At 72.0% G+C, this 56714-nt stretch carries 47 protein-coding genes, 1 tRNA gene and 1 pseudogene (2 of these 49 only partly in view); 23 read left to right on the top strand and 26 right to left on the bottom strand.

Annotated elements, in window-relative coordinates:
* Positions 1-230 carry the 3' portion of a DEAD/DEAH box helicase gene (locus ACFYXE_RS15945; protein ID WP_389312800.1) on the top strand. 2266 nt of this gene lie to the left of the window's left edge, so the window shows 230 of its 2496 coding nt (coding positions 2267-2496); its start codon lies beyond the left edge, outside the window; the stop codon is at positions 228-230.
* A gap of 325 nt (positions 231-555) precedes the next feature.
* On the opposite strand, the gene ACFYXE_RS15950 is transcribed toward ACFYXE_RS15945, so the two are convergent.
* The 7 genes from ACFYXE_RS15950 to ssd form a co-directional block, all read right to left on the bottom strand.
* Positions 556-912: an Rv3654c family TadE-like protein gene (locus ACFYXE_RS15950; RefSeq protein ID WP_389312802.1), complete on the bottom strand. Its 357-nt coding sequence runs from the start codon at positions 910-912 to the stop codon at positions 556-558.
* Positions 909-1313 (bottom strand): TadE family type IV pilus minor pilin, encoded by a 405-nt coding sequence (locus tag ACFYXE_RS15955; RefSeq protein ID WP_389312804.1) that lies wholly within the window; start codon positions 1311-1313, stop codon positions 909-911. Before ACFYXE_RS15955 ends, ACFYXE_RS15950 begins: the two co-directional genes overlap by 4 nt.
* On the bottom strand, positions 1300-1575 hold the full coding sequence (locus tag ACFYXE_RS15960) for a DUF4244 domain-containing protein (protein ID WP_389312806.1): 276 nt from the start codon (positions 1573-1575) through the stop codon (positions 1300-1302). Before ACFYXE_RS15960 ends, ACFYXE_RS15955 begins: the two co-directional genes overlap by 14 nt.
* A gap of 125 nt (positions 1576-1700) precedes the next feature.
* The gene (locus tag ACFYXE_RS15965; protein WP_389312808.1) at positions 1701-2480 is read right to left on the bottom strand and encodes a type II secretion system F family protein; all 780 of its coding nucleotides are present in this window, start codon (positions 2478-2480) and stop codon (positions 1701-1703) included.
* Entirely contained in the window at positions 2477-3340 is an 864-nt protein-coding gene (locus tag ACFYXE_RS15970) for a type II secretion system F family protein (protein ID WP_389312810.1), read from the bottom strand. The genes ACFYXE_RS15965 and ACFYXE_RS15970 overlap by 4 nt, the downstream gene beginning before the upstream one ends.
* The gene (locus ACFYXE_RS15975) at positions 3337-4512 is read right to left on the bottom strand and encodes a TadA family conjugal transfer-associated ATPase (protein ID WP_389312812.1); all 1176 of its coding nucleotides are present in this window, start codon (positions 4510-4512) and stop codon (positions 3337-3339) included. The genes ACFYXE_RS15970 and ACFYXE_RS15975 overlap by 4 nt, the downstream gene beginning before the upstream one ends.
* Positions 4509-5630: a septum site-determining protein Ssd gene (ssd, locus tag ACFYXE_RS15980; RefSeq protein WP_389312814.1), complete on the bottom strand. Its 1122-nt coding sequence runs from the start codon at positions 5628-5630 to the stop codon at positions 4509-4511. Before ssd ends, ACFYXE_RS15975 begins: the two co-directional genes overlap by 4 nt.
* A 522-nt stretch (positions 5631-6152) precedes the next feature.
* On the opposite strand from ssd, the gene ACFYXE_RS15985 reads away from it, so the two are divergent.
* Positions 6153-6977, top strand: coding sequence for an HAD family hydrolase (locus tag ACFYXE_RS15985; RefSeq protein ID WP_389312816.1), 825 nt, complete (start codon positions 6153-6155; stop codon positions 6975-6977).
* Positions 6978-7398: 421 nt separating this feature from the next.
* Here ACFYXE_RS15985 and ACFYXE_RS15990 read toward each other — a convergent pair whose 3' ends face one another.
* Entirely contained in the window at positions 7399-8253 is an 855-nt protein-coding gene (locus tag ACFYXE_RS15990; RefSeq protein WP_361175724.1) for an oxidoreductase, read from the bottom strand.
* A gap of 101 nt (positions 8254-8354) precedes the next feature.
* On the opposite strand from ACFYXE_RS15990, the gene ACFYXE_RS15995 reads away from it, so the two are divergent.
* Positions 8355-9335 (top strand): ATP-binding protein, encoded by a 981-nt coding sequence (locus ACFYXE_RS15995; protein ID WP_361175721.1) that lies wholly within the window; start codon positions 8355-8357, stop codon positions 9333-9335.
* A 15-nt stretch (positions 9336-9350) separates the two neighbouring features.
* On the opposite strand, the gene ACFYXE_RS16000 is transcribed toward ACFYXE_RS15995, so the two are convergent.
* Complete coding sequence (locus ACFYXE_RS16000; RefSeq protein ID WP_389312819.1) at positions 9351-10622, bottom strand: hypothetical protein; 1272 nt, start codon at positions 10620-10622, stop codon at positions 9351-9353.
* Between the two features lie 318 nt (positions 10623-10940).
* Between ACFYXE_RS16000 and ACFYXE_RS16005 the strand changes: the two genes are divergently transcribed.
* The 6 genes from ACFYXE_RS16005 (at position 10941) to ACFYXE_RS16030 (ending at position 18852) form a co-directional block, all read left to right on the top strand.
* Positions 10941-13286, top strand: a complete 2346-nt coding sequence (locus ACFYXE_RS16005) for a bifunctional SulP family inorganic anion transporter/carbonic anhydrase (protein ID WP_389312821.1) — start codon at positions 10941-10943, stop codon at positions 13284-13286.
* A gap of 141 nt (positions 13287-13427) precedes the next feature.
* The gene (gene acs / locus ACFYXE_RS16010) at positions 13428-15446 is read left to right on the top strand and encodes an acetate--CoA ligase (protein ID WP_389312823.1); all 2019 of its coding nucleotides are present in this window, start codon (positions 13428-13430) and stop codon (positions 15444-15446) included.
* A 220-nt stretch (positions 15447-15666) separates the two neighbouring features.
* Positions 15667-17067 (top strand): Na+/H+ antiporter NhaA, encoded by a 1401-nt coding sequence (nhaA, locus tag ACFYXE_RS16015; protein ID WP_389312825.1) that lies wholly within the window; start codon positions 15667-15669, stop codon positions 17065-17067.
* Between the two features lie 52 nt (positions 17068-17119).
* Positions 17120-17617 carry a phage holin family protein gene (locus ACFYXE_RS16020; RefSeq protein WP_361175707.1) on the top strand — a complete coding sequence of 166 codons (498 nt, stop codon included), beginning with the start codon at positions 17120-17122 and terminating at the stop codon, positions 17615-17617.
* On the top strand, positions 17614-18555 hold the full coding sequence (locus ACFYXE_RS16025) for an alpha/beta fold hydrolase (RefSeq protein WP_389312827.1): 942 nt from the start codon (positions 17614-17616) through the stop codon (positions 18553-18555). The genes ACFYXE_RS16020 and ACFYXE_RS16025 overlap by 4 nt, the downstream gene beginning before the upstream one ends.
* 108 nt (positions 18556-18663) lie before the next feature.
* Entirely contained in the window at positions 18664-18852 is a 189-nt protein-coding gene (locus tag ACFYXE_RS16030) for a hypothetical protein (RefSeq protein ID WP_361175702.1), read from the top strand.
* Positions 18853-18875: 23 nt separating this feature from the next.
* Here the strand turns inward: ACFYXE_RS16030 and ACFYXE_RS16035 are convergent, their stop codons facing one another.
* Genes ACFYXE_RS16035 through nth form a run of 3 tightly spaced genes read right to left on the bottom strand, consistent with a single transcriptional unit; the run spans position 18876 to position 22033 of the window.
* Positions 18876-20081: a MarP family serine protease gene (locus ACFYXE_RS16035; RefSeq protein ID WP_389312830.1), complete on the bottom strand. Its 1206-nt coding sequence runs from the start codon at positions 20079-20081 to the stop codon at positions 18876-18878.
* A gap of 48 nt (positions 20082-20129) precedes the next feature.
* Positions 20130-20939, bottom strand: coding sequence for an NUDIX hydrolase (locus ACFYXE_RS16040; RefSeq protein WP_389312832.1), 810 nt, complete (start codon positions 20937-20939; stop codon positions 20130-20132).
* Positions 20940-20998: 59 nt separating this feature from the next.
* On the bottom strand, positions 20999-22033 hold the full coding sequence (gene nth / locus ACFYXE_RS16045; protein WP_389312834.1) for an endonuclease III: 1035 nt from the start codon (positions 22031-22033) through the stop codon (positions 20999-21001).
* A gap of 359 nt (positions 22034-22392) precedes the next feature.
* Between nth and ACFYXE_RS16050 the strand changes: the two genes are divergently transcribed.
* The gene (locus tag ACFYXE_RS16050; RefSeq protein WP_016642758.1) at positions 22393-23067 is read left to right on the top strand and encodes a Crp/Fnr family transcriptional regulator; all 675 of its coding nucleotides are present in this window, start codon (positions 22393-22395) and stop codon (positions 23065-23067) included.
* An 87-nt stretch (positions 23068-23154) separates the two neighbouring features.
* Here ACFYXE_RS16050 and ACFYXE_RS16055 read toward each other — a convergent pair whose 3' ends face one another.
* From ACFYXE_RS16055 to ACFYXE_RS16070, 4 genes are all read right to left on the bottom strand, one after another.
* Positions 23155-23985: an MBL fold metallo-hydrolase gene (locus ACFYXE_RS16055; RefSeq protein WP_361175693.1), complete on the bottom strand. Its 831-nt coding sequence runs from the start codon at positions 23983-23985 to the stop codon at positions 23155-23157.
* A gap of 364 nt (positions 23986-24349) precedes the next feature.
* On the bottom strand, positions 24350-25237 hold the full coding sequence (locus tag ACFYXE_RS16060; RefSeq protein WP_389312837.1) for an NUDIX hydrolase: 888 nt from the start codon (positions 25235-25237) through the stop codon (positions 24350-24352).
* 104 nt (positions 25238-25341) lie between these two features.
* Entirely contained in the window at positions 25342-25812 is a 471-nt protein-coding gene (locus tag ACFYXE_RS16065) for a RidA family protein (protein WP_361175687.1), read from the bottom strand.
* Positions 25809-25970 carry a DUF4177 domain-containing protein gene (locus ACFYXE_RS16070; RefSeq protein WP_003975360.1) on the bottom strand — a complete coding sequence of 54 codons (162 nt, stop codon included), beginning with the start codon at positions 25968-25970 and terminating at the stop codon, positions 25809-25811. The genes ACFYXE_RS16065 and ACFYXE_RS16070 overlap by 4 nt, the downstream gene beginning before the upstream one ends.
* 82 nt (positions 25971-26052) lie before the next feature.
* Here ACFYXE_RS16070 and ACFYXE_RS16075 point away from each other — a divergent pair, with 82 nt between their 5' ends.
* Together ACFYXE_RS16075 and ACFYXE_RS16080 are read left to right on the top strand one after the other, a co-directional pair.
* Positions 26053-27033, top strand: coding sequence for an ArsA-related P-loop ATPase (locus ACFYXE_RS16075; RefSeq protein ID WP_389312840.1), 981 nt, complete (start codon positions 26053-26055; stop codon positions 27031-27033).
* Positions 27030-28487 (top strand): ArsA-related P-loop ATPase, encoded by a 1458-nt coding sequence (locus tag ACFYXE_RS16080; protein ID WP_389312842.1) that lies wholly within the window; start codon positions 27030-27032, stop codon positions 28485-28487. The genes ACFYXE_RS16075 and ACFYXE_RS16080 overlap by 4 nt, the downstream gene beginning before the upstream one ends.
* 83 nt (positions 28488-28570) lie before the next feature.
* On the opposite strand, the gene ACFYXE_RS16085 is transcribed toward ACFYXE_RS16080, so the two are convergent.
* On the bottom strand, positions 28571-28915 hold the full coding sequence (locus tag ACFYXE_RS16085) for a WhiB family transcriptional regulator (protein ID WP_167828965.1): 345 nt from the start codon (positions 28913-28915) through the stop codon (positions 28571-28573).
* 628 nt (positions 28916-29543) lie between these two features.
* Between ACFYXE_RS16085 and ACFYXE_RS16090 the strand changes: the two genes are divergently transcribed.
* Positions 29544-31808: a transglycosylase domain-containing protein gene (locus ACFYXE_RS16090; RefSeq protein ID WP_389312844.1), complete on the top strand. Its 2265-nt coding sequence runs from the start codon at positions 29544-29546 to the stop codon at positions 31806-31808.
* 196 nt (positions 31809-32004) lie between these two features.
* On the opposite strand, the gene ACFYXE_RS16095 is transcribed toward ACFYXE_RS16090, so the two are convergent.
* A complete protein-coding gene (locus tag ACFYXE_RS16095; protein ID WP_361169178.1) occupies positions 32005-32469 on the bottom strand; it encodes a GatB/YqeY domain-containing protein in 465 nt (154 codons plus the stop codon).
* Positions 32470-32674: 205 nt separating this feature from the next.
* Here ACFYXE_RS16095 and ACFYXE_RS16100 point away from each other — a divergent pair, with 205 nt between their 5' ends.
* The 4 genes and pseudogenes from ACFYXE_RS16100 to ACFYXE_RS16115 all read left to right on the top strand — a co-directional run.
* Entirely contained in the window at positions 32675-33601 is a 927-nt protein-coding gene (locus ACFYXE_RS16100; protein ID WP_389312846.1) for a metallophosphoesterase, read from the top strand.
* Between the two features lie 147 nt (positions 33602-33748).
* On the top strand, positions 33749-34483 hold the full coding sequence (locus ACFYXE_RS16105; RefSeq protein WP_389312848.1) for a Pr6Pr family membrane protein: 735 nt from the start codon (positions 33749-33751) through the stop codon (positions 34481-34483).
* A 46-nt stretch (positions 34484-34529) separates the two neighbouring features.
* Positions 34530-34603 (top strand) — tRNA-Pro (locus ACFYXE_RS16110).
* A 440-nt stretch (positions 34604-35043) separates the two neighbouring features.
* Positions 35044-35625 (top strand): annotated as a pseudogene (locus ACFYXE_RS16115) (serine hydrolase); the annotation flags it as partial.
* Between the two features lie 24 nt (positions 35626-35649).
* Here the strand turns inward: ACFYXE_RS16115 and ACFYXE_RS16120 are convergent.
* The 5 genes from ACFYXE_RS16120 to ACFYXE_RS16140 all read right to left on the bottom strand — a co-directional run bounded on the left by ACFYXE_RS16120 (position 35650) and on the right by ACFYXE_RS16140 (position 40843).
* Positions 35650-35853 carry a hypothetical protein gene (locus ACFYXE_RS16120; protein ID WP_389312850.1) on the bottom strand — a complete coding sequence of 68 codons (204 nt, stop codon included), beginning with the start codon at positions 35851-35853 and terminating at the stop codon, positions 35650-35652.
* 180 nt (positions 35854-36033) lie between these two features.
* On the bottom strand, positions 36034-36606 hold the full coding sequence (locus ACFYXE_RS16125) for an SMI1/KNR4 family protein (RefSeq protein ID WP_389312852.1): 573 nt from the start codon (positions 36604-36606) through the stop codon (positions 36034-36036).
* Positions 36607-36693: 87 nt separating this feature from the next.
* The gene (locus tag ACFYXE_RS16130) at positions 36694-39279 is read right to left on the bottom strand and encodes a NucA/NucB deoxyribonuclease domain-containing protein (RefSeq protein ID WP_389312854.1); all 2586 of its coding nucleotides are present in this window, start codon (positions 39277-39279) and stop codon (positions 36694-36696) included.
* 361 nt (positions 39280-39640) lie between these two features.
* Positions 39641-40141, bottom strand: coding sequence for a hypothetical protein (locus tag ACFYXE_RS16135; protein WP_389312855.1), 501 nt, complete (start codon positions 40139-40141; stop codon positions 39641-39643).
* Positions 40142-40384: 243 nt separating this feature from the next.
* On the bottom strand, positions 40385-40843 hold the full coding sequence (locus ACFYXE_RS16140) for a hypothetical protein (protein WP_389312856.1): 459 nt from the start codon (positions 40841-40843) through the stop codon (positions 40385-40387).
* 364 nt (positions 40844-41207) lie between these two features.
* On the opposite strand from ACFYXE_RS16140, the gene cseB reads away from it, so the two are divergent.
* The 4 genes from cseB (at position 41208) to ACFYXE_RS16160 (ending at position 46969) form a co-directional block, all read left to right on the top strand.
* Positions 41208-41960 carry a two-component system response regulator CseB gene (cseB, locus tag ACFYXE_RS16145; RefSeq protein WP_389312858.1) on the top strand — a complete coding sequence of 251 codons (753 nt, stop codon included), beginning with the start codon at positions 41208-41210 and terminating at the stop codon, positions 41958-41960.
* A 5-nt stretch (positions 41961-41965) separates the two neighbouring features.
* The gene (locus tag ACFYXE_RS16150) at positions 41966-43276 is read left to right on the top strand and encodes a sensor histidine kinase (protein ID WP_389312860.1); all 1311 of its coding nucleotides are present in this window, start codon (positions 41966-41968) and stop codon (positions 43274-43276) included.
* 165 nt (positions 43277-43441) lie between these two features.
* Positions 43442-44230: an ABC transporter ATP-binding protein gene (locus ACFYXE_RS16155; RefSeq protein ID WP_389312862.1), complete on the top strand. Its 789-nt coding sequence runs from the start codon at positions 43442-43444 to the stop codon at positions 44228-44230.
* A 75-nt stretch (positions 44231-44305) separates the two neighbouring features.
* The gene (locus tag ACFYXE_RS16160) at positions 44306-46969 is read left to right on the top strand and encodes an ABC transporter permease (protein ID WP_389312864.1); all 2664 of its coding nucleotides are present in this window, start codon (positions 44306-44308) and stop codon (positions 46967-46969) included.
* Between the two features lie 85 nt (positions 46970-47054).
* Here ACFYXE_RS16160 and ACFYXE_RS16165 read toward each other — a convergent pair whose 3' ends face one another.
* Together ACFYXE_RS16165 and ACFYXE_RS16170 are read right to left on the bottom strand one after the other, a co-directional pair.
* A complete protein-coding gene (locus ACFYXE_RS16165; protein WP_389312866.1) occupies positions 47055-48113 on the bottom strand; it encodes a fatty acid desaturase family protein in 1059 nt (352 codons plus the stop codon).
* 283 nt (positions 48114-48396) lie between these two features.
* Positions 48397-49662, bottom strand: a complete 1266-nt coding sequence (locus ACFYXE_RS16170; RefSeq protein WP_389312868.1) for a ferredoxin reductase — start codon at positions 49660-49662, stop codon at positions 48397-48399.
* 677 nt (positions 49663-50339) lie between these two features.
* Between ACFYXE_RS16170 and ACFYXE_RS16175 the strand changes: the two genes are divergently transcribed.
* Both ACFYXE_RS16175 and ACFYXE_RS16180 read left to right on the top strand, forming a co-directional pair.
* Positions 50340-54593 carry a hypothetical protein gene (locus tag ACFYXE_RS16175; protein ID WP_389312870.1) on the top strand — a complete coding sequence of 1418 codons (4254 nt, stop codon included), beginning with the start codon at positions 50340-50342 and terminating at the stop codon, positions 54591-54593.
* Between the two features lie 458 nt (positions 54594-55051).
* Complete coding sequence (locus tag ACFYXE_RS16180) at positions 55052-55813, top strand: glycosyltransferase family 2 protein (protein WP_389312872.1); 762 nt, start codon at positions 55052-55054, stop codon at positions 55811-55813.
* A gap of 22 nt (positions 55814-55835) precedes the next feature.
* On the opposite strand, the gene ACFYXE_RS16185 is transcribed toward ACFYXE_RS16180, so the two are convergent.
* Positions 55836-56714 carry the 3' portion of an FkbM family methyltransferase gene (locus ACFYXE_RS16185; RefSeq protein WP_361169071.1) on the bottom strand. The gene runs 42 nt beyond the window's last position, so the window shows 879 of its 921 coding nt (coding positions 43-921); its start codon lies beyond the right edge, outside the window; the stop codon is at positions 55836-55838.

The following is a 56714-nucleotide window of genomic DNA, read 5'->3' on the forward strand; positions in this document are numbered from 1 at the left end:
AGCGGGCCTTCCACACGGCGCGGGAGTGGCTGACGGCTACCCGGCAGGCGATCGCCTCCTGCGAGTGCGAGGCGGGCTGTCCCTCGTGCATCCAGTCCCCCAAGTGCGGCAACGGCAACGACCCTCTGCACAAGCGGGGGGCCGTTCGGCTCCTTTCTGTGCTGTTGCGGGATGCGGGGGCGGGGGACGCGGGGGACGAGGCGAGGGGCGAGGGGCGAGGGGGCAGCTGAGGGCTAGGTGGGGCCGTCTGCGCCTTGGCCCGGTGGGTGGGGCGGGGCCGCGGGGGTATGTGCGTACTCGCTATCCCTGCGCCCCGCTGCACGAACAAAGACGCCATTGTTTCCTCGGTGCTCCGTGCGCACATACCCCCACGTCCCCTCCGGCCGGTTCGGCGGGTGCGGGGCGGTGGGGGGTGGTCCGTGGCTCCTCTCGGCGGTTGGGCGGGTGCGGGCCGGTGGGGCGCCCGTCGCGGGTGTCGTTCGGTGGTGCGGCCCGGTGGTACGCCGGCCTTGCGTGCGGGGTGGTGGTACGGCGTGCTTATGGGGTCGTGGGGTGTTACGGGTCGTGGGTGGGAGGGCCCGCTCGGGAGCTGATCGTTGCTGAGAACGGGCCCGCTCGGCTCGTGGCTGTGACCTCGGAGATCTCTCCTCGCACCACGCACCGCACGATCCGTGCGCCCTGTTCCTGCGCCACTCTCGCGGCCCCCGCGCACGCCCCGGTGGACCCCTCCTCCCAGCGGTCCGCCGCCGCGAGTGCCGCGAGGTCGGCCGCGCCGCCGGCCCGGTGCCGGGCCACGACCACCTGGGCCATCGCGAGTACCGCCCCGCAGATCACGCCGAGCACGGCCATGACGACGACCACCCACACCGTCGCGGCCCCTCGGTCCCGAGCCGCGTCACGTACGGGCCTCACGCGCTCACCCCCACCGTCTCCTCCGCCAACGCCACCGCCTCGGACCGCAGCCGCACGCCCAGGTTCAGCACCGCCGGGCCCGGCGCGTCCGCCGTCACCTCGACCCGGACCAAGTCGCCCTCGCGCCGCACGGTCACGCTCGCCCCGCGCGGCGCCGCCTGTCCTGCCGCCGCCACGGCCGCCTCGTCCGGGTCCTGCCGGGCCGCCGCCCGGGCACCGGCCCGGGCGGCGTCCACGCACTGGATCTGCGCGGAGACGGCGAGGAGGGTCCAGATCAGCGCCATGGTGAACAGCACCAGGGTCGGCAGCACCACGGCCGCCTCCGCCGTCACGAAGCCCCGGTCCGCTCCACGCCCCCGGAACCTGCCGTCCCGCTCCGTCGCCTCCTCAGAACGGGACATCGAGCGCCTTCTCCACGACCGCCTGCAGCGCCGCCCTGACCTGCCCGCTCGTCACCACCTTGTAGAGCAGACCGGCGAATCCCACCGCCGCGATCAGGCCCATCGCGTACTCGGACGTCACCATCCCGGCGTCGCCGCTCAGCGCGTCGGTGCGCCGCCTCAGTCGGGGCAGCCGCGCACGGGTCCGGTCCCTGTCGGTTCCTCGCGGCTGCTGCGCTTCCCTCCATGTCGTCTGCTTCACCCGCATCGTTCGCCCCCGCATGTCGATCTCCGTTTCCTCGGTGGTTGTTGGTTGCGGTGGAGCTCACGGGATCTGGTCTCGTGAACGGCTCCGCCTTCCGGTCCGATTTGTTCTGTGCGGCGCCCCCCGGTGGGGCCCGCCCTCGCTCAGGGCGTGTTCAACAGGCCGTCCGCCAGGCCGATGACCACCGGGAGCACCCCGACCGCCACGAACGCCGGCAAGAAGCACAGGCCCACAGGAGCCGTCATCAGGACCGCCGCCCTGCGTGCCGCCTCCGTCGCCGCCCGGCCTCGTGCCGCCCTGGCGTCTGCCGCCAGGCGGGCCACCGGGGCCGCGGCCGGTGCGCCGGACTCGCCCGAGCGCTCCAGGAGCCGGGCCAGTGGGGCTGCTCCTGGTATCGCCGCCAAGTGCCGCCAGGCATCGCCCGGTTCGCCGCCCAGCCGGACCTCCGCCGCGCCCCGCGCCAGTCGGGAACCCACCGGCCCCTGCAGGGATTCGCCGACCGCCTGGGCCGCCGTGACCGGACTCGCCCCTGCCGCCACGCAGGACGCCAGCAGGTCCGCCGCCAGCGGAAGCTGGGCGGCCGCGTGCGGGTGGCGTGACAGGTCGCGTGGTGTCGCGCCCTTGCCGTGCAGGTGTCGCCGGACGCCGTAGCCCACCGCCGCCGCGATCAACAGGCCCGGCACCCCGCCCACCAGCGCGTAGGCCGCGCTCGCCGCGCCCGCCGCCGTCAGCCACTCCTTGGCCCTCGGCAGGCCGGGCACGCGGCGCAGGAGGTGGCGTGCGGGTGGGCTGTGCGCGGTGAGCGCCCGGGCCGCGCGGCGTTGGTGCTTCCTTTCCCTGTGTGCCGTCAGGAGCGTCAGGGTCAGCCAGAGGGCCGCCGCGACGACCCACACGGTCACCCCCAGCCTGTGGACAACGTTCATCGCTCCTCCGCCCCTCGCACGATCCGCAGCGCCCACCACGCCCCTGCCGCCTCCAGTGCGGCTCCTGCCGCGAGACAGCCGAGGCCGGGAGCCGTGTGGAGCAGCACGCGCAGGGGGTCGGCGCCCAGGGCGCTGCCCATGAGGAGGCCGAGCACCGGGAGGCCCGCGAGCATCACCGCGGTCGAGCGGGCGCCCGCCAACTGGGCTCTCAGATCGGCTCGTTGATCGCGCTCGGCGCGCAGGGCCTGCTCCAGTCGTTCCAGTCCCGTGGCAAGGCCCGCGCCGCGGTCCACCGCCACCCGCCAGCACGCCGCCAGGCCGAGCAGCCCCTCGGCGCCGGGCTCCCGCGCGGCCTCCCGGAGCGCCCCGGGCACGTCCCCGCCGAAGCGGGCCGCGGCCAGCACCGCGCTCCGGGCCGCACCGGAGCCGATGCCCCAGCGCTCCGCGTCCGCGGAGTCGGCCAGCGCCGACCGCAGTGCCTCGCCGGGCTGTCGCCCCGCCCGCACCTCGCCCGCGAGCTCTCCGCACAGGGCGATCACCGCGTCGGCGTGACGGCCGCGCTGTCGGCGCTCGTCCCGGGCCCGGCGGAGGCGCGCGGCCGGTGGGACTGCCGCCGCTCCGGCGGCCAGCGGGATCAGGGAGTCCCCAAGGACCGCGATCAGCGCCCCGGCCGCCAGGCACCACCACGCGTGGCCGCCCTTGTCGCGCACGGCGGCGACCCAGCGGCGCCAGGGGCGGGGCGGGGGCGGTTCGGGAGCCGTGAACAGGACGTACGCGCGGTGGGTCGTCGGGGCGCGGCGGGCCGTCAGCCAGGCCGCGCTGCCCACGCACAGGACCGCCGCCCACATCGCGGGGGTCATCCGGCATCCCTCCCGGCGCCCCCGGAGAGCAGCGCGTCCAGGCGTGACCAGCCCGGGCCCCGGGTGAAGGCACTCTCGCCCCGGCGCAGCGCAGGGACCGTGACCACCAGGCCCGACGCGGCCCGCTCCAGGACGTGCACCTCGGCGATGCGGCGGCGGCCCGCCCGGTCCCGTACGAGGTGGATGACCAGCGACAGAGCGGCCGCCAACTGGCTGTGCAGGGCCGCCCGGTCGAGGCCTGCTGCCGTACCCAGGGCCTCCAGGCGGGCGGGTACGTCGCCCGCGGCGTTGGCGTGGACCGTGCCGCAGCCGCCCTCGTGCCCGGTGTTGAGCGCGGCCAGGAGGTGGACCACCTCCGCCCCGCGCACCTCGCCGACCACCAGCCGGTCGGGGCGCATCCGCAGGGCCTGGCGGACCAGGTCGTCCAGGCCGACCTGCCCGGCGCCCTCCTGGTTCGCGGGCCTCGCTTCGAGGCGCACCACATGGGGGTGCTCGGGCCTGAGCTCGGCGGAGTCCTCCGCGAGGACGATGCGCTCCTTGGGGCCGACCAGGCCCAGGAGCGCGCTGAGCAGGGTCGTCTTGCCCGTGCCCGTGCCGCCGCTGATCAGGAAGGACAACCGGGCGTCGAGCAGGGCCCGCAGGAACCCGTCGCCGCCGGGCGGGACCGTGCCCGCGGCGACCAGCTCGGCGAGCGTGAAGGCCCGGGGGCGCACGACGCGCAGGGAGAGGCAGGTCGAGCCGACGGCCACCGGTGGCAGCACCGCGTGCAGCCGGGTGCCGTCCGGGAGGCGGGCGTCCACCCAGGGCCGCGCGTCGTCGAGGCGCCGGCCCGCCACGGCGGCGAGGCGCTGGGCCAGGCGCCGCAGCGCGGCCGCGTCCCGGAACGTGACCCCCGTGAGCTCCAGGCCGCCGCCCCGGTCCACCCACACCCGGTCGGGCGCGGACACCAGCACGTCGGTCACCGAGGGGTCGGCGAGCAGCGGCTCCAGGGGACCCGCGCCGACGAGCTCCGAGCGCAGCTGGGCCGCCGCGCCGAGCACCTCGGTGTCCCCGAGCACCCGGCCCTGGGCGCGCAGCGCTTCGGCCACGCGGGCCGGGGTCGGCTCCGTGCCGTTCTCCGCGAGCCACTGCCGGACCCCGTCCAGCATCCGGGCCCCGACGACGGCGCTCATGCCACGCCTCCCGCCGCGTCGGCCGGAAGGCGGTCCCAGAAGGCGGTGCAGAACCGCGCCAGTGGGCTGCGCGCGAGGCCTCCGGGTGGCTTCCCCGCCGCCTGCGCGGCCGGCAGGCCGGGCTCCCAGGGCACCTCGCCGACCAGCGGCAGCCCGACCAGACGCGCCACCTCTTCGGAGTCGAGCCCGCCGGGCTCCGCGCCCCGCGCGACCACCACCCGCAGGTCCCGCAGCGCCATGCCCGCGGCCGACGCCACCCGTCGCGCGCCCGCCACCGCCCGCAGCTCCGCGGGCACCACCAGGAGTCCGAGGTCGATCTGCGCCAGTGCCTCGCCGACCGTCTCGTCCACCCGGCGGGGCAGGTCCACGACCACCACGCCGCCCCGCCTGCGGGCCGCCGAGACGACCGCCCGCGCGGCCTCCGGGGCGACCGTGACCGCGTCGCCCCGGTCCCAGCTCAGGACCCGCAGGGCGTGCAGCTCCGGCAGGGACTCCGCCAGCGCGCCGCCGCCGAGCCTGCCCCGCGACGCGGCGAACGCCGGCCAGCGCAGGCCGTCGGCGCTCTCGCCGCCCAGGAGCACGTCGAGGCCGCCGCCCAGCGGGTCCGCGTCGACGAGCATCGTGCGCCGCCCGTCGCGGGCCGCCGTGACCGCGAGGGCGCAGGCCAGGGTGGAGGCCCCGGCGCCGCCGCGGCCGCCGATGACGCCGACGGTGAGCGCGGGCCGCCCCACGCCCTCGGCCACGTCGGCGATGCGGTCCACGAGCCACTGCTCGCCGTCGGGCAGCAGCAGCACATGGTCGGCGCCGATCTCCACCGCCCGTCGCCAGACACCGGAATCGTCCTGATCCCGCCCAACCAACACGACCCCACGCCGTCGGGGCGCGCCGCGCACCCGGTCCGCCGCGTCGTCCCCGACCAGGACGAGCGGGGCCGCGTCCCAGACCTCCCCGCGGTCGGGCCCGCCGTGGTGCACCTCGGGCAGCGCACCCGCCGCGGCGCACAGCCGCAGCAGGTCATCGAGCAGCTCCACGTCCTCCGTGACGATCAGCGGTCCGCCCTGGCGCCCGGCGGCCGACCCGGCCCTGTCCCGTGCAATGACTCCACCCACGATCTCCATCCCCCTCTCGCGCAAGACCCCTGTGAATGCCGCGTCCCGCATCGGCGAACAACCGGGCAAAGCAATCCGGCCATGAACTGCGCGAGCGGAACGAGCGGAATCAGCGTGCAGCGCTGCGGGAAATCGTGTGGATCTTGGTCAATAACTGTGGACAAGGCGATGCCTGTGAATATCTCCATCACCCATACCGGTGACGCGGGGACGCCTTCGCGATGACTTCCACAGAGCAGCGCCGCGACTACGCACAGTGACGGATCTTGCGCGGCTGAAGAGAGCGCCGAGTCGGCGTCGAGAACGGCTCAAGGGCCGAAAGAGGATCAGCGGAGGGTTCAAAAACCCATCCGGACATGCGACGACCCCCGCCGGGGGGGAGAGCGGGGGTCGTCCCCACGGTCCGACTCGGGGGGGGAGGAGCCAGACCGGGTTAGCACGGTCGCGAACGATCCGTGACTTCCATGGTGTACCCGAGAGCCTTCTCAGGCAAACCCACGCGCCTCAGCTTACGCCGAATGGTGGGCGCCTATGCTCGAGCTCGTGGAAAACCACTCCTTGCCCCGCACTGCCGCGTTCTTTGACCTGGACAAGACGGTCATTGCGAAGTCCAGCACGCTCACCTTCAGCAAGTCGTTCTACCAAGGCGGCCTGATCAACCGCAGAGCCGTACTGCGCACCGCGTACGCGCAGTTCGTCTTCCTCGCGGGCGGCGCCGACCACGACCAGATGGAGCGGATGCGCGAGTACCTGTCCGCGCTGTGCCGGGGATGGAACGTGCAGCAGGTCAAGGAGATCGTCGCGGAGACCCTGCACGACCTGATCGACCCGCTCATCTACGACGAGGCCGCCTCCCTCATCGAGGAGCACCACACCGCGGGACGGGACGTCGTCATCGTCTCCACCTCGGGCGCCGAGGTGGTCGAGCCGATCGGCGAGCTGCTCGGCGCGGACCGCGTGGTGGCCACCCGCATGGTGGTCGGGGACGACGGGTGCTTCACCGGCGAGGTGGAGTACTACGCGTACGGCCCCACCAAGGCGGAGGCGATCAAGGAGCTCGCCCGCTCGGAGGGGTACGACCTGGACCGCTGCTACGCCTACAGCGACTCGGCGACCGATCTGCCGATGCTGCAGTCCGTCGGGCACCCCTACGCGGTCAACCCGGACCGCGCGCTGCGCCGGGAGGCCGTCACGCGCGCGTGGCCGATCCTCGACTTCCACCGGCCCGTGCGCCTGAAGCAGCGGCTGCCCGCGCCGCCCCGGCCGGCCCTCGTCGCGGCGGCCGCGGTGGGCGCCGCGGCGGCCACGGCCGGCCTGGTCTGGTTCGCCAGCCGGCGCCGCGCGACCGCGAGCTGAGCCGCACGCCGCCGCTCCCGGCGACCTCCGTGGACGGCGGCCGGAAACCGGTGGAGGACAAGACCGGAACGCCTGTCCGATTCACACCTGTTTGAACCTAAAAGTAAAGAAGTGCAGCCAGGACTTCCGCTTACTCCAGGACAGGAGTACAAAGGATTCAACGGCCCGCGAGACCAAGGACATCCGAGAGGATCACCTTCAAACGCAGTAAAGGCCCCACGGACCGAAGCATGGACACCGAGCACCCACGCGACGTCGACCCGTCGATTACGGGCCAGCCGCACCAGGTAACGGGCAACGCTCCCGACCTGATGGGCAACACTTCGAGGACGCTTGGTAACCCGGTGAACATGCCAGCGGCGGTACGGGTTCCGTACCGCCGCAACCCTGTTCAGGGCCCTGCACTCCCCCGCGCAGCCGCTCAGGCCGCGCCGCGCTGCAGCGCCTCGCAGACCGCCGTCGACTCCCGGACGCCGAGCTCCACCGCCTTGCCGCAGTGGGCGATCCAGGCGGCCATCCCCTCCGGCCTGCCGGACGCGTAGCCGTCGAGGGCCGCCACGTAGGCCGCCCGGCCGAGCTCCGCGTAGCCCGCCTCCGCCGGACAGACCGACTTGGGGTCGAGACCGCTGCCCACCAGCACGATGCGCTCGGCGGCCCGCGCCACCAGACCGTTGTGCGAACCGAAGGGGCGCAGGCTCAGCAGCTCGCCGTGGACGACGGCGGCCGTCACCAGCGCCGGGGCCTCGCTGCCCGCGATGACCAGCTGCGCCAGACCCTCCAGGCGGCCCGCCACCTCCGCCGCGTCCGGCAGGTCGAGCTCCACCAGCGGTTCGTCGACGGGCTCGCCCGCGAGCCGCGGGCGCCCCGCGCCGGGGTCGGAGTCGGCCGCGGCGACCAGGTGCAGGCGCGCGAGGACGCGCAGCGGGGACTGCCGCCAGATGGACAGGAGTTGCCCGGCCTCCGCGGTGAGCCGCAGGGCCGCGCCGAGCGTGCGGGCCTCGCCGTCGCCGCTGAAGTCGCTGCGCCTGCGCACCTCTTCGAGCGCCCACTCCGCACCGGAGAGCGCCGCCGAACCGCGGGCGCCGCGCAGCGCCGCCTCGGAGGTGATCTCGTTGCTGCGGCGACGCATGACCCGGTGCCCGTAGACCCGGTCCACGGCCTTGCGCACGGCGTCCACGGAGTCGGCCACGCCGGGGAGCGCCCCCAGGGCCGCGAGCGGGTCGCCCCTGCCCGGGTCCGACCTAGGGCTCGGAGGAGGATCGGCTGTCGTACTCATGAGTACGACCCTACGTACTCCCGGGCTCCGCTCCACGAAGGAGTGGTCTTCTTCACGCGTACTGGCCACGGAAAGTACCCGAACCACTACGCTAGGTGGTCATGAAAATCGCTTTCGTAGGGAAGGGCGGCAGCGGCAAGACCACGCTGTCCTCGCTCTTCATCCGTCACCTCGCCGCCACCGGTGCGCCCGTCATCGCGGTCGACGCCGACATCAACCAGCACCTGGGCCCCGCGCTGGGTCTCGACGAGGCGGCGGCGGCCGAGCTGCCCGCCCTCGGCGCGCGGCTGCCCCTGATCAAGGACTACCTGCGCGGCTCCAACCCGCGGATCGCCTCCGCGGACACGATGATCAAGACGACGCCCCCCGGTGAGGGCTCGCGGCTCCTGCGGGTGCGCGAGGACAACCCCGTCTACGACGCCTGCGCGCGGCCGGTGGAACTCGACGACGCCACCGTGCGTTTGATGGTCACCGGGCAGTTCACCGAAGCCGACCTCGGTGTCGCCTGCTACCACTCCAAGACGGGAGCGGTGGAGCTCTGCCTGAACCACCTCGTCGACGGCCGCGACGAGTACGCGGTCGTGGACATGACCGCCGGCTCGGACTCCTTCGCCTCCGGCATGTTCACCCGCTTCGACATGACGTTCCTGGTGGCCGAGCCGACCAGGAAGGGCGTCTCCGTCTACCGCCAGTACAAGGAGTACGCCCGGGACTTCGGCGTCAGCCTCGCCGTCGTCGGCAACAAGGTGCAGGGCCGGGACGACGTGGACTTCCTGCGCGAGCAGGTGGGCGACGACCTCCTGGTGACCGTCGGGCACTCGGACTGGGTGCGCGCCATGGAGAAGGGCCGCCCGCCGCGCTTCGCGTCCCTGGAGGAGGACAACCGCCGCTCCCTGCAGACGCTCCAGGACGCCGTCGACGCCTCGTACGCCCGAAGGGACTGGGAGCGCTACACCCGCCAGATGGTCCACTTCCACCTGAAGAACGCGCAGAGCTGGGGCAACGAACGCACGGGGGCCGACCTGGCTGCCCAGGTCGACCCCGCGTTCGTCCTGCGCGAGCGCCTGACGGCGACCGCCTGAACGGGCCGACGGGTGCTACTGCTTGACCGCCGGAGCGCCCGGTACGCCCTTCGGGGCCGGTGCGGGCTGGGCGGAGAGGAACGCCGCCCAGCCTTCCTTGGGCGCCTTGCCGACGGGCAGCTCGGTCATCTTCGCGAGCACCTTCGGGTCCTGCGCGTCCAGCCAGTCCGCGAGCTGGCGGAAGGAGACGCAGCGGACGTCGGGCTTGGTGCAGACCGACTCGACGGTCTCCTCGACGGCGCGCATGTAGGTGCCGCCGTTCCACGACTCGAAGTGGTTGCCGATGATCAGCGGCGCGCGGTTGCCCTGGTAGGCGCGGTCGAAGCCCTGGAGGAGGCCGTCACGCATCTGGTCGCCCCAGTACTCGTGCCGGGACGGGTCGCCGTGCGAGGTCGAACCGGACTGGTTGACCATGAAGTTGTAGTCCATGGTCAGCGTCTCGAACTTGCGACCGGGGACCGGGACGAGCTGCATGGACAGGTCCCACAGCCCCTCCTTCTTCTTGGGCCAGACCTGGTTGTTGACGCCGCTGGTGTCGTAGCGGAAGCCCATTTCGCGGGCGGCCCGCATGAAGTTCTTCTGCCCCTCCAGGCAGGGCGTGCGGGCGCCGATCAGTTCCTTGTCGTAGTCGAAGGGCAGGGGCAGCGCCTTCTTCAGACCGGTGTTGGTCTTCCAGGCCTTCACGAAGGACTTGGCCTGGTTGATCTCGCTCTTCCAGTCCTCGACGGACCACTCGCCGACCCCGCGGCCGGTGCCGCAGAAGTGGCCGTTGAAGTGGGTGCCGACCTCGTTGCCCTCCAGCCAGGCGCCGCGGAGCTGGTCCACGGTGTCCTTGATCCCCTTGCGGTCGTTGAAGCCGATGTCCGAGCTGCCGGCCAGGTGCTGCGGCGGCTGGTAGAGCTTCCGCTTCCCCTCCGGGAGCATGTACACGCCGCTCAGGAAGTAGGTCATCGTCGCGTTGTTCCGCTTGGCGACCTTACGGAAGTGCGAGAACAGCTTCTGACCGTCCTCGCCCGCGCCGTCCCAGGAGAAGACCACGAACTGCGGTGGCTTCTGGCCCGGCTTGAGGCGGGCGGGTCTCGGCAGGTTCGGCTGCTTGCCGGTGAAGGCGGTGGAGCCGTCACCGATCATCCGGACGGGACTCTTGGGGGCCTGTGCCCCGGGCGCCTTCTTGGCGCCGTGAGCGCCTTCCTTGGCGGGGGGCTTGGTGTCGGCGCAGCCTGCGAGCGCCGCTACGCATGCCACGAGGGCGGTGAGGCTCGCGGTGATCCTCCGGGTGGCGGCCATGTTCCGCCCACCTTCTTTCCGTGCAAGTCGGGACAGATCAGGTCAGATGGAGTCAGACCGGGTCAGAAACTCGCACAAAGCCTGAAATATTCAGTTCCGACAAGCCGACGATCTTTCTAATTCACTCATCAGGGTGAGCATTTACCCCATTTGCGCCGAAAATCCATCCAGTGTCTTTACTCTGGATTACGATCCGTTTACCGAGAGTTGAGATATCCCGCCGCTGCACGCCGTGACCCACGGCCGCGACCCGCCCTCCGGAGATCTCCGGAGGACCCCTTGTCCCGCGACCGCGCTGCCCCGGAGGAGACGGGAAACATGTCTGCCTGCGTCCCCACTCGCACCACCGACTCGGCTCACACGCCCCGCGCCAACAACCCCCACGCCCCGCCGCCCGGCAAGAAGTTCCGCATCGCCGGCGCCGACCTCTCCGCGTCGATCGCCGTCTTCCTGATCGCGCTCCCGCTGTCCCTCGGCATCGCCCTCGCCACCGGCGCCCCGCTCCAGGCGGGCCTCGTCGCCGCCGCCGTGGGCGGCATCCTCGCCGGTGCCGTCGGCGGCTCACCGCTCCAGGTCAGCGGCCCCGCCGCCGGACTCACCGTCGTCACCGCCGACCTCATCCAGCGGTACGGCTGGCGCACCACCTGCGCCATCACCGTCCTCGCCGGAGTGGCCCAACTGGGTCTCGGCTGCCTGCGCGTGGCCCGCACGGCCCTCGCCGTCAGCCCCGCCGTCGTGCACGGCATGCTGGCCGGCATCGGCGTCACCATCGCCGTGGCCCAGCTGCACATCGTGCTGGGCGGCACCCCGCAGAGCTCCGTCCTCGCCAACCTCCGCGGCCTGCCCGCCCAATTGGCCGACCTGCGGCCCGCGGCCCTGTCGATCAGCGTGCTGACGCTGGCGATCCTGCTGCTGTGGCCGCGGATTCCCGGCCGCGCCGGGCGCGTCGCCCGCATCCTGCCCGCGGCCCTCGTCTCCGTCGCCGCCGCGACGGCCGTCGCCTCCCTCGGCGCGCTCCCGGTCGACAAGGTCGACCTGCCGTCCTGGCGCAGCCACGCGCTGGCCGGGCTGCCCGAGGGCCCCGCGCTGGGGCTCGTGGCCGCCGTGCTCACCATCACCCTGGTGTGCAGCGTCCAGTCGCTGCTCGGCGCCGTCGCCGTCGACAAGGTCGTCGCCGGGCGCCACCAGCTGCACGCGGGCGTGCGCCGCTCCGACCTCAACCGCGAGCTGCTCGGCCAGGGCACGGCGAACATCGTGTCCGGAACCCTCGGCGGACTCCCCGTCGCCGGAGTCGCCGTGCGCAGCATGGCCAATGTGCGCGCCGGCGCCGTCAGCAGGAACTCCACGATGCTGCACGGCGTTTGGGTGGTAGTGGCCTCCCTGCTCCTGGTCCCCGTCCTGGAGCTGATCCCGCTGGCCGCGCTCGCCGCCCTCGTGATGGCCGTCGGCATCCAGATGGTCAGCCTGAACCACATCCGTACGATCACCCGCCACCGCGAGATCCTCGTCTACGCCGTCACCACCCTCGGCGTGGTCTTCCTCGGCGTCCTGGAGGGCGTGGGGCTCGGCGTCGGTGTCGCCGTCGCCGTCTCGCTGCACCGGCTCGCCCGCACCCGGATCACCCACTGCGAGACCGACGGCGTCCACCATGTGCGGGTGCGCGGCCAGTTGACGTTCCTCGCCGTGCCCCGGCTCAGCAGGGCGCTGCACCTCGTCCCCCAGGGGGCCGAGGTGATCGTCGAGCTGGACGGATCCTTCATGGACCATGCCGCGTACGAGTCGCTGCAGTGCTGGCAGGACGCGCACACCGCGCACGGCGGCAGCGCCGAGATCACCGGGCGCGCCGGGACCCGGATCGCCGAGCCCGCGAGCACCTCGCACTCCTGCTGCCGCCCCTGGACGCCCTGGCGCAACCACCACTGCGACCGCCCGCAGGAGGAGGAGCAGCGCAGCCGTCCCAGCGGGCACCAACTGGCCAGCGGGATCAGCGCCTTCCAGCGGAACACCGCGCCGCACGTGCGCGGCGAGCTCGCCAGGCTCGCCCGCGAGGGACAGCAGCCCGCCCAGCTCTTCCTGACCTGCGCGGACTCCCGGGTCGTCACCTCGATGATCACGTCGAGCGGCCCGGGCGACCTCTTCGTCGTGCGCAATGTGGGCAATCTGGTGCCGCTGCCGGGCGCCGAGAGCGGGGACGACTCGGTGGGCGCCGCCATCGAGTACGCGGTCGACGTGCTCAAGGTCCGCTCCATCGTCGTGTGCGGGCACTCCGGGTGCGGCGCCATGCAGGCGCTGCTCACCACCCCGCCCGGCGGCGCCCAGACACCGCTCAGGCGGTGGCTGCGGCACGGCCTCCCGAGCCTGGAGCGGATGGGCGCGCAGGACAGGGCCTGGGCGCGGCTCGCCGGACGGGCCCCGGCCGACGCGGTCGAGCAGCTCTGCCTGACCAATGTGGTCCAGCAGTTGGAGCACCTGAAGGCGCACGAGTCGGTGGCGCGCCGGCTCGCCGACGGCGATCTGGAGCTGCACGGCATGTACTTCCACGTCGGAGAGGCGCAGTCCTATCTGCTGACCGAGGGCTCGGGTCCGGAGCCGCTCCCCGACGAGGTCTTCGACCAAGTGGCGCCCACGGACCGGACCGCGGTCCAGCGGGCACCGGCGGGGTGAAGGCGGCTCCGGCCGGGTGGAAGCGGCTCCGGCCGGGTGGTAGCGGCGCCGGCCGGGTGAGGACCGCATCGGCCGGCGGCGCGAACAGGTAAAGGTCTAAACCAATTTTCGGCAGGCTCTTGTCACCACGGGTCGTGTCTGATGAGCTGTGGCTTCGGACACAACGGTCGCCCCCCGGCAAAGCAGTGCAAGGGAGATGTCGTGAGCAACGAAAGCCTGGCCAACCTCTTGAAGGAGGAGCGTCGCTTCGCGCCGCCGGCGGAGCTGGCAGCCTCCGCCAACGTCACGGCGGAGGCGTACGAACAGGCCAAGGCTGACCGGCTCGGCTTCTGGGCCGAGCAGGCACGTCGGCTGACCTGGGCCACGGAGCCGACCGAGACGCTCGACTGGTCGAACCCGCCGTTCGCCAAGTGGTTCGCCGACGGCAAGCTCAACGTCGCGTACAACTGCGTGGACCGCCACGTCGAGGCCGGCCACGGCGACCGCGTCGCGATCCACTTCGAGGGTGAGCCCGGCGACAGCCGGGCCATCACCTACGCCGAGCTCAAGGACGAGGTCAGCCGGGCGGCCAACGCCCTGACCGAGCTGGGCGTCCACAAGGGCGACCGCGTCGCCGTCTACCTGCCGATGATCCCCGAGGCGGTCGTCGCGATGCTGGCCTGTGCCCGCATCGGCGCCGCCCACTCGGTGGTCTTCGGCGGCTTCTCCGCGGACGCGATCGCCGCCCGCATCAAGGACGCCGACGCCAAGGTCGTCATCACCGCCGACGGCGGCTACCGCCGGGGCAAGCCCTCCGCGCTCAAGCCCGCCGTGGACGAGGCAGTCGGCCGCGCCGAGGGCGTGCGCCACGTCCTCGTGGTGCGCCGCACCGGCCAGGACGTGGCCTGGACCGAGGGCCGCGACGTGTGGTGGCACGAGGCCACCCAGAAGCAGTCCGCGGAGCACACCCCCGAGGCGTTCGAGGCGGAGCACCCGCTCTTCATCCTCTACACCTCGGGCACCACGGGGAAGCCGAAGGGCATCCTGCACACCTCCGGCGGCTACCTCACGCAGGCGGCCTACACCCACCACGCCGTCTTCGACCTCAAGCCGGAGACCGACGTCTACTGGTGCACGGCCGACATCGGCTGGGTCACCGGCCACTCCTACATCACGTACGGCCCGCTGGCGAACGGCGCGACCCAGGTGATGTACGAGGGCACCCCGGACACCCCGCACCAGGGCCGGTTCTGGGAGATCGTCCAGAAGTACAAGGTCACGATCCTCTACACCGCGCCCACGGCCATCCGGACGTTCATGAAGTGGGGCGACGACATCCCCGCGAAGTTCGACCTGTCCAGCCTGCGGGTGCTCGGGTCGGTCGGCGAGCCGATCAACCCCGAGGCCTGGATCTGGTACCGGAAGAACATCGGCGGCGACCGCTGTCCGATCGTGGACACCTGGTGGCAGACCGAGACCGGCGCGATGATGATCTCGCCGCTGCCGGGCGTCACCGAGACCAAGCCGGGCAGCGCCCAGCGCGCCCTGCCGGGCATCTCCGCGACCGTCGTCGACGACGAGGCCCGCGAAGTGCCGGACGGCGGTGGCGGCTACCTGGTCCTGACCGAGCCGTGGCCGTCGATGCTGCGCACCATCTGGGGCGACGACCAGCGGTTCATCGACACGTACTGGTCGCGCTTCGAGGGCAAGTACTTCGCCGGCGACGGCGCCAAGAAGGACGACGACGGCGACATCTGGCTGCTGGGCCGGGTCGACGACGTGATGCTCGTCTCCGGGCACAACATCTCCACCACCGAGGTAGAGTCGGCGCTCGTCTCGCACCCGGCGGTCGCCGAGGCGGCGGTCGTGGGCGCGGCCGACGAGACGACGGGCCAGGCCATCGTGGCGTTCGTGATCCTGCGCGGCACGGCCGACGCGGACGACGAGGGGCTGGTGGCGGACCTGCGCAACCACGTGGGGGCCACGCTCGGGCCGATCGCCAAGCCGAAGCGGGTCCTCCCCGTGGCGGAGCTGCCCAAGACCCGCTCCGGCAAGATCATGCGCCGACTGCTGCGGGACGTCGCGGAGAACCGCGAGCTCGGTGACGTCACCACGCTCACCGACTCGACCGTGATGGACCTCATCCAGACGAAGCTGCCGGCCGCACCCAGCGAGGACTGAGCCTCCCGCGTACGCACGAAGGGCCGTCCGGCAGCGCGCCGGGCGGCCCCTTTGTGCTTAAGGTGAAGATCACCGGATAGGTCCGGACGTACGTTAGGTAAGCTAAGGATCGCGTCAAGGCCGCGACAACGGCGACGCGAGGAGAAGAACCTAATAGGTGCGCCGGGAAGTCTGGTCGGCATGTGCTCTGCCCTGCCTACCCGACCGGAGGTCGACCCTCGTGACCGCGCCCGCGCCCAGCAGCAACCGCAAGCTCCTCGGACGTCTCTCGCTCCCCGAGCGGAACTTCGTGGCGGACGCCCTGCGCGCCGAGACCGTCGGCGGAGTGCTGCTGCTCGTCGCCGCGGTCGCCGCGCTGATCTGGGCCAACACCGCGGGCGGCTCCTACGAGTCGGTGCGCGGCTTCCACCTCGGCCCCGGCTCGCTCGGCCTGGACCTGTCCGTCCAGCACTGGGCGGCCGACGGACTGCTCGCCGTCTTCTTCTTCGTCGCCGGCATCGAGCTCAAGCGCGAACTGGTCGCGGGCGACCTGCGCGACCCCAAGGCCGCGGCCCTGCCGGTGATCGCGGCGCTGTGCGGCATGGCGGTGCCCGCGCTCGTCTACGTCCTGACCACCACCGTCGGCGGCGGCTCCACGGACGGCTGGGCCGTGCCGACCGCCACCGACATCGCCTTCGCGCTCGCCGTCCTCGCCGTCATCGGCACCTCGCTGCCGTCCGCGCTGCGCGCCTTCCTGCTCACCCTCGCCGTCGTCGACGACCTCTTCGCGATCCTGATCATCGCGGTGTTCTTCACCGGCGACCTGAACTTCGCGGCGCTCGGCGGCGCCGTCCTCGGCCTCGCCGTCTTCTGGCTGCTGCTCAGGAAGCGGGTGCGCGGCTGGTACGTCTACGTCCCGCTGGCGCTCGTCATCTGGGGCCTGATGTACAACAGCGGCATCCACGCCACCATCGCGGGCGTCGCCATGGGCCTGATGCTGCGCTGCCACAAGGAGGACGAGAGCGAGGAGCACTCCCCCGGCGAGCACATCGAGCACCTCGTACGCCCCCTCTCCGCGGGCCTGGCCGTGCCGCTGTTCGCGCTGTTCAGCGCGGGGGTGGTGGTCTCGGGCGGCGCGCTCGGCGACGTGTTCACCCGGCCGGAGACGCTCGGCGTGGTCCTCGGCCTGGTCGTCGGCAAGGCGGTCGGCATCTTCGGCGGCACCTGGCTCGCCGCCCGCTTCACCAAGGCCGAGCTCAACGAGGACCTGGCCTGGCCCGACGTCTTCGCGGTCGCCTCGCTCGCCGGCATCGGCTTCACCGTCTCGCTGCTGATCGGCGAGCTGGCCTTCACCGAGGATCCGCTGCTCACCGACGAGGTGAAGGCGGCCGTCCTGATGGGCTCGCTGATCGCCGCGGTGCTCTCCGGGATCCTGCTCAAGGTCCGCAACGCCAAGTACCGCAAGCTGTGCGAGGACGAGGAGCGCGACGAGGACCTCGACGGCATCCCCGACATCTACGAGCGGGACAAGCCGGAGTACCACCTCCGGATGGCCGCCATCCACGAGAAGAAAGCCGCGGAACACCGCAGGCTTGCCGAAGTCTCGGGTGGGGAACGCGAGGATGGCAGCGGTCCGGCATGATCTGAGCAGACATATCTCAGAAGAGATCAGAAGAGAAAAAGGGGAGAACGCGATGAGCTCACCCGACGGCCCCGTCGGCGCCGAGCGCAGCCTCGGCCAACTGGTCGCCACGGCGACCGGCGAGATGTCCGCACTGGTGCACGACGAGATCGCGCTGGCCAAGGCCCAGCTGCGGCAGGACGTCAAGCGCGGGGCGGTCGGCGGCGGCGCGTTCGCCGCGGCCGGCGCGGTCCTCATCTTCTCGCTGCCGATGCTGAGCTTCGCGCTCGCCTACGGCATCCGCACCTGGAGCGGATGGAACATGGCGATCTGCTTCGTCCTGTCCTTCGCCGCCAACGTGCTGGTAGCCGGTGTGCTGGCGCTGATCGGTGTCGTCTTCGCGAAGAAGGCGAAGAAGGGCAAGGGCCCGCAGAAGGTCGCCGCATCGGCCAAGCAGACGGCAGCCGTACTGGGGAACGTCAAGCCGCACCCCCGTCCGGTGGGCCACGCGGGTGCCGTCGAGGTCCGAGTCGGTGAGACGGGGGCGACTGTGGCACGCTCGTCCTCATGACGGACCCCGCCGCCCATTCGGCCCAGCCCCCCGCCTCGGTCGTACGCATCGAAGGACCCTGGACCCACCGGGACGTGGCCGCCAACGGGGCGCGCTTCCACATCGCCGAGATGGGCGACGGGCCGCTGGTCCTGCTGCTGCACGGCTTCCCGCAGTTCTGGTGGTCGTGGCGGCACCAGATGGTGGCGCTCGCCGACGCGGGCTTCCGGGCCGTCGCGATGGACCTGCGGGGCGTGGGCGGCAGCGACCGCACGCCCCGCGGCTACGACCCGGCGAACCTCGCGCTCGACATCACCGGCGTCGTGCGCTCGCTGGGCGAGCCGGACGCCGCGCTCGTCGGGCACGACCTCGGCGGCTATCTGGCGTGGACGGCGGCCGTGATGCGCCCCAAGCTGGTGCGCCGCCTCGCCGTCTCCGCCATGCCGCATCCGCGGCGCTGGCGCTCGGCGATGCTCTCCGACCGCCGGCAGTCCGCGGCGGCCTCGTACGTGTGGGGCTTCCAGCGGCCGTGGGTGCCGGAGCGTCAACTGGTCGCCGACGACGGCGCCCTGGTGGGCCGTCTGGTCCGGGACTGGTCGGGTCCGGTCCTGCCGGACGACGAGACGGTCGACACGTACCGGCGCGCGATGTGCATCCCCTCGACGGCGCACTGCTCGATCGAGCCGTACCGCTGGATGGTGCGGTCGATGGCGCGGCCCGACGGGATCCAGTTCAACCGCCGCATGAAGCGGCCGGTGCGGGTGCCGACGCTGCATCTGCACGGATCGCTCGACCCGGTGATGCGCACGCGCAGCGCGGCGGGCTCCGGCGAGTACGTCGAGGCGCCCTACCGGTGGCGGCTGTTCGACGGGCTCGGGCACTTCCCGCACGAGGAGGACCCGGCGGCGTTCTCCACGGAGCTGGTGAACTGGCTGAAGGACCCCGAGCCGGACCGCTGACGCCTTCGTGGGAACACCTGTCCTACGAACGCCAATTGCCCGGCGCATAGGCCAATTGGGGCCCTTGGGCGCGATTACCGACCATGAGGCCCGGGCAGACGTCGGGGTATGGGCTGGACGCACGACTACAGTGACGTAGCACGCAATCGCCGCTCGGCCGCAGCGCTGAACAGCCACGAGAGGGGCGGGCCACAGGATCCGGGCCGCCACGGCCCCCCTCAAGCGATGGGCATTCCCCGCATTCTCCGCCGCAGGGCCCGCTGGGTCTCCGCGCGGCTCCGCCATACGCGCGACTGATCCGCGACTGATCCGCGGGCGCCCTAGAGCGCGCACCCCTGGCTGTCGACCTCCTGGTTGGCGGTGCGGCCACGCTCGATGTCCTCGCGCACCTCGTCCGCCGTCAGCGCATAGCCGGTGTCCGGGTCGTCGAGGGACTTCGCGAACACCACGCCGTAGACCTTGCCGTCGGGCGTGAGCAGCGGGCCGCCGGAGTTGCCCTGGCGGACGGTCGCGTAGAGCGAGTACACGTCGCGGCGCACGGTGCCCCGGTGGTAGATGTCCGGGCCCTTGGCCGTGATGCGGCCGCGCACGCGCGCGGGGCGCACGTCGTAGGGGCCGTCCTCGGGGAAGCCCGCCACGATCGCGCCGGCGCCGCTGGGCGCGTCCTTCGGCGTGAACCGCAGGGGCGGCGCCTTCAGGGTCGGCACGTCCAGTACGGCGATGTCGCGCTCCCAGTCGTAGAGGACGACCTTGGCGTCGTAGATCTGGTTCTGGTCGCCTATCTGGACGGTGGGCTCGTCCACGCCGCCGACCACGTGCGCGTTGGTCATCACGCGGCGGTCCGCGAAGACGAAGCCGGTGCCTTCCAGGACCTTGCCGCAACTGCGGGCCTCGCCGCGGACCTTCACGATGGAGCGCTTGGCGGTCGTGGCGACCTTGCTGTTCGCGAGCTTGGGGTCCGGCGGCTCGACGTCCTTGATCGGCTCGTTCGCGAACGGGCTGAAGACCTGCGGGAAGCCGTTCTGCGCGAGGACCGAGGAGAAGTCGTTGAACCAGGTGTCGGCCGCGCCGGGCAGCGTGCGCGAGACGCCGAGGAGCACCTTGGAGTTGCGCACCTCCTTGCCGACGGTGGGCAGCGTCGTGCCCGCGAGGGCCGAGCCGATCAGCCAGGCGACCAGGAGCATCGCCACCACGTTCACCAGGGCGCCGCCCGTCGCGTCCAGGGCGCGGGCGGGCTGCCAGGTGATGTACCTGCGCAGCTTGTTGCCGAGGTGGGTGGTGAAGGCCTGGCCGATGGAGGCGCAGACGATCACGATGACGACGGCGACCACCGCCGCGGTCGTACTCACCCCTGCGGCGTCGTCGTCCTTGAGCGCGTCCCAGACGATCGGCAGGAGATAGACGGCGACGAGGCCGCCCCCCAGGAACCCGATCACCGAGAGGATGCCGACCACGAAGCCCTGGCGGTACCCCACGACCGCGAACCACACGGCGGCGAGCAACAGCAGGGCGTCCAGCACGTTCACCGATTCAATCCTCGCCTCGCATCGCGGTCGCCGTTCCCCGCAACCTTGTCATGCGCGCCAGTCGAGCGGGACCTGCCTGGTGCGGTCCCAGGGGCGCTCCCAGCCCGCGTAGTGCAGGATCCTGTCGATCACGCCCGCGGTAAAACCCCAGACCAGAGCGGACTCGACGAGGAACGCGGGGCCCGCGTGGCCCTTCGGGTGGATCGCCGTCGCGCGGTTCGCCGGGTCCGTGAGATCGGACACGGGGACCGTGAAGACCCGCGCGGTCTCGTTCGGATCGACGACGCCCACCGGGGTCGGGGTGCGCCACCAGCCGAGCACGGGCGTCACGACGAAGTCGCTCACCGGGATGAACAGGCGGGGCAGCTCGGCGAAGAGCTGGACGCCGCGGGGGTCGAGCCCGGTCTCCTCCTCGGCCTCGCGCAGGGCGGCGCGCAGCGGGCCCTCGCCCTGCGGGTCGCCGTCCTCGGGGTCCAGGGCGCCGCCGGGGAAGGAGGGCTGTCCCGCGTGCGAGCGCAGCGATCCCGCGCGCTCCATCAGGAGCAGCTCGGGGCCCCGCTCGCCCTCTCCGAAGAGGACGAGGACGGCCGACTGGCGTCCGGCGCCGCTCTCCGGGGGCAGGAAGCGGCTCAGCTGGAGCGGCTCGACGGTGCGGGCGGCGTGCACGACCGGGTCCAGCCAGGAGGGCAGGCCCTCGGTGCGGAGCAGGGGGTGACCGCCCCGCCCGGGCCGGCCCGCCCCGCCGTCGGCGACGCTCCTGGTGGCCCCGGGGCCTGTGTTGTCCGTGGAGCTCGTGCTGTCCGTACTACCTGTGCTGTTCGTGGTGTTCGTCGTCTCGCTCGCGTGCGTCATCGGCACCCCCGTCCGTTTCTGGACAACGCTCTCTGCCCTCTGGTTCGTTCCGCCACGCGTCGGTGTCACCCGGCGGTGAGCGGCGGCGCGGGCTTGCCCGGGTAGTCCGGCGGCGGCTTGAGGCGCTGGCCGGGGAGGCCGCCCATCTCGTACTTGAGCAGCTTCTTCGCCTTCTCCGGGTCCGTCTCGCCCTCCCCGTACGACGGACAGAGCGGGGCGATCGGGCAGGCGCCGCAGGCGGGCTTGCGGGAGTGGCAGATGCGGCGGCCGTGGAAGATCACGCGGTGCGAGAGCATCGTCCACTCGCTCTTCGGGAAGAGGTCGGCGACGGCCGCCTCGACCTTCACCGGGTCGGTCTCCTCGGTCCACTTCCAGCGGCGGACCAGGCGGCCGAAGTGCGTGTCCACGGTGATGCCGGGGACTCCGAAGGCGTTGCCCAGGACGACGAACGCGGTCTTGCGGCCCACTCCGGGCAGCTTCACGAGGTCGTCGAGGCGGCCGGGGACCTCGCCGCCGAAGTCGTCCCGCAGGGCCTTCGCGAGGCCCATGATCGACTTGGTCTTGGCGCGGAAGAAGCCGGTCGGCCTGATCAGCTCCTCGACCTCCTCGGGCACGGCCGCTGCGAGGTCCTCCGGGGTCGGGTACGCGGCGAAGAGGCGCGGCGTCGTCTGGTTCACGCGCAGGTCGGTGGTCTGGGCGGACAGGACCGTGGCGACCAGGAGCTCGAACGGGTTCTCGAAGTCCAGCTCCGGGTGGGCGTACGAGTACACCTCCGCGAGCTCGCGGTTGATCCGCCGGGCCCGGCGGACGAGAGCGGTGCGGGACTCCTGAGGGGAGACCTTCGGGGCGACGGACTTCTTGGCGGGCGCCTTCTCGGCAGCCATCTTCTTGGCGGGCGCCTTCTTCGCGGGCGCCTTCTTGGCGGGCGCCGTCTCGGCAGCCGTCTTCTTCGCGGGCGCCTTCCCGGCCGCCGTCGCCTTCTTGGCCGAGGCCGTCACCTTTTTGGCGGTGGCCGCGTTCTTCACTGCGGCCGTCTTCTTCGCCGGTGCCTTCTTGACCGCGGTCTTCGCGGTCGCGGACGTCGTCTTCTTCGCGTTCACAGGGCCGACCTCTTCGCCGGGGACGCCGGGAGGGCAGTCCAATTTGTCGCTTTATTGCGAGCGTTGGACGCATGTTCGCCCACAGCGGAATTGCGGGATGCGGCCAACTGCTCAGCCCCCTCGGCCTGTGCTCTCACCGGCTTTTTGGACACCCGGCCAGCCTAGAGCCCTGCACTGACATCCGTCCCTGACCCCGTGGATCGGCCCCCAATTGGCCCCCTCCCGCACAGCTTCCGGCGCCGGTGCGGCAGACTTGTGACTGATCACACTGTTTGGACCGTCCGGCAAAATGGGGAACACGGTCCCCTGATATGCGGGGGAACCAAGATCCCCTGAGCAGGTCGACAAGGAGAGAACTCGTGGACGACGTTCTGCGGCGCGCCCCGCTCTTCGCGGCGCTCGATGACGAGCAGGCCGCGGAGCTCCGCGCCTCCATGAGTGAGGTGACGCTCGCGCGCGGGGATGCGCTTTTCCATGAGGGCGACCCCGGAGACCGCCTGTACGTGGTCACCGAGGGCAAGGTGAAGCTGCACCGCACCTCGCCCGACGGCCGGGAGAACATGCTCGCGGTGCTCGGCCCCGGTGAGCTCATCGGTGAGCTGTCGCTCTTCGACCCGGGCCCGCGGACGGCCACGGCCTCCGCCCTCACCGAGGTCAAGCTGCTCGGCCTGGGCCACGGCGACCTCCAGCCCTGGCTGAACGCCCGGCCCGAGGTGGCCGCCGCGCTGCTGCGCGCCGTCGCCCGGCGCCTTCGCAAGACCAACGACCAGATGTCCGACCTGGTCTTCTCGGACGTGCCCGGCCGCGTGGCCCGCGCGCTGCTCGACCTGTCGCGCCGCTTCGGCGTGCAGTCCGAGGAGGGCATCCACGTGGTGCACGACCTGACGCAGGAAGAGCTGGCCCAGCTGGTCGGCGCCTCCCGCGAGACGGTCAACAAGGCGCTCGCGGACTTCGCGGGCCGCGGCTGGCTCCGCCTGGAGGCCCGCGCCGTGATCCTGCTGGACGTGGAGCGGCTGGCCAAGCGCTCGCGCTGACGCCCTGTCCGTACGCCGATGGGCCCCGCCTCCTGTGAGGCAGGGCCCATCGCGCGTTCCCGTCCCGCCGCACGGCGCGGCGCGGCGTCAGATCAGCCCGTGCTCCCGCAGGTAGTCCAGCTGCGCCCGCACGGAGAGTTCGGCGGCCGGCCACAGGCTGCGGTCCACGTCGGCGTACACGTGCGCCACGACGTCCTGCGCCGCCACGTAGCCGTTCTCCACGGCCGTCTCGACCTGGGCCAGCCGGTTGGCACGGTGGGCGAGGTAGAACTCGACGGCCCCCTGCGCGTCCTCCAGGACCGGCCCGTGGCCCGGCAGGACCGTGCGCACGCCGTCGTCGACCGTCAGGGAGCGCAGCCTGCGCAGGGAGTCCAGGTAGTCGCCGAGGCGGCCGTCGGGGTGCGCCACGACGGTCGTGCCGCGGCCCAGGATGGTGTCGCCCGTCAGGACGGCGCGGTCGGCGGGGAGATGGAAGCAGAGCGAGTCCGCGGTGTGCCCCGGGGTGGGCACGACCCGCATCTCCAGGCCACCGGTGGTGATGACGTCACCGGCCGCGAGGCCCTCGTCGCCGAGCCGCAGGGCGGGGTCGAGGGCGCGCACGTGGGTGCGGGTCAGCTCCGCGAAGCGGGCCGCGCCCTCCGCGTGGTCGGGGTGGCCGTGGGTGAGCAGGGTCAGGGCCACGCGCTTGCCCGCCTTCTCGGCGGTCTCGACGACACGGCCGAGGTGGGCGTCGTCCAGCGGTCCCGGGTCGACGACGACCGCGAGCGGCGAGTCCGGCTCCGAGACGATCCAGGTGTTGGTGCCGTCCAGGGTCATCGCGGACGGGTTGGGCGCCAGGACGTTGACCGCGCGGGCGGTGGCGGGACCGCTGAGGACCCCGCCCCTGGGCTGGCCGGGGAGGGCGGCGGCATCGGTCATGCGGGGGTAACTCCTGTCGGGAGGGCGGCACGGGGGCCGGGGCGGTGGGCGCTGGGCGGGGACGGTGGGGCGCTGGACCGGATCTCGTGGGCCGGGGCGCGGACGGCGTGGCGGACGGCGTGGCGGACGGCGGGCACGCGCTTCCGTACGTCCGTACGGGCCGCAGGAGCCCCCGTACGGGCGTACGGGCGGACTCGTACGGGCCGCACACGCTCCCGTACGGACGCGCTGCTCGCGTCCCGCGTACCGCCTACCCGCACACGGGCGTCCTCACGGGCGAGCGGCCCCACGAGCGGGCGGAGCGCACGACGGCCGCTTCAGGACCGGCGACATCGCCCCGTGGCGGCCGGGGTGCCGAAGCCGTTCACGGCGTGCTGCCCGACGCGATGTGCTTGGTGAACTCGTCGTGTCCCGGCCAGGACAGGACCAGCTCGCCGTCCGCCATGCGGGCCTGCGCGAGGACCGGCGTCAGGTCCTGGGACGGCGCCGCGTCCAGCGCAGCGCGGGGCGAGGCGTGCCCGCTCAGGGCCCGCAGCGTCGCGATGGTGGGCGGCATCATGAGGAGTTCGCCCGCGTCGTAGCGCGCGGCGGCGTCGGCCGGGCGGATCCACACCGTGCGGTCGGCCTCCGTGGAGGCGTTGCGGGTGCGCTGGCCCTCGGGCAGGGCGGCCACGAAGAAGAACGTGTCGTAGCGCTTGGGCTCGAACTCCGGGGTGATCCAGCGGGCCCACGCGGCGAGCAGGTCGCTGCGCAGGTGCAGGCCGCGGCGGTCCAGGAACTGCGCGAAGGACAGGTCGCGGGCCACCAGTGCCTCGCGGTCGGCCTCCCAGTCCGCGCCCGTGGTGTCCCCGACGACCGTCTCCGGGGTCGGGCCGGCGAGCAGCACGCCCGCCTCCTCGTACGTCTCGCGGACCGCGGCACAGACGATCGCCTGCGCCTCCGCCTCGCCGTCGACGCCGAGGCGGTCCGCCCACGACGCGCGCGTGGGACCCGCCCAGCGCACCAGGTGGTCGTCGTCGCGCGGGTCGACGCCGCCGCCCGGATACGCGTACGCGCCCCCGGCGAAGGCCATGGAGGCGCGTCGGCGCAGCATGTGTACTTCCGGCGCGCCGTTCAGCACGCCCGCCTGCTCGCCGTCCCTGAGGAGCATGACGGTCGCGGCGCGGCGCGGGGTCGCCGGGATCAGCTCACCGCTCGCGAGGGCGCGGATGCGGTCGGGCCACTCCGGGGGGTACCACTGCCCATTTGCCATGGGCGGAGGCTATCCCTTGGTGCGCTGATGTTCGAGAGGCGGCCTTCGGCGCCCCCGGGGACCCCGGCGCGCACGCCAGGGGTCCCCGAACGGCCGAAAACCGCTCACGCCTCGGTCAGTTCCACCTGGAACTCGACCTCGACCGGCGCGTCCAGCGGCAGCACCGCGACGCCCACGGCGCTGCGCGCGTGCACGCCCTTGTCGCCGAGGACCTCGCCGAGCAGCTCGCTGGCGCCGTTGATCACGGCGGGCTGGCCGGTGAAGTCCGGGGCCGACGCGACGAAGCCGACGACCTTCACGACGCGCGCGATGCGGTCCAGGTCCCCGGCGACCGACTTGACCGCGGCGAGCGCGTTGAGCGCGCAGGTGCGGGCCAGGTCCTTGGCCTCCTCGGCGGTGACCTCGGCGCCGACCTTGCCGGTGACGGCGAGCTTGCCCTCCACCATCGGGAGCTGGCCCGCGGTGTAGACGTACACACCGGACTGGACGGCCGGCTGGTACGACGCCAGCGGCGGCACGACCTCCGGCAGGGTCAGTCCGAGCTCGGCGAGGCGGGCCTCGACTGCGCCGCTCATGCCTGCTTCTCCCGCTTCAGGTAGGCCACGAGCTGCTCGGGGTTGTTCGGTCCGGGCACGACCTGGACGAGCTCCCAGCCGTCCTCGCCCCAGGTGTCCAGAATCTGCTTCGTGGCATGGACGAGCAGCGGCACGGTTGCGTATTCCCACTTGGTCATATGGCCGACTGTAGCCGTTGTGGAGCACTGCTCAGGGTGGCCTCCTGATTGGTCCGGGCGGCGACTGGTTAGGCTCGGAAGGGTGAGCAGGCTCCAGGTCGTCAGCGGCAAGGGCGGTACCGGCAAGACCACGGTGGCCGCGGCCCTCGCGCTCGCCCTGGCGACGGAGGGCAAACGCACCCTCCTCGTCGAGGTCGAGGGCAGGCAGGGCATCGCGCAGCTCTTCGAGACAGAAGCGCTGCCCTATGAGGAGCGGAAGATCGCCGTCGCTCCCGGGGGCGGGGAGGTGTACGCCCTCGCCATCGATCCCGAGCTCGCGCTGCTCGACTACCTCCAGATGTTCTACAAACTGGGGGGAGCCGGCCGCGCCCTGAAGAAGCTCGGGGCCATCGACTTCGCCACCACCATCGCGCCCGGACTCCGGGACGTGCTCCTGACGGGCAAGGCCTGTGAGGCGGTGCGGCGCAAGGACAAGAACGGCAGGTACGCGTACGACTGCGTGGTGATGGACGCCCCGCCGACCGGGCGCATCACCCGCTTCCTGAACGTGAACGACGAGGTCGCCGGGCTCGCCAAGATCGGCCCGATACACAATCAGGCGCAGGCCGTCATGCGGGTCCTGAAGTCCCCCGAGACGGCCGTGCACCTGGTGACCCTCCTCGAGGAGATGCCCGTCCAGGAGACCGCGGACGGCATCGCCGAGCTGCGGGCCGCCCAGCTGCCCGTGGGGCGCCTCATCGTGAACATGGTGCGGCCCGCGGTGCTGGACGAGGGCGCGCTGGAGCTCGGCCTCGACCGGCCGCCGCGTGCGGCCATCGCCAAGTCGCTGTCCGCCGCCGGGCTCGGCGGGGCGCGCCGCGGCGGGGGCGCCGAGCGGCTGGTCGACCCGCTCCTGGAGCAGGCCGCCGAGTACGCCGAGCGGTACGCCCTGGAGCGCGACCAGCGCGCCCAGCTGACCGGCTTCGGTCAGCCGCTGCACGAACTCCCGTTGCTTGCGGGCGGGATGGACCTCGCGGGCCTCTACGAGCTCGCCTCGGCACTGCGGAAGCAAGGGATCGCATGAGCGGGGAGCGCACGACCCGGGAACCGGCACGGACCTTGGGCGCCGGCCGCGCGCTGGACGTGGACGCCCTGATCGACGACCCGAAGACGCGCATCGTGGTGTGCTGCGGCTCCGGCGGCGTCGGCAAGACGACCACGGCGGCCGCGATCGGGCTGCGCGCGGCGGAGCGGGGCCGCAAGGTCGTCGTGCTCACCATCGACCCGGCGCGCAGGCTCGCCCAGTCGATGGGCATCGACTCGCTGGACAACGTGCCGCGGCGGGTCAAGGACATCGACGGCTCGGGCGAGCTGCACGCCATGATGCTCGACATGAAGCGCACGTTCGACGAGATCGTCGAGGCGCACACGGACAAGGAACGCGCCCGGGCGATCCTCAACAACCCCTTCTACCAGTCGCTTTCGGCGGGCTTCGCGGGCACGCAGGAGTACATGGCGATGGAGAAGCTGGGACAGCTGCGGTCCCGGGACGAGTGGGACCTGATCGTCGTCGACACGCCGCCGTCCCGCTCCGCGCTGGACTTCCTCGACGCGCCCAAGCGCCTCGGGTCCTTCCTGGACGGGAAGTTGATCCGGCTCCTGATGGCGCCGGCGAAGGTCGGCGGCCGGGCCGGGATGAAGTTCCTGAACGTCGGCATGTCGATGATGACGGGCGCCCTCGGCAAGCTGCTCGGCGGGCAGTTGCTGCGCGACGTGCAGATGTTCGTGACGGCGATGGACAGCATGTTCGGCGGTTTCCGCACGCGGGCCGACGCGACGTACCGGCTGCTGCAGGCGCCCGGCACGGCGTTCCTCGTGGTGGCCTCGCCGGAGCGGGACGCCCTGCGGGAGGCCGCGTACTTCGTGGAACGCCTGGCCGCCGACGACATGCCGCTCGCGGGTCTCGTGCTGAACCGCGTGCACGGCAGCGGTGCCGCCCAGCTGTCGGCCGAGCGGGCGCTCTCCGCCGCGGAAAATCTTGAGGAGAGCGGCATTGTGGATCAGGAGGACGGGAAGGTAGCAGTTCGTAACTCCCTTGAGGACCCCGCGAGTTCATCCGCGCCCCGAGCGCCGCACCACGAAGACGAAGCTCAGCACGACGAAGCTCAGCACGACGAAGCTCAGCCCGACGAGGCTCAGCCCGACCGGAACCGGCCCCACGAGGCCCAGCTCGAAGAGACTCGGCCCCACGAGACTCGGCCCCACGAGACTCAGCACGAAGGACCCCACGAAGCGCCGCGCGAGGAATCGCCCGCGGACGCGCACGGGCCGTCGGCCGGCCCGACCGTGGAGCAGCTGACCGCCGGTCTGCTGCGCCTGCACGCGGAGCGCATGCAGCTGCTCTCGCGCGAGCAGCGCACGCGTGACCGCTTCACCGCGCGCCACCCGGAGGTGGCGGTGGCCGAAGTGGCCGCGCTGCCCGGTGACGTGCATGACCTCGCGGGGCTCCGGGCCGTCGGGGACCGACTGGCGGGCTGACGGGGCGTGGGTTGCCTCTGAGGATTCCTCGGCGGTCTCCTCGGCCCGGATCTGCACTGCGTCGTCTACGTCGCCCTGATGGCCTACCCCACCGCGGCGTAGCTCTCGTACGTCTCGTCGTCCTCCAAGTCCACGGGCAACAGGCCCGCGCCACGCTCGTACTCGGAGCGCGCAGTCTCCAGGAGCCTGCGCCACGAGGTGACGGTGGGACGCCTGCGCAGCAACGCGCGGCGCTCACGCTCCGTCATGCCACCCCACACGCCGAACTCGACGCGATTGTCCAGCGCATCGGCCAGGCACTCGGTCCGCACCGGACATCCGGTGCACACCGCCTTGGCCCTGTTCTGCGCTGCTCCTTGAACGAACAGTTCATCCGGATCGGTAGTGCGGCAGGCCGCCTGCGCACTCCAGTCGGTTACCCAGCCCATACCGGCGCCGTCCTCTCCCGAATCGAGGCTCCCCCACGGCGGCAGCGGCATATTCACCGCCGCCAGTTGAGGACGTTACGGAAGGTGGGCACAGCGCAACACCCCCTTCGGGCCCAATCTTGGATGGCCCGAACGGACTATGCGTAAGCGGCAGATCACCCGACGGAGTGAGCTGGCGACATCCGTGCGGAAACCGGCATTCCGGGACAGTTCAGTTGAGTCACAACGGACACCGGGCGCCACATGAGGCGAATTCGGGCGGGGTTCGGCGGACTCGGAGCGAAGCGGGGGGCTGGGGCCGAACCACACTGCTGTGACAGTTGAGAGCAGCTTAGGCCAAGGCATTGAGGCCTGTCCGGCGAATGGGAACGTCCGCAGCTCAGGACGCCGCGACCGGCCGACACCAGTCGGCACCACCGGCCGCCGTCACTGGCCGCCACCAGCCGGCACCACCGGCCGTCACCACCGGCCGCCACCCCCGGGAAGCCCCACCGACCAGCCGCCCGGCCACCCGGCCACCCACCCGGCCACCCGACCAGCCGCCCGGACGTCACGATCCGGTACGCGAACACCCCGGTGGGAGCACCGCTCCCTCGGAACGCCGTGACCTACGGATTAGGCTGCCCTCATGGGAAAGAAGCGCTCGGGCGGTGGTCTGTCACCAACTCAGCAGGCCGCGAAGTTCCTCGGAGTCAGCGTCCTCGCGGGTGCGGTGCTGGCCGGGATCGCCCTGCCCGCCGCCGGAGCACTCGGCCTCGCGGCCAAGGGCTCGGTCGAGGGGTTCGACGAGATCCCCGCCAACCTGAAGCAGCCGCCGCTCAGCCAGCGCACCACGATCCTGGACAACCAGGGCGGCCAGATCGCCACGGTCTACTCGCGTGACCGCACGGTCGTCCCGCTCAAGGACATCTCGCCGTACATGCAGAAGGCGATCGTCGCGATCGAGGACGCCCGCTTCTACGAGCACGGCGCGGTGGACCTCAAGGGCATCCTGCGCGCGCTCAACCAGAACGCGCAGAGCGGCGGCGTCTCGCAAGGCGCGTCGACGCTCACGCAGCAGTACGTGAAGAACGTCTTCGTGGAGGAGGCCGGCGACGACCCGACGAAGGTCGCCGAGGCCACCCAGCAGACGCTCGGCCGCAAGATCCGCGAGCTGAAGTACGCGATCCAGGTCGAGGACAAGCTGGGCAAGAAGCGCATCCTGAAGAACTACCTGAACATCACGTACTTCGGTCAGCAGGCGTACGGCATCGAGGCCGCCGCCCAGCGGTACTTCTCCAAGCCCGCCAAGGACCTGAAGCTGGAGGAGGCCGCGCTCCTCGCCGGGATCGTGCAGTCCCCCAGCCGCTACGACCCGGTCAACGACGAGGCCGAGGCCACCAACCGACGCAACGTCGTGCTGCAGCGGATGGCCGACACGCACGACATCTCGCAGGGCGAGGCCGACCGGGCCAAGAAGACCGAGATCGCCCTGAAGGTGAGCCGCCCCAAGAACGGCTGCATCACCTCGGTCAGCGGCGCCGGCTTCTTCTGCGACTACGTCCGCGAGGTCTTCCTGAACGACCCGGTCTTCGGCAAGACCAAGGAGGAGCGGGCCAAGGTCTGGAACCAGGGCGGCCTGAAGATCCGCACGACGCTCGACCCGCAGGCGCAGGACTCGGTGCAGGCGTCGATCAAGAACCACGTGAACAAGACCGACGACGTGGCGACCGCCGCCACCATCGTCGAGCCGGGCACGGGCAAGATCCGCGGCATGGGCCAGTCCCGTCCTTACGGCTTCAAGAAGGACGAGACCACGATCAACCTCTCCGTGGACGACTCCATGGGCGGCGGCGCGGGATACCAGCCCGGTTCGACGTTCAAGCCGATCGTCGCGGCGGCGGCCCTGGAGGGCGGCAAGTCGGCGGGGCAGAGCTACTCCTCCCCGTACGAGATGCCCTACCCGGAGCGGGTGTCCGCCTGTGACGGCAAGGACTGGGTGAACTCGGGCGGCGCGAAGCTGACCAACGAGAACGAGGCCGAGGTCGGTCCTTACGGCATGCGGGAGGCGACCGCGAAGTCGGTCAACACCTACTACGTGCAGCTCATCGGCGACATCGGCATCTGCCCGGTGACGAAGATGGCTGCCAAGATGGGCGTCGAGCGGGCCGACGGCAAGGACATGGTCCAGGCGCCGTCGATCGCGCTGGGCACCCAGGAGATGTCGCCGCTGACGATGGCGGGGGCGTACGCGACCTTCGCCTCGCGCGGCACGTACTGCACGCCGATCGCCATCGAGTCCATCGCGACGCTCGGCGGCAAGTCGCTGCCGGTGCCGAAGTCGACGTGCTCGCGGGCGATGTCCCAGAAGACCGCCGACACGATCAACGCCCTCCTCAAGGGCGTGGTCGAGGACGGTACGGGCAAGCAGGCCGGTCTCGGCTCCCGGCCGAGCGCGGGCAAGACCGGTACGACCGACTACCGCTACGCCGCCTGGTTCGTGGGCTACACCCCGAACATGTCGGGCGCGGTCTGGGTCGGCGACCCGCAGCACAAGCGCCAGATGGTCGACATCACCATCGGCGGCGTCCCGTACGAGAAGGTCTTCGGTGGCGAGGTGCCGGGTCCGATCTGGCGCGACGCGATGAGCGGCGCGCTGGCGAACAAGCCGGCGCCGGGCTTCAGCAACGTCCACCTGCCGGGTGACGACAAGGACAAGGACCGCGACCACGGCCGCGACCACGACGACGGCAGGCCGGGCGGCAACGGCGGCGGCCAGGGCGGCGGGGGAAACGGCGGGGGCGGTGACGGCGGCGGGGGCGGCGGCAGCCCGTGGCCGGACTTCTCCATCCCGCCGGGGACGATCGGCGGGGACGACGGGAACGGTGGGATCGGGGGCGGGTGGCCGCGGTAGCGGTTCGCTCCTCGTACCTCGCTCGTTGTTCCTCGTTCCTCCAGTACGCCGATGAGGGCGCCCCCGGATTCCGGGGGCGCCCTCATCGGCGTACTGCGCGTCAGCGGCTTACGGGAGGCAGGCCCGTACGTACGGGTCGTGCTTACGGGTCGTACGGGTCCTGCTGGTCCTGCACGTCCTGCGGGTGGGGCGGGGCTCAGCCCGCGAGGAGCTGCTTGACCGTGGCGGCGACGCGGCCGCCCTCGGCGAGGCCCGCGACCTTCGGGTTCACGATCTTCATGACCTGGCCCATGGCCCGCGGGCCCTCCGCGCCGGCGGCCCTGGCCTCCTCGACGGCCTGGGCGACGATCGTGCGGAGCTCGTCGTCGGAGAGCTGCTTGGGCAGGTACTCGGCGAGGATCTCGCCCTCCGCCTTCTCCTTCGCGGCCTGCTCGGGACGGTTGCCCTCGGCGAAGGCCTCCGCGGCCTCCCGGCGCTTCTTCGCCTCGCGGGCGATCACCTTCTGCACCTCGTCGTCGGAGAGCTCGCGCGCCTCCTTGCCCGCGACCTCCTCCTTCGTGATCGCGGTGAGGGTCAGCCGGAGCGTCGAGGAGCGCAGCTCGTCACGCCCCCGGATCGCGGCGGTGAGGTCTTCCTGCAGCTTCGACTTGAGCGTGGTCATGGGTTGATTGTGGCAGGTGCGGAGGTTTCTCCGCCCACCGATTTCGCGGCGGTGCCCGCCGCGGGGCTCCCGGGGACGGCATCGGCCGACCGGGGAGCCTGCCGGGGCGCGGGGCGCCGACTTCCTTGGGGGGCGGGCGGGTTGCCGGGGCCGACCGGCCGCTCCCTGCGGATTCCCGGTGCCCGTCGTCTGACACGATGGAGGAATGCGCGCGCGATACGCAGTACCCCTCGGCATCACGGCGACGGCCGCGGCAGGCCTCGCCTACTCGGTGGGCTTCGAAGCCCGTTCCTTCCGGTTGCGGCGGGTGACGGTGCCCGTGCTGCCGCCGGGGATGCGTTCCTTGCGGGTCCTCCAGGTCTCCGACATCCACATGGTGTCCGGGCAGCGGAAGAAGCAGCGGTGGCTGCAGTCGCTCGCGGGCCTGCGGCCCGACCTCGTGATCAACACGGGCGACAACCTGTCCGACCCGGAGGGCGTGCCGGAGACGCTGGACGCGCTCGGCCCGCTGATGGAGTTCCCCGGGGCGTACGTCTTCGGGTCGAACGACTACTACGGCCCGCGGCCGCGCAACCCCGCCCGCTACCTGGTCGAGAAGGTGCAGGGCAAGCACGGCCTGAACGGCAACGCGCCCGCGGTCGGCGTCATCCACAACCCGTGGGAGGGCCTGCGGGACGGCTTCGACGCGGCGGGCTGGGTGAACCTCACGAACACCCGGGGTTCGCTGAAGATCGACGGCTACGAGATCGCGTTCACCGGCCTGGACGACCCGCACATCAAGCGCGACCGGTACGCGCACGTGGCGGGCGGACCGGTGGACGGGGCCGACTTCTCGATGGGCATCGTGCACGCGCCGTACCTGCGGTGCCTGGACGCCTTCGCCGCGGACGGCTACCCGCTGATCCTCGCGGGCCACACGCACGGCGGGCAGGTGTGCATCCCCTTCTACGGGGCCCTGGTCACCAACTGCGACCTGGACACGGACCGCGTCAAGGGGCTCTCCACGCACGAGGCGGACGGGCGGACGTCGTACCTCCACGTGTCGGCGGGGTGCGGGGCGAACCGCTACACCCCGATGCGGTTCGCGTGCCCGCCGGAGGCGACGCTGCTGACGCTGACGGCGCGGGGCTGAGGCGGGGCCCCTCCGTTCCGCCGGGAGCGGGGTGCCGGCCGGACGCCCGGCCGGCGCCGCGGCGGATGGGGTGGGATGACGCACCGGGCGGCGGGACGACGCACCGGGCGGTGGGCACTCAACCGGAATGATGCCTACCGTGGGGGCATGATCGCTCCGATACGTATGGGTATGGGTGTCCCGGCGGAGGCGGTCGTGCCACCCGTACGCCGTCCCCGCGTGGCCGCCTTCCGCGCGCTGATCGCCCTCGCCGCGGTGACCGGGATCGTCATCGACCTGGCCCTCGGCAGCCCGCCGCGCGTCCTCAGCTACTTCACGGTCCAGAGCAACGTGCTGGTCGCCGTGGTGCTGGGCCTCTCCGCGGGACGGGCCTGGCAGGGCCGCCCGGCGCTCCCCCCGTGGGTGACGGGCGGCACACTCGTCTACATCTCGATCACGGGGCTCGTGTACCACCTGGTCCTCGCGAACGAGGCGAGCGCCTTCTCCATGACCGGCGGCACGCTCTCCGGCTGGCACGCCGTCTCCAACCAGCTCCTGCACACCGTGACGCCGGTCGGCGTCGCCCTCGACTGGCTGCTGCTCACCAGGCCGGGGGGCCTGCGCCTGCGCTACGCGGGCCTGTGGCTGCTCTATCCCCTCGCGTACCTGGCCTTCGCGCTGGCCCGCGGCGCCCTGCTGTCCCCGGGCTCGACGGCCCGCTACCCGTACCCGTTCCTGGACGTCGACCTGCACGGCTACGCGGGGGTCCTCGGCAACGCCGTCGTCTTCGGCCTGTCCTTCTACGCCCTGGCCCTGCTCGTCGTCGGCCTGGACCGCATCCGCCCCCGCCCACCGGCTCCCGAATACCGGATTTCGTCTCAGGCCGCCGGTCCGCTAAAGTAATCGATGTCGCCACGACCTGCCCCGCAGGCCAGTGGGTCAACGACATCGGGGTGTAGCGCAGCTTGGCAGCGCGCTTCGTTCGGGACGAAGAGGTCGTGGGTTCAAATCCCGCCACCCCGACAGCTGAAACACCAGGTCAGGGGCCTGATCCGCTTAGCGGGTCGGGCCCCTGACTCGTTCCCGGAGATCGTTTGGGAGAAATCTGGGAGAAGATCTTGGTCTGCTTCTCCCCGCGGACGATCGCCCGGCTAGGGAGGCACACCTCCTACGCGTCCGCTCGTACCTGCGCGTTCGCGAACTCCAGTCGCCTACTCGACCCGAGGACAGCCTGTGGACTACGGCTTCGGCAGCACCAACGACGCCGATAACAGCGCCTCCGGGCAAGCGGGGCGCCCGTGCGCGGTCTGCGGCACGGTGATGGAGTATTGGCGCCCGCGCAGCCAGAAGTACTGCTCCGACCCCTGTCGCACCTCGGCCGCCAAGAGGCAGCGGGTCGAACGCCCGCGGCGATGACCGGCTACAAGCAGGTCCGCTCGGTCATCGCCACCCTCGCCGGGGACGCCGCCCTCGCCCTCGGCTACCTCGCCGAATACCTGTCCGGTGAGGGCCTCAACCACGTTTCTGTAGAACGGACTTGGCAGCCGCTCGGCATGCGCCCCATGTGCTTCGGACCGCTGCCAGTTGAGGTCGCCGCTCGCTGTGAACCGACCGAACTCGACCCAGACACCGATACGCATCTCAAGGGCGTTGCCCACGACTTCTCCGCTCGGCTCCTGGGCGGAGCGTGCGGAATCGCCGGCACCTTTACGGTCCTCGACGACCTCGCTGCCTTCTTGCGCTACATGCTCGACACCCCGGCCGCCCCGGCGCAGGCTGGGTTCGGTCCGGCCTGGACCGCAGAATCACTGATCGTCCAGACCGGAGCCCTGGAACCAGTACGCGGACTGTTCTGACACCCCGCCCCCGGCACCGCCCCTGCCGACGACGTCTGGGTCCATTGCAGCTTCTCCGGCACCGGCATGTGGATCTCACCTCGTCAACGGCGATGGGCGGTGCTCCTGACCAACAAGCTCTACTACACCCGTGATCGCCAACCACTGACGGACGTCCGTAACGCCTTCCGCGGACTCGCCTTCGATTGAGGCGGGGCGGCTTGGTGGGCACGCTCACTCCGCAGGGCGAGCCTTGGCGACAGCCTCCGCCAGATGGGCGTTGAGCAGGCCAGGGGCCCCGGAGACGACCATCAGAACGTTGCCGGTACGGATTGCCGTCTGCTTGACGACGTTGCGCTGCCCCGCGGCTGAGAAGGCGAACAGCTGGCTCCACTGCTCGTCGCCCAGCTCCGGCGCGTCCGTCTTCGTAGTGCCCATGTCGGAAGCGCGCGGGTTCGCGGATTCCCCGAGGAGAGTGAGCGAGAACCCGCGCGCCGATCCGTCGATTTGGGAGCCGTGGCACACGAGTTCCGCTCGTTCGCGTTCGTCAGCTCGGTGGGCAGGCCGGGCGGAAACATGCCGTTGGATTCGTTTCCCCAAGCTCAGACCTCTTGGACGTCAGTCAATGGGGTCGTCGGTCCACACGAGCGTCCCGGGAAAATCTGGGTCTACGTCGGTTACCTCTAACTCGCCTCCTCCTGGGAGGGGCATGATCCACGGCGGCGGAGAGGCCAGCAGGTTCCCGACAAACGCAAGGGCCACGGACAGAGAAGCGCGCAGAGGGTCTGTGCTGAGAAAGTAGCCTTCCTCGATGTCCCACGATCCGAGTCGGCCTGTTCTGGTATCGACCATCAGCTTCGTGACGCTGAGCTCGGCGATAGGAACGAGGAAGGGCTTGTCCTCTAAGCCCAGGTTCGCGTCATCGGGCGTCGCATACTCCAGCCAGATCGAACGGTTCCTGAGGATTTCCTCGATTCCGAGGAGCGTGTACCCCGGGGGCAGGATCTCGGTGAGGCCGGACCCGTCATGCCGTAACAGTGACCGCTCAACGTCTTCAGGCAGCCTCACCCCGAGGCGTTCATAGAGACGTTGAAGGTCTTCGCGGGTGCAGGGGCCCGGCAATGGGTCCTCCTCAGGGGCCTGCTGGGCAATCCAGCGTTCGATCTTCGCCCAGGACTCCTCGACCGTCATACGTCCGCTCCCTTGCCCCTGTGCCGAGTGCGGTGCCCGCCTTGCCCTCGGGGAGGCGGGCACTGCGTGTGGTTCAACGACGTTGCGCTATGAGCAGGTCTTGCCGCCTGGCAGGGGGAAGACCCCGGCCGGCGGTCGGTGTTCTGGTCGGCACGGCGCGGACGACTTGTCCGGTGGCTGTATCCCGTAGCTCATCTTCGCGTCCTGTCGTGTGACGGTGGAGCTCTCCAAGGTGAAGGACACGAAACGTGGCCGGTAGATGGTGGGGTCGCGGTAGTGAGCCCCAGTGGGGGTGACGTTGTTGTCGAAGTTGTTCACGTTGTAGGACATGATCCAGCGGCCGCCGCTGGCCAGTGACGGGGGTACGTGCGCGTTGTACGCGAAGCACCTGCCGTCCTCCTGCCCCTCGGTGCAGTCACCGTACGGCCCCGGCTCGGGCATCCGGTACACCACGTCGTGGCCCTCCCAGGAGCCGAAGACCCCGTACGGGTCACAGCCGGACCACAGGCGGACCTTCCCGCTGAAGGCTTCTGTGCTGTCCTGGCTGATGAGGACGTAGTTACCCTTGTACGGCGTGACGCTGTACTCGTTGGCCACACCGATCAGTGCGTTGTCGCCTTCGGTCTCGCCGTACATCCACTGGCCTCTGCCGGAGTTGAGGTACTGCCACTTGTCAGGGTCGGAGACGTTGGTTCCCTTGACGCGGGCGATCCTCATGCCCTTGTTGATGGGCGCGTCATCGGTGCCGTAGATGTAGGTGTACCCGTCGCCGCTCTGCTCGGCGGACATGACGGCTGATCCCCACTGGACACCCGCCTCCGAGGGGAGTGGCTGCATCGATTCGGGCTCGGTGAGGTCGGCCAGGTCGAACGTGGCCACGAGTGACTGTTTGATTTTGAAGTCCCAGTCGCCGGAACCGAACTTGTGCCACTCGTGGAAGATGACCTGGAGCTTCTTCTCCCCGCCGATGGTGCTGACGAGGCCGTCTCCGAGCCAGTACCAGTGCTTCTCCGCCGAAGGCGGCATGATCGCTTTCCTGTCAGCGCCGGTGATGGTGCTCAGGTTGTCGCCGACCTGGGATACGAACGTGCTGTTGATCAGCGGCGCGCTGGTGGGCCGGGTGCCATTGTCGTTCAAAGGGCCGAGGAAGGTGTCGGAGAACAGCCACAGGCGGCGGCCGTCAGGCAGCGTGACGCTGTACGTCGAATCCCCTCCGGTCCATCCGTCACGAGTGGTCGCGGCGTACTTGTTGAACAGATCCTCCGGGTAAGCCTTCGGCTTGGCCTGCTTGGCTTCCACAGCGGGCGCCGCGGAGCACTGGTGGTAGGTCACCGGCGCTGCGACACCGGACGGCTTGTCGGGTCCGTTGTAGTCCCCTCCCGACGGCGTGACCAGGTGGACGTAGAACTCGTCGCCGTCGAGCATTCGATTGACCTTGTAAAAACTGTTCTCCAGGTCATTTCCGGCGTCCTGATTGTGCTTGGAACTGATTGCCTTCACGGAGAAGTGTCGGTAACCGTCATTGGGATCGATAGTGTTGACGCCCGTATCCGATCCCTCATAGGTAGACGCATACGGATACTCGTCACAGTCACGCCGCTTGTCCGGTATTGCGGTCGCATAGTTCCTGCCGAAGTACTTCTGACACTGGCGGCGAGATTTCCTGCGATTCTTCTCCTTATCGTTGTTTGACGAGGTGTCCTTGTCGAACCTTCTGGTCAGTGGGTTTTTGCTCTGCGGCGAGCCTGGAATGACCTTGTCGAATTTTGATGAAGGCTTCGTCCGGTTCGGCGTTTTCTGCGCTTCCCATACGTGGTCGGTCTGCTCTTTCCATCCCGGACGCGAGTCAAACCGGTACGTCACGGGCTCGTCGTCGTCGAAGACGCATCCGCGTGAGGAGCCGACGTAGATGGCCGAGTCGCAGCGGAACGGGCCTCCCTTCCAGGTGTGGTGCTCAGTCTCGTGCCCCGGGCCATATTCAACGGTTGCGTTGAGGCCGAAGGTGTAGTTGGCGACCTTGTCGCCGGTCAGGTTGCCCTCCGGGGAGGAAAACGTGGCCCAGTCGTCCGAGGGTGGCTGCGACCAGTTTCTTAAGGTGTCGTTCCGCCCGTCGTTCCTGACGTTGCACTTCGGGCCGTTCGGCGTCTTGACATCGCAGTTAGCCCCTTCGAACTTGAGCTTGGCGTCCCACGGAGGCTTCTCGCCGCTGGGACGGAAGTTGTCGACCTGTATCCACAGCTCTGTCTTGCGGTCGGCCTCCGCGGGGCCTGTACGCCCGATGCCCATGACCGAAATCCGGAACAGGATGCGTCCGGCCATCGTGCAGACCGGAGGGTTCGGCGTACACCTGTTAAGCCTTACCTCGGCATCGGGTACCACCATGCACCACGTGGAGCGGTCGATGATCACGCCGCCCTCTCTGTCGGCGCCCGGAGCGTTACGGCAGGTGTCCATGCCCGGCGCCGATAATCGTGTCTGGCGTTTGAGTTGACGTTGCCGCTCTTCGTAGCTGGGCAGGTTGCGGTATGCGTAGCGCGAGATGGCTTTGCGTTTTTCGGGCGCCATCGGTTCTTTGGGCTCTTGTTTGCTGGGGTTGAACTCGTAGGTGTAGCGAACGTCGCTGTCGTCCGAGGGGGTTGCTGCTCCTGTGAGGGCGCCGATGCCGAGGAGCATCGCAAGCGCGAGGACGGTGCCTAAGATCGGTCTTCGGTTCAATGTGCGCCTCTGTTGCGTCGGTTGGTGCAGGACTAGACCAGAGCGAAACGGGCAGGCGCGAGATCAAACAAGATGCAGACTTTTGTCAAGGCTCGTAGTTGGCTGGATGTCCTGCGGCCTGGCCGTCTAACCGGAATGGCACGCCCACGAGGAGGTCGTTTGTGAGCTTCGTGCGCAAGTCGTGTGGGCAACATGAAGCACGGGGCTGAACGGAAGATTCAGATACCACTGAAGAGCGGCAGGTCCCAGCCGGAATTCGGCCGGAACGGGGAACCACAGTAGATGCATGCACCTGATCTTGTGCGCGAGCCGTGTTCCCTCAGGTCGCCGAAATCGCTGTCGCGGCAGATGCGCGGCTTGCCGCGATAGTCGGCACGGCGTTACATGGCTCCGAGCTGTGGACTCTTTGCTCCAGCAGCGTGCTCCCGCCGTACTCCGGCCCCCAGTTCTGGCAGCCGCGGTCGCTTGCGGCCACCGTCGCCGACGTAGCTTGGCCGTGCGCTCGGGGGTGGGCGACGGTGACGTAGCGCATCGCCGTCTGCCCGGTGACACCGAACAGGCGCATCAGTCTGAGAGGGTCGGCGCTTTCGGACGCCTCGTTGAGAATGCGGTCCTGTCGCAGCCCGCTCAGAGTCAGCCCTCGGGGGAGAGCGGCGCTCAGCAGGCCCATGCTGACGGCTGGGTGGTCGGGGTCGACCGCACTCACCTGGCTGACCAGTAAGTGTGGGTTGGTCGAAGCGGGCCAGCACTGGTGGCGGTAAGCCGTCCAGTCAACGGCGAGTTGGTGGGTCAGCTCCTCCAGATACAGAGTGTGCCGCACCAGATCGCGCCTGACTTCGAGGGTGCCGCGCGAGAGGTCGAGGCCCGTCGTGTGCAGGGCTCGGAGTCAGTTCGGGTCATGGGCCACGTCAGTCTCTGGCCCGAGTTACTTCGGGACGAAGAGGTCGTAGGTTCGAATCCCCCTTGCAGCGGGAAACAGCAGGTGAGGCGCTTACCGGATTCGGTGGGCGCCTCACCTGTTTCTGCATGGCTGTCCGGCACGCGGCCGGCCGCCGACCCCGTCTCATCCTCCGAGTCCGACCCCCGGCACCGGCACGGGAACCGCTCCGTGGCGTTTGCCTGCGGTCAGGGCTTCCGCGAAGGCGGTCTCGTTCGAGAGGTGCGCCTCTCGGACGATCACGTCCACTCCCGCCGGCGTGACGAGGGAGCGGTTGAAGGTGATCACTGCCCAGGTGTCCGCCTGGGAGCGTTCCGCGATGCGCCAGGTGCTGGTCAGGAGCGCCAGCGGGCCCCGGCCGCGCCAACGGTAGGCCGCCGTGCCGACACGGGTGTCGGTTCCCATGATCCGGCGTGCGCCCCTTCGGGTGCTGTAGGCGACCTCGTCGCGCATGCGGTGGCCGTCCGCGAGCGGGGTGTAGGTGAACGTCGGGCCGGACCGCCGGCCGGACAGCCACATCGGGAACGTCGAGCACACGATGTGCCAGGTTCCGGCGAGCTGTTGGGGCGTGACGTCGGGATCCATGGGGAGCCAGCCTAGGCAGCGGCAGGGATGCCCTGTCCAGTGGTCCTCGGTTCGGGACGAGGCCCACGTGTGCTGTCGGAGACGTACCAGCGGTGGCTTCCGGTATCCCTTGTCGCTCCCACTTCTCGGCTTCGTGTATCCGCCGTGTATCGGCCACCGCTCCATCGGCCATCGGTTCGGCGGGGGCGTGCGGCGCGCGGGTGATGGCTGTCGTTTCGGGTGATACGGCGTCGTATCGTTCCCTTCCGGTGGCCGTTCCGTCTTTCCTTTCCTCCCCGGTCGGCAGCGGGGTGCCGGGCGTGCCGCTCCCCCACCCGTCCGCCCGTCCGCCCGTCCGCCCGTCCGCCCGAAGTGGAGCGTCTCCTTGTCCTCGTCCGTCTCCGTCCCGGCGTCCGTTCCTCCCGTCCGGGTGCTGCTCGTGGAGGACGACGAGCTGATGCGGCGGTCGTTCGCCGTCGCCCTGGAGCGGTACGGGTACGCGGTGACGGCGGTCGCCGACGGGCTCGCGGGGCTGGAGGCCTTCCGGGACGGGCCGCAGGGCGCGGACTTCGACCTGCTGATCCTGGACGTCATGCTGCCCGGGCTCGACGGGATCGGGCTGTGCCGGCGGGTGCGCGAGAGCAGCCTGGTGCCGGTGCTCATGATGTCCGCGCGCGGCGACGGGCTCGACGTCGTCGCCGGTCTCGAGGCCGGCGCGGACGACTACGTGGTCAAGCCCGTCGACACGTACGTGCTCGTCGCGCGCATCCGGTCGCTGCTGCGGCGCGCCACCTACGCGCCCGCCGAAGGCGCCGGGACCGCCCCCGCCGACGGGACCGCGCCGCCGGAAGGGGCGCGGCTGGTCTTCGGGGATCTGGTCATCGACACCGGCGGTCTGGAGGTCTCCCTCGGCGGTGCCCCCGTCGCCCTCACGCCGACCGAGCTGAAGCTGTTGCTCGAGTTCGCCGCCCACCCGGGCATCGTCCTGGAGCGGCACACCCTGCTGCGCAACGTGTGGGACTACGGCTGGGACGGCGACAGCCGGGTCGTCGACCTGTGCGTGCAGCGGCTGCGCAGGAAGCTGGGGCGGGACCGGATCGAGACGGTCCGCGGCTTCGGCTACAAGTTCCGGCGATGAGGGCCGTGGCGAGTCCGCTCCGGCGCAGGGGAGCGGCCGGCCGGGCGCGCGGGCGGGGCCGCGGCTCCCTGCGCCGGAAGATCGCCGCGCTGGCCGCGGTCACCGCCTGCCTGGTCGCGGCGGCCGTCGGCCTGCTGGTGCACTTCTGGACCGCGCAGGACATCCGCGACCGCGCCGAGGCGCGCGCCACCAGTTCCGTGTACTCGGCCATGGAGACGTACCACCGCACCGGAACGCTCTCCGACGGCGCCGAGCTCGACCCCGCCGGACTGCCCGCCGCCCTGCGCCGTCCGGCCGACGACAAACGGCACACCGCCTACGACGCGCACGTCGACGGGAACCTCGGGCCGAGCGTCTGGGCCGCCCAGCGGACCGGCGGGCCCGGCAGCCGGGTCCTCGCCGTCCAGATCAACATGAGCCCGGACCTCTACGGGCTGCGCAGGCTCGACGCCAGCATGGCCGTCGCCTCGCTGGTCGCGCTCGCGGCGGCCGTGCCGCTCGCGGTGTACGGGGCCGGGCTGGTCGCCCGGCGGCTGCGGCGGGTCTCCGAGACGGCGGGGCGGATCTCCGCGGGGGACCTCGACGCCAGGACCGGGCCGACCAAGGGCCGCGACGAGGTGTCCGAGATCGCCGCCACCGTCGATCGGATGGCCGACAGCATCGGCCGACAGCTGCGCGTCGAGCGGCAGTTCAGCGCGGATGTCGCCCATGAACTGCGTACCCCTGTCGGCGGGCTGCTCGCCGCCGCCGATCTGCTGCCGCCCGGCGAGACGGCGGACCTGGTGCGCGGGCGGGTGCGTGATCTGCGCGCCCTGGTGGAGGACCTGCTGGAGATCTCACGGCTCGACGCGGGCGCCGAACAGCCGGTACGCACCCACGTCCCGCTCGCCGCCGTCGTCCGCGAGGCAGTGGCCCGCACCGGACTCGACACGTCCGTCACCGTGGTGGAGGCCGTGGTGGAGCCCGTGGTGGAGGCCGCGGTGGAGGCCACCCCCACCGTCGACACCGACCCCCGCCGTCTCGAACGCATCGTCGCCAACCTCGTCGTCAATGCCCACCGGCACGGAGCCGTGCCGGTGCACGTCACCGTCGAGGGGCACACCGTCGTCGTACGCGACCACGGCCCCGGCTTCCCCGACCAGTTGCTGCGCGACGGGCCGCGCCGGTTCCACACGGGCGCGGCCGAGCGCGGCACCGGGCACGGGCTCGGGCTGACCATCGCGCTGGGCCAGGCCCGGGTCCTCGGCGCCGAGCTGCGGCTGGCCAACGACCCGGACGGCGGCGCCGTCGCCACCCTGCGGCTGCCGCCCACCTGATCCCCGCCACCCGCCCCCGTCCACCAGGCCCTACGGACTCGATACGAGGCTGCGCGGGCGTCGATACACGGCGGCCCCGGGCGCCGATACGTTCCCCGGACACCCTTCGAAGTGCGGCCCCCGCGCCGCCCGCCGTCCCCACCGCACTTCGAAGAGGAGTCCCCCGTGACCTCCGCTCCCCCCGCCCCGTACGCGCTTCGCCCCGATCCCGGGATCGCGGCCGCCACCGTCGGCCTGACGAAGGTCTACGGCAGCGGTGACACCCGGGTCGTCGCGCTCGACCGGGTCGACATCGGCTTCCGGGAGGGCGAGTTCACGGCGATCATGGGGCCGTCGGGGTGCGGCAAGTCGACGCTGCTGCACTGCGCCGCGGGACTCGACACGGTCACCTCCGGCTCCGTCCGCATCGGCACCACCGAGCTGAGCACGCTCGACGACCGGCGGCTCACGGCTCTGCGCCGGGACCGGATCGGCTTCGTCTTCCAGGCGTTCAACCTGCTGCCGACGCTGACCGCCCTGGAGAACATCACGCTGCCGCTGGACATCGCCGGGCGCAGGCCCGACCCGGAGTGGCTGGACCGCGTCGTCTCCATGGTGGGCCTCGCGCAGCGGCTCGGGCACCGCCCCGGGCAGCTGTCCGGCGGGCAGCAGCAGCGCGTCGCGGTGGCGCGGGCGCTGGTCTCGCGGCCCGCGATCGTCTTCGGGGACGAGCCCACCGGCAACCTCGACTCCCGTGCCGGGGCCGAGGTTCTCGGCTTCCTGCGCGACTCGGTGCGCGAGCTGGGCCAAACCGTGGTCATGGTGACGCACGACCCGGTCGCCGCGGGCTATGCCGACCGCGTCGTCTTCCTCTCGGACGGGCGCCTCGTCGACGAGATGACGCAGCCGACCCCGGAGCGGGTCCTGGACCTGATGAAGGCGTTCGACACGCGCGCCGCCGACGCCGGGCGCTGACCCCGGCCCCGGCCGCCGCCCCCGTCTCCCCCGTCGCCACCCCGCCCCCGTAAGCCTGGAAGCCTGAAGTCACCCATGCTGAAAACAGCCCTGCGCAACGTTCTCGCGCACAAGGCGCGTCTGGCCATGACCGTGCTCGCGGTCTGTCTGGGCGTCGCGTTCGTCACCGGCACCCTCGTCTTCGCGGACTCCTCCGCCGCCGCCTACCGCGCCGCGGCGGCCCGCGACTTCGCGGACATCGCCGTCACCGTGACCGCCAAGGAGCAGCCGCCCGGGACCGGCGCGGCCGGGAAGGACGGCGCCGCGCAGGACGCGGTGCTCGACGACTCCCTCGTACGGAAGCTCGCCGGGGTGCCCGGTGTCGCCGCCGTGCGGCCCGCCGCCGACGGCTCGGCGACCCTGAACGCCGCGGACGGCAGCCCGCTGCGGGCCGGGAAGGCGTGGGCGAACCTGGCCGGCGCCTACCTACCGGACAAGAAGGGCGCGGACAGCCGCTATCCGCTGGCCGAGGGGCGGGCCCCGTCCGGTGCCGGCGAGCTCCTCGTGGACAGCGGCACCGCCGCCGCGGGGAAGCTGAAGATCGGCGACACGGTCACCCTGGCCACCGACGGACCCGTGCTGAAAAAGCGGCTCGTCGGCATCGTCACCACCACGGACAGCCGGGTGACCGCGGGCGGGACCCTCGCCCTGTTCGACCGGGCGACCGCGCAGCGGCTGTTCGCGTCGCCGGGGCACTACACCTCGATCGACCTGTCGGCCGCGTCCGGCACCGACCAGTTCACGCTCGCCGACCGCGTCGGCGCCGTGCTCCCCGCCGACCGCGCCGAGGCGACCAGCGGCGCCGCCCGTGCCGCCCAACAGTCCACCTATCTGGACACGTTGACGCGCGGCCACCAGAAGATGCCCACCATCTTCGCCGCCGTCTCGCTGTTCATCGGGTCCTTCCTGATCGTCAACACGTTCACCATGCTCGTCTCCCGGCGCACGCGGGAGATCGCGCTGCTGCGGGCGATCGGCTCCTCGCGCCGCCAGGTGGTGCGCTCCGTGCTGTGCGAGGCGGCGCTGGTCGGGCTCGCCGCGTCCGCGGCCGGCTTCGTGCTGGGCCTCGGCATCGCCTCCGTACTGCCGCACCTGCTGAGCACCTCTCAGGACACGCTCCCCCAGGGGCCGTTGGTGATCGGTCCGCTTCCGGTCGTCGCGGCGCTCGGCGTCGGCGTGGGCGTCACCGTGCTCGCCGCGTGGCTGCCGTCCCGCAGGGCGGCGAAGGTCGCGCCCCTGGAGGCGCTGCGTTCGTCCGAACAGCCGCCCTCCGCCACCGCGTCCCGCGTCCGCGGCGCGACGGGGCTCGGCCTGCTCGTCCTCGGTGCCGGACTGCTGGTCGCCCTCACCGGGGCCGAGGACGCCTCGGAGGCGAACCTGCAGCAGGCGCTGCTCGGCTGCGCGCTCCTGGTCACCGCCCTGATCGTGCTGGCCCCGCTGCTCGCCGCACCGGTGATCCGTCTCGGCGAACGGCTCTCCGGCGCCGTCGGCCGCTCCGGGGACCCGGCCGCAGCGGACCGCTCCGGCGGCCCGGCCGCGGCGAACGGCCGTGCCAGGGGCTCGGCCCGCTCGCGCGTCATCGCCCGGCTCGCCCGCGAGAACGCGCTCCGCGATCCCCGGCGCACCGCCGCCACCGCCTCCGCCCTGCTGATCAGCACCGCGCTGGTCGCCGGGCTCGCGGTGATCGGGACCTCCGCGGGCCGGGCCCTGGACCGGCAGGCCGCCGCCGGGCTCGGCGCGGACTACGTGATCGGCAGCAGGACCAGCACCACCGCCGTCGACCCGGCCGCCGTCCGCCGGGTGGCGGGGACGGACGGGGTGCGCACGGCGGTGCCCGTCGCGGACTCCACGCTGTTCGTCGGCGGCGGGGTGCGGGAGATCTCCGGCGTCGATCCCGCGACGGTGGACGACGTGCTGGACCTCGACTTCACCAGCGGCTCCCTCAAGGATCTCGGCCCCGGCCGGATCGCGCTCTCCGCCACGGCCGCCCGGGAACAGGGCGTGCGCGCGGGCGGCACCGTCACCGCCCGCATGGGCACCGGCCGGGGGTTCGAGCGGTACACGGTCGTCGGCGTCTACCGGGACAACCCCACCGCCCACGACGCGCTGGGCGCCCGCGCCGAGGTGCAGCGGCACGCCTTCAGCCCCGGCTCCGTCCAGCGGATCCTGGTCCGCACCGACGACGGCGCCGACCCGGCGGCCACCGCGGACCGGCTGCGCGCCGCCACCGGCCACAGCCCCCTCGTCCAGGTGAAGGACCGCGAGGAGATCGTCGACGAGGCCGCGGGCTCGCTGGGCGACCTGCTCACCCTGATGTACGGGCTGCTCGCCATCGGCGTCGTCATCTCGCTGCTCGGCATCGTGAACACCCTGGCCATGTCGGTGTCCGAGCGCACCCGCGAGATCGGCGTCCTGCGCGCCGTCGGCATGGACCGCGCCGGCATCCGGCGGATGATCCGGCGCGAGTCCGTGACCGTCGCCGCGTTCGGCACCCTGCTGGGCCTCGCGGGCGGCCTGTTCGGGGCGTGGGCGGTCGGCTCGCTGACCTCCGGCGCGCTGCCCGGGTACACCCTGACGCTGCCCTGGGGGACGCTGCTCCTCGTCTGTCTGGTGTCCCTGGCGACCGGGGCGGCCGCGGCGGCGCTCCCGGCCCGCCGGGCGGCGGCGCTGAGCCCGCTGGAGGCGGTGGCGGAGGGGTGACGCTCCCCCTCCCGGGACCCCGCCCCCGGCTCCCGGCTCCCGGCTCCCGGCTCCCGGCTCCCCTGTCCTCGTACGGGCACGGCCCTCACGCCACCGCGTTCCGCAGTACGCGCCCCCACATCGACGCGTACTGCCGCCACAGCGGCCCGGTGACGTAGGGCAGTCCGTGGCGGGCGCAGATCTCCCGGACCCGGGGGGCGAGTTCGGCGTAGCGGTTGCTGGGCAGGTCGGGGAAGAGATGGTGCTCGATCTGGTGGCTCAGGTTGCCGCTGAGCACGTGCAGGAGAGGGCTGCCCTCGATGTTCGCCGAGCCCTGGATCTGCCGCAGGTACCACTCGCCGCGGGTCTCGCCGTCGATCTGCTCCTCGGTGAACGTCTGCACGTCGCCGGGGAAATGGCCGCAGAAGATGACCGTGTGCGCCCAGATGTTGCGGGCGGTGTTGGCGGTGAGGTTGCCGAGCAGGCAGGGCAGCGCGGAGGGGCCCGCGAGGAGCGGGAAGAGGACGTAGTCCTTGGCGGCCTGGCGGGCGGCCTTGCGGACCAGGCCCGTCACGTCGCCGAGCAGCGAGCGCACGCTCTTGGCGCCCCGCGGCACCGCCTCGGCCTCCAGGTCGTACAGGGCGATGCCCCACTCGAAGACCGGCGCGAGCAGCGCGGTGAACAGGGGCTGCAGCAGGTGGGCCGGGTGCCAGGGCTGGTCCGGGCTCATGCGCAGGACCGTGTAGCCGAGGTCGCGGTCGCGGCCGACGACGTTGGTGTACGTGTGGTGCAGGTGGTTGTGGGTGCGCTTCCAGGCCTCGGCCGGGGTGACGAAGTCCCACTCCCAGGTGGTCGAGTGGATCGCGGGGTCGCCCAGCCAGTCCCACTGGCCGTGCAGGATGTTGTGGCCGAGCTCCATGTTCTCCAGCGTCTTCGCGACGGCGAGCAGGGTGGTCCCGGCCCACCAGGCGGGCGGGAGGAGGGAGACGGCGAGCGCGGCCCGGCCGCCCGCCTCGCAGCCGCGCTGCACGGCGATCACCGTACGGATGTACCGGGCGTCGTCCGCCCCGCGTGCGGCGAGGATCTCGGCGCGCAGCGCGTCCAGTTCGCGCCCGAGGCGCTCGGCGCGGTCCGCGCCCGGCACGACGCCCGTCGGCGTCGGCACCCGGGACGCCGCCCCTCCCGACCCGACGGACCCGCCGGACCCGCCGGACCCGACGGACCCGGCAGATTCGGCAGATTCGGCAGATTCGGGGGGCTCGGCGGACCCGACGGACCCGGCAGATTCGGGGGGCTCGGCGGACCCGACGGATTCGACGGCAGTAAGGCCGGAAGTCCCGGGCAGGGGATGAGTCATGGGGGTCACGGGAGTGGTGCGGGGCGTGGGCACGGTCGTGGGCATGGGAGTCTCCAGGGGAGCTCGGGCACATCGGGTCTCTTCGGGGTTCCTACAGATCGAGGGCGAGCGGTCCCGCGGCTCCGTTGACGCAGGTCTGGATCAGCTCGCCCGGTTCGCCGCGCGTCTCGCCGGTGCGCAGGTCGCGCACCCGTCCGCCGGCGAGCGGGACCAGGCAGCCCAGGCAGATCCCGCGCCGGCACCCGTACGGCATCCGCACGCCCGCCGACTCGCCGGCCGCGAGGAGCGGCACGGACGGTGCCGCCCGCACCTCGACCCCGCTGCGCCGGAACCGCACGGGGTGCCCCGCGCCGCTCTCGTCGCGCGGCGGCAGGGGGGTGAGCCGGAAGCGTTCCGTCCGCAGCTTTTCCCGTACGCCCGCGGCCGCCCAGTGCCGTTCGGCGGCGTCGAGCAGCCCGGCGGGGCCGCACACCCGGGCCTCCCGGGCGCGCCAGTCGGGGCAGCGGGCGGCGATCCCGTCCATGGTGAGCCGTCCCTCCCTGCGGGTGTGGACGACGTGGACGGTCAGCCAGGGCGAACGGGCCGCCAGTGCCGCGAGCTCGGCGCCGAAGAGGCCCGTGCGGGCGTCCGGGGCGCTGTGCAGCAGGACGGTGTCCGGCGCGGGGGCGGGGCGGCGGGGATCCCGGCCGCCATCTCCGCCATCTCCGCCGCGTCCACCGTGTCCGCCGCGTCCGCCATCTCCGCCGCGTCCGCCATGCCCGCCGCGTCCACCATGTCCCTGATGTCTGCGGTGGTCGCGGTCGCCGCGGTCGAGGGTGCGCAGCATCCCCAGGGCGGGGGTGATGCCGCTGCCCGCCGTCACGAACAGCAGCGGGGCGGGCGCGGACCGGCCGGACGGCGTGCCCGGCAGCACGAATTCGCCCTGTGCGGGCCCCAGCAGGAGCACGTCACCCGGCTCCGTCCGGCGCACCAGCCACGGCGAGACCCGGCCGTCCGGCCGCTCCTTGACCGTGATGGTCACCTCGCCGCCGGGCGCCGGGGCCGCGGGCGCGGTGATCGAGTACGTGCGCCAGTGCCGTACGCCGTCGATCTCGACGCCGACCGGCAGGTACTGGCCCGCCCGGTGGCCGCGCCAGCCCCGGCCCGGCCGGATCACCAGCGTGGCCGCCGCGTCGCCCTCCGGCCGGACGGCGGTGACCCGGCCCGCGGGGTGCCGCGCCGACCAGAGCGGATCGACCAGGCCGAGGAAGTCGTCCGGGGCGAGGGGGCTGGTCAGCCAGGACGCCGCCTTCAGCGCCAGAGCGGGCAGGAGGGAAAAAGTGTCGGAAAAGGGTTGTGTGGGCGTGTACTTGGACACGTGCGGACCTTCCCCTGCGGGGCCGGGTCCCCGCCGGATCCGTACCGGGGGACTCCGGGCCGGAGGACCCGGTACCTGAGGAAGGCCGAGCGAAACACACCGCGGAGCGGACCACACCGGCGCCGGACCGCTTTGCGCCACCGGGCGGCCGGGCGGCGTCGGCGGGGGCGCGTCCGTGGGCTGGGCGGGGTGCGGCAGGACCGTGCGGGGGCGGACCGCGCGGGCGGGCGAGGATGGCCCGATGCCGTCGGCGGGACTCTCCGCGTCGTATCGGTGCCGGTCCCTCCCCTCGTGGGGACCGGCACCGATCGACGCGTACGACGCCGACGCGCGGTGCAACTGCGTATCGGCGCGGATCAGGGAAAGTCCGGATCCGCGATCGATGTGAACGCGGTCCGGATTTGGCCGACCACACGTGTCCTCGGAGCTCACGCGACGTGCCGTGGTGACTCCGGGGCAAGCCAGGCTCAGAACATTCGGTGGCCTGCGCCACCGTTGTCGGCCCCGGGCTGATGACCTGCCAGGACGCTGTGTGGTTGGTCCGCTACTGGGACGAGATCCTGCCAGCTACCGCTCCCGCAGAGGAGGTTCCGGCTTCGTCCGGACAACTTAACCGCAGGTCAGCCGTATAAAGTGAGTTTTCCGGTCCGGATGTCCAGGTGCGGCGGAAGTAAGGGGTGGAGGCCTTGAGTTCCGACTCAGGGGCACGCACAAGCTTCGCGGAGCGTCTCGCGCTGCTGTACAAGGAAGCCGGCAACCCGCCCCTCAAGCGTGTGGCCGAAGCGGTCGTACGCCTGCAGCGCGTCGACGAACGCGGGCGGCCCGTACGCGTGTCCGCGCAGCGGATCAGCGACTGGCGACGCGCGAAGAACGTGCCCGCGCAGTTCGCCGCGCTCGCCGCGGTCCTGCACGTCCTCATACCCGAGGCGCGCCGCGAGCGACCCGCCCCGGTGTCCGCGGGCCTGTACGACATGGCGCAATGGCACCGGCTGTGGGAGCGCGCCGTGGCCGACCCGGTCGGCGGCGCCACGGGTCCCGCGGAGGACGAGGAGGGGCCGGCGGCCGAGGCGCCGGACGTCCCCGCCGTCTGCCCGTACCGGGGGCTCGCCTCGTACCGGCAGGAGGACGCCCAGTGGTTCTTCGGCCGGGACCGGAGCACGGAGGCGCTCGTCGCCCAGCTCCGCGCGGCGCGGGACACGGGCGGCCTGGTGATGCTCGTGGGCGCGTCCGGGGCGGGCAAGTCCTCCCTCCTCAACGCGGGCCTCGTACCCACCCTGCGCAACGGCGCGCTGGACGACGCGGACGGCGGGGCCACCGGACCGGTCCTGCAGCTCGTGCCGGGCGCCGACCCGCTCGCGGAGCTGACCCGGCAGATACCCGAGCTCGCCCCCGCGGTCGCCGTCGCCCGGCGGCAGGAGCAGCACGAGTCGGAGCCCGGCACGCCGGAGTTCGTCCGGGCCGTGCGCGAGGCCGCCACCACCTGGGCCACGCAGGCCGCAGAGGCCGCACCGGCCACTGACGGGCAGGGCGGACGGGACGGGCAGGGCGGACACGGCGGTCACGGCGGTCACGGCGGTCACAGCGGGCGCGAGGGACTCGGCGCCCCCGGAACCACCACCCCCAGAACCACCGCTTCCGGAACCATCGCCTCCGGAGCCACCACCTCCGGAGCCACCACCCCCGGAGCCACCACCTCCGGAACCACCGCCTCCGGAGCCACCACTTCCGGAACCATCGCCTCCGACGCCCTGCGCCCCGTCGTCATCGTCGACCAGTTCGAGGAGACCTTCACCCTCACCCCGGACGAGGCCGACCGGCGCACCTTCATCCAGCTGCTGCACGCCGCCTGCGCCCCCGCCGACGACGGCGGTCCGGCCCCCGCGCTCGTCGTCCTCGGCATCCGCGCCGACTTCTACGAGGAGTGCCTCGGCTACCCGGAACTCGCCGACGCCCTGCAGCACCGCCACATGGTGCTCGGCCCGCTGACCAGCGGCGAACTGCGCAAGGCCGTGACCGGCCCGGCCAAGGCCGTGGGCCTGGAGCTCGAACCGGGCCTCGCCGAGCTCATCGTCCGGGAGGTCAGCACCGACGGCCCCCGCGGGGCGCACGACGCGGGCGTGCTGCCGCTCCTGTCCCACGCCCTGCTCGCCACCTGGCAGCGCCGCAAGACCGGCCGCCTGACGCTGGCCGGCTACCGCGCCGCGGGCGGCATCCAGGGCGCGGTGGCGGCGACCGCCGAGCGCGCCTGGTCCGGCCTGGACCCGGCGGCCCGCACCGCGGCCCGGCTGCTCCTGCTCCGTCTGGTCCGCCTCGGCGAGGACACCCAGGCGACCCGGCGCCGCGGCACCCGCCGCCAGCTCGCGGAGGAGTCGACCGACCCGCACAAGACGGAGGAGTCCCTGGAGGCGCTGGTCCGCGCCCGGCTGGTGACCCTCGACGCGGAGACCGTCGAGATCACCCACGAGGCACTGCTGCACGCCTGGCCGCGGCTGCGCGACTGGATCGACGAGGACCGCAACGACAACCTGCTGCGCCAGCGCCTGGAGGAGGACGGCAAGGCCTGGGAGGAGTCCGAGCGCGACTCGGCGCTGCTCTACCGGGGCTCCCGCCTCGAACAGGCGCGGGCGTGGGCCAGGAGCGCGGGCGACACCTTCCTGACCCGGGGCGCGGTGGAGTTCCTCGCCGCGTCGGGGCGGCTGCGCAGGCGGACGGTCTGGATCAGCCGGGGCGCGGTGGCGACCCTGGTCGTGCTGGCGATGGTCGCCGTCGTCTCGGCGGTGGTCGCGCGCCAGCAGCGGGACGACGCGGTGTTCGAGCAGGTGGTGGCCGAGGCCGACCGCGCGCAGGACACCGACCCGTCCCTCTCCGCCCAGCTCGACCTGGTCGCGCACGACCTGCGCCCCGGCGACGAGGGCACCCAGAACCGGCTGATCTCCATCGTCAACGCCCCGCTCGCCACCCCGCTGCTCGGCCACAAGGGCGCCGTCTACCTCACCTCGTTCAGCCCCGACGGGCGCACCCTCGCGACCGCGAGCTACGACCGGACCGTCCGGCTGTGGGACGTGTCGGACCCGGCGCACGCCAAGCAGCTCGGCACGCCCCTCACCGGCCACAAGAGCTGGGTGAGCACCGCGGTGTTCAGCCCGGACGGCGACACCCTGGCCAGCGCGTCGGACGACGGCACGATCCGGCTGTGGGACGTCCGCGACCCGGCCCGCCCGCGCCCGCTGGGCGAGCCGGTGAGCGGGCACGGCGGCACCATCTACCTGCTGGCGTTCAGCAAGGACGGCCGCACCCTGGCCGCGGCCAACGAGGACCACGCCGTGCGCGTGTACGACGTGGCCGACCCGGCACGGCCCACCCGGCTCGCCACGCTGCACGGCCACACCGCGGCCGTGCGCTCGGTGGCGTTCAGCCCCGACGACAGGACGCTGGCGGCGGGCGGGGACGACGGCACGATCCTGCTGTGGGACACGGCCGACCGCCGCCGCCCCGAGCCGCTCGACACGAAGCTGCGCGGCCACTCGGGCACGGTGCACTCCGTCGCCTTCAGCCCCGACGGCACCACCCTCGCCAGCGGCGGCGCGGACAGCACCATCCGGCTCTGGGACGTGCACGACCCGCGCCGGAGCCGCTCCCTGGGCACCCCGCTCACCGGCCACACCGGACCCATGTGGTCCGTGGCCTTCAACCGGGCGGGCACCATGCTCGCCGCCGCGAGCGCGGACAGCACGGCGAGCCTGTGGAACGTCCGCGACCCCGCGCACCCCTCGCAGGTCGGCGAGCCGCTCGCGGGCAGCAGTGGGGAGATGTACGCGCTCGGGTTCAGCCCCGACGGGCGCACCCTCGCCACCGGCAGCGGCGACAACAAGGTCCGCCTCTGGTCGATCCCGACGTCCGACATGCTCGGCCGCATCGGCGCCTTCCGCCCCGACGGGAAGGTGCTCGCCACCGCCGCGCGCGACGAGAAGGTCCGGCTGTGGAACGTGCAGCGCCCCGACCACCCGGTCGCGCTGGGCAAGCCGATCCGGCCCGGCGAGGGGAACGTCCGCGCGCCGGTCTTCTCCCCCGACGGCCGCACCCTCGCGCTGCTCACGGGCAACCGCGCCGTCCAGCTGTGGAACGTCGCCGACCCGAAGAACCCCGTCCCCTACGGCCGGCCGGTCGCGCTGCGCACCCGGTTCGCGGCGGCGCTCGCCTTCAGCCCGGACGGCCGCACCCTGGCGACGGTGGACACCGACCGCACCATCCAGCTGTGGGACGTCGACTCGCCGGGCGACCTGCGCCGCATCGGCCCGCCGCTCACCGGCCACCAGGGCTACGTCAACTCCCTGGCGTTCAGCAAGGACGGGCGGACCCTGGTCAGCGGCAGCGCGGACGCCACCGTGCGCCGCTGGAACGTGACCGACCCGCACCGGGCCACCCCGCTCGGGGCGCCCCTGAAGGGCCACTTGGGCCCCATCAACACGGTCGTGTTCAGCCCCGACGGGCGCACGCTGGCCTCCGGCAGCGACGACGGCACGGTCCGGCTCTGGGACGTCGCGGGCCATCCGCGCGCGCCCCGCGTCGCCGCCACGCTGACCGGGCACACCGACGCGGTGGTGTCCCTGACGTTCGGCGGCGACGGCCACACCCTGGCGAGCGGCGGCAACGACAACACGGTCCGGCTCTGGGACGTCGACGAACCGGCGAAGGCCTCGCCCATCGGCCAGTCGATGAGCCCGAACGCGAAGACGGGCAGCTTCCTGACGTTCAGCCCGCGCAGCAACCTGATCGGGGTGTCGAGCGGCACCGACACCGTCCGCCTGTGGAACCTGGACACCGATGACGCGGTGAAGCGTATTTGCTCGACCACACGGGGTGTTCTCACGCGGGAGAAATGGGATGAATATCTTCCCCGGCTCTCCTACGAGCCGCCGTGCGACGAGTGACCAAGAGGAGTCGAGTAACTCTGGACTGTTTCTCGACCGTGATTCTCTCCCTCTCAACTACCGGCGCGTGAAGTGATCCCGATCACAACTCCACACTTCGGTCCCGGAGTTGACTCCCGCCGCGCATCAGGCCTTGTTATTGTTGGGCAGAGCCCGATCGCTGGTGCATCCCCCGTCGCCAGCGATCGGGCACTTCCATGTTCCGGCCCGGCGCCCCCACCCCGCGTCCGGCCCTGCGCGACGCCCCCAATTCGCACCCCGCTATTCACCGCGCGGCAGCTCCTGTGCGATTGGGGACCGAGATCGTTTCGTAGGGAAACTTCCGGCCATAAAGACGGCGGGAAGTGCGCCACCCGTTGCCCGTTCGGGCATCGGCGAGCCGTAGGGTGTGGCCCGGAAGACTTCCCTCCGGTCGCCCTCGCGGGCCTGCCGTTTCCTCGGGAAAGGTGGTGGGTGCCGTGCATCGGCGCATCATCGTCGTCACCGCCGTCCACGCCCCTTCGGCGCCTTTCCTCGCGGAGGCGTACGCGTCGCTGTGCGCCCAGGAACTGCCCGGGGACTGGGAGTGGCGCTGGCTCGTCCAGGAGGACGGCACGAGCGACCGGGTCGCACCCCACGTACCGGACGACCCGCGCGTGACGTTCCGCCAGGGGCGTCCCGGCGGCCCCGGCGTCGCCCGCACCATGGCGCTCGCGCACGCCGACGGGCCGTACGTGAAGGTCCTGGACGCCGACGACCGGCTGACCCCCGGCGCGCTCGCGCGGGACCTCGCGGCGCTCGAAGGGGACCCGGCGATCGGCTGGGCCACCTCGCGCGCCCTCGACCTGCTGCCCGACGGCTCCACGGCCGGGTTCCCCGACGACCCCGAGCACGGCCCGGTCGAGCGGCACACGGTGCTCGACCACTGGGCGGCGCACGGCCACCGGGCGCCGGTCCACCCGGCGACGCTCTGCGTCCGGCGCGACCTCCTGGTCGCCCTGGGCGGCTGGATGGCACTGCCCGCGTCCGAGGACACGGGGCTGCTGCTCGCGCTCAACTCCGTGTCCCGCGGCTGGTTCTCGGCCGAGCCCGGCCTGCTCTACCGCAAGTGGGAGGGGCAGATGACGGGCCAGTCCGCCCACGTCGACACCGCAGAGCGGACGGCACGCATGGCCGTCGTCGAGGCGCGGGCGCGGGCGCTCGCGGGTCTGCGCTGGACCGCCCCGCCCGCCTCCGGCTGAGGCACACCGCGGGCGCGCCCCCTCAGTCCAGCGTCTCCGCGTCCACCCGCGAGAACACCAGCTCGGTCTCGCCGACCACCGGCCGCCGCCAGCGCACGGGCGCCAGCGGCCGGCGGATCGCGCCCGGATAGCTCTCCGGCCTGTAGTCGTTGACCAGCCGGTACGCGTGGAAGCCCGCGCTGCGCAAGGTGTCCGTCAACTCCTCGACGGAGTCGCCGAGTTGCGCCATGCGGTCCGGGGTGACCTCCACGGCGATCTCCGCATCGGGCCGCAGCCGGTCCAGGACCGGGGCGAGCCCCCGCACGACGCCGCCCTCCGCACCCTCCACGTCGATCTTGATGACGCGGGCGCGGGCGAGCTCGTCGGGCGTCAGGAGCTCGGGCAGCGGGACGGCGTCCGCCTCGAAGGTCGACTCGGCGGGCCCGTCGTAGGGGACGATGCTGTTGGCGCCCATGTTGTGCGAGCTGGCGAGGACGAAGGTGAGCCGCTTGTGGCCGTCCGACACCGCGGCGTTGACCGCCCGGATGTTGGTGGCGCCGTTCAGCTCCGCGTGCTGGAGCACCCTGCGGTGGAAGACCGGCGAGGCCTCGACGGCCACCACCCGGCCGTGCGTGCCGACGAGGCCGGACCCGACGACCGCGAAGTAGCCCACGTTCGCGCCGACGTCGACGAAGACGTCCCCGGGCCGCAGCCGCCCCCGCAGCCACCGCGTCATGTGCGGCTCCCAGGCCCCGAAGAGATAGACGTAGCGCTGGATGAGGTCCTGGGTGTCGACGGCGAACCGGTGGCCGCCGCGGTCGGCGACGACGCGGCGGCGGGGCTCGTCCCGCAGCCGCGGGTTCAGGAACCGGGCGGCCAGCGCCGCCTTCCCGACGTCGCCGGGCGCGGCACGCACGTACCG

The organism is Streptomyces sp. NPDC002564, from assembly GCF_042889645.1.
Taxonomy (GTDB): Bacteria; Actinomycetota; Actinomycetes; order Streptomycetales; family Streptomycetaceae; genus Streptomyces.

Bases quoted from the DNA above. Each gene is read 5' to 3' on its own strand.
- ACFYXE_RS15975 (WP_389312812.1), bottom strand. From the start codon at position 4,512: ATGAGCGCCGTCGTCGGGGCCCGGATGCTGGACGGGGTCCGGCAGTGG.
- ACFYXE_RS15985 (WP_389312816.1), top strand. From the start codon at position 6,153: ATGCTCGAGCTCGTGGAAAACCACTCCTTGCCCCGCACTGCCGCGTTC.
- ACFYXE_RS16065 (WP_361175687.1), bottom strand. From the start codon at position 25,812: ATGAGCGGCGCAGTCGAGGCCCGCCTCGCCGAGCTCGGACTGACCCTG.
- ACFYXE_RS16025 (WP_389312827.1), top strand. From the start codon at position 17,614: ATGACGGACCCCGCCGCCCATTCGGCCCAGCCCCCCGCCTCGGTCGTA.
- ACFYXE_RS16160 (WP_389312864.1), top strand. From the start codon at position 44,306: ATGCTGAAAACAGCCCTGCGCAACGTTCTCGCGCACAAGGCGCGTCTG.
- ACFYXE_RS16055 (WP_361175693.1), bottom strand. From the start codon at position 23,985: ATGACCGATGCCGCCGCCCTCCCCGGCCAGCCCAGGGGCGGGGTCCTC.
- ACFYXE_RS15970 (WP_389312810.1), bottom strand. From the start codon at position 3,340: ATGACCCCCGCGATGTGGGCGGCGGTCCTGTGCGTGGGCAGCGCGGCC.
- ACFYXE_RS15960 (WP_389312806.1), bottom strand. From the start codon at position 1,575: ATGCGGGGGCGAACGATGCGGGTGAAGCAGACGACATGGAGGGAAGCG.
- ACFYXE_RS16020 (WP_361175707.1), top strand. From the start codon at position 17,120: ATGAGCTCACCCGACGGCCCCGTCGGCGCCGAGCGCAGCCTCGGCCAA.
- ACFYXE_RS16125 (WP_389312852.1), bottom strand. From the start codon at position 36,606: ATGACGGTCGAGGAGTCCTGGGCGAAGATCGAACGCTGGATTGCCCAG.
- ACFYXE_RS16100 (WP_389312846.1), top strand. From the start codon at position 32,675: ATGCGCGCGCGATACGCAGTACCCCTCGGCATCACGGCGACGGCCGCG.
- ACFYXE_RS15965 (WP_389312808.1), bottom strand. From the start codon at position 2,480: ATGAACGTTGTCCACAGGCTGGGGGTGACCGTGTGGGTCGTCGCGGCG.
- ACFYXE_RS16140 (WP_389312856.1), bottom strand. From the start codon at position 40,843: ATGGATCCCGACGTCACGCCCCAACAGCTCGCCGGAACCTGGCACATC.
- ACFYXE_RS16090 (WP_389312844.1), top strand. From the start codon at position 29,544: ATGGGAAAGAAGCGCTCGGGCGGTGGTCTGTCACCAACTCAGCAGGCC.
- ACFYXE_RS16000 (WP_389312819.1), bottom strand. From the start codon at position 10,622: ATGGCCGCCACCCGGAGGATCACCGCGAGCCTCACCGCCCTCGTGGCA.
- ACFYXE_RS16060 (WP_389312837.1), bottom strand. From the start codon at position 25,237: ATGGCAAATGGGCAGTGGTACCCCCCGGAGTGGCCCGACCGCATCCGC.
- ACFYXE_RS16005 (WP_389312821.1), top strand. From the start codon at position 10,941: ATGTCTGCCTGCGTCCCCACTCGCACCACCGACTCGGCTCACACGCCC.
- acs (WP_389312823.1), top strand. From the start codon at position 13,428: ATGAGCTGTGGCTTCGGACACAACGGTCGCCCCCCGGCAAAGCAGTGC.
- ACFYXE_RS16070 (WP_003975360.1), bottom strand. From the start codon at position 25,970: ATGACCAAGTGGGAATACGCAACCGTGCCGCTGCTCGTCCATGCCACG.
- ssd (WP_389312814.1), bottom strand. From the start codon at position 5,630: ATGGAGATCGTGGGTGGAGTCATTGCACGGGACAGGGCCGGGTCGGCC.
- ACFYXE_RS16080 (WP_389312842.1), top strand. From the start codon at position 27,030: ATGAGCGGGGAGCGCACGACCCGGGAACCGGCACGGACCTTGGGCGCC.
- ACFYXE_RS15995 (WP_361175721.1), top strand. From the start codon at position 8,355: ATGAAAATCGCTTTCGTAGGGAAGGGCGGCAGCGGCAAGACCACGCTG.
- ACFYXE_RS16105 (WP_389312848.1), top strand. From the start codon at position 33,749: ATGATCGCTCCGATACGTATGGGTATGGGTGTCCCGGCGGAGGCGGTC.
- ACFYXE_RS15955 (WP_389312804.1), bottom strand. From the start codon at position 1,313: ATGTCCCGTTCTGAGGAGGCGACGGAGCGGGACGGCAGGTTCCGGGGG.
- ACFYXE_RS16030 (WP_361175702.1), top strand. From the start codon at position 18,664: ATGGGCTGGACGCACGACTACAGTGACGTAGCACGCAATCGCCGCTCG.
- ACFYXE_RS16120 (WP_389312850.1), bottom strand. From the start codon at position 35,853: ATGGGCACTACGAAGACGGACGCGCCGGAGCTGGGCGACGAGCAGTGG.
- ACFYXE_RS15990 (WP_361175724.1), bottom strand. From the start codon at position 8,253: ATGAGTACGACAGCCGATCCTCCTCCGAGCCCTAGGTCGGACCCGGGC.
- ACFYXE_RS16095 (WP_361169178.1), bottom strand. From the start codon at position 32,469: ATGACCACGCTCAAGTCGAAGCTGCAGGAAGACCTCACCGCCGCGATC.
- ACFYXE_RS16130 (WP_389312854.1), bottom strand. From the start codon at position 39,279: ATGCTCCTCGGCATCGGCGCCCTCACAGGAGCAGCAACCCCCTCGGAC.
- ACFYXE_RS16085 (WP_167828965.1), bottom strand. From the start codon at position 28,915: ATGGGCTGGGTAACCGACTGGAGTGCGCAGGCGGCCTGCCGCACTACC.